Source organism: Klebsiella sp. LTGPAF-6F (assembly GCF_001753185.1).
Taxonomy (GTDB): Bacteria; Pseudomonadota; Gammaproteobacteria; order Enterobacterales; family Enterobacteriaceae; genus Klebsiella; species Klebsiella michiganensis.
The window spans coordinates 5617781-5671610 of the sequence record NZ_CP017450.1 but is presented as its reverse complement, the minus strand read 5'-3'; the positions used below and the strand labels follow the sequence as shown (position 1 = coordinate 5671610).

Annotated in this window: 70 protein-coding genes, 2 tRNA genes and 4 rRNA genes (1 of these 76 only partly in view); 62 read left to right on the top strand and 14 right to left on the bottom strand. The window is 51.9% G+C overall.

The genetic code is table 11. The features are described 5' to 3' along the window. Both prs and BJF97_RS26665 read left to right on the top strand, forming a co-directional pair. Window positions 1–153 carry the final stretch of a ribose-phosphate diphosphokinase gene (prs, locus tag BJF97_RS26670; protein ID WP_032693737.1) on the top strand. Its footprint begins 717 nt before the window's first position, so only the last 153 of its 870 coding nucleotides appear in the window; its start codon lies beyond the left edge, outside the window; the stop codon is at window positions 151–153. 4 nt (window positions 154–157) lie between these two features. Further along, window positions 158–1648 (top strand): nicotinate phosphoribosyltransferase, encoded by a 1491-nt coding sequence (locus BJF97_RS26665; RefSeq protein WP_032693747.1) that lies wholly within the window; start codon window positions 158–160, stop codon window positions 1646–1648. Window positions 1649–1709: 61 nt separating this feature from the next. On the opposite strand, the gene BJF97_RS26660 is transcribed toward BJF97_RS26665, so the two are convergent. Then, entirely contained in the window at window positions 1710–3614 is a 1905-nt protein-coding gene (locus tag BJF97_RS26660; protein ID WP_004854860.1) for an ABC transporter ATP-binding protein, read from the bottom strand. A gap of 175 nt (window positions 3615–3789) precedes the next feature. On the opposite strand from BJF97_RS26660, the gene kefG reads away from it, so the two are divergent. The 4 genes from kefG (at window position 3790) to slyD (ending at window position 7042) form a co-directional block, all read left to right on the top strand. Beyond that, complete coding sequence (kefG, locus tag BJF97_RS26655; RefSeq protein WP_004854856.1) at window positions 3790–4350, top strand: glutathione-regulated potassium-efflux system ancillary protein KefG; 561 nt, start codon at window positions 3790–3792, stop codon at window positions 4348–4350. Next, on the top strand, window positions 4337–6142 hold the full coding sequence (kefB, locus tag BJF97_RS26650; RefSeq protein ID WP_014227043.1) for a glutathione-regulated potassium-efflux system protein KefB: 1806 nt from the start codon (window positions 4337–4339) through the stop codon (window positions 6140–6142). The genes kefG and kefB overlap by 14 nt, the downstream gene beginning before the upstream one ends. Window positions 6143–6153: 11 nt before the next feature. Next, the gene (locus tag BJF97_RS26645; protein ID WP_004106389.1) at window positions 6154–6354 is read left to right on the top strand and encodes a YheV family putative zinc ribbon protein; all 201 of its coding nucleotides are present in this window, start codon (window positions 6154–6156) and stop codon (window positions 6352–6354) included. Window positions 6355–6448: 94 nt separating this feature from the next. After that, window positions 6449–7042 (top strand): peptidylprolyl isomerase, encoded by a 594-nt coding sequence (gene slyD / locus BJF97_RS26640; protein ID WP_032693736.1) that lies wholly within the window; start codon window positions 6449–6451, stop codon window positions 7040–7042. Window positions 7043–7101: 59 nt separating this feature from the next. On the opposite strand, the gene BJF97_RS26635 is transcribed toward slyD, so the two are convergent. Beyond that, complete coding sequence (locus BJF97_RS26635; RefSeq protein ID WP_014227041.1) at window positions 7102–7320, bottom strand: protein SlyX; 219 nt, start codon at window positions 7318–7320, stop codon at window positions 7102–7104. 222 nt (window positions 7321–7542) lie between these two features. Between BJF97_RS26635 and fkpA the strand changes: the two genes are divergently transcribed. The 11 genes from fkpA to bfr all read left to right on the top strand — a co-directional run bounded on the left by fkpA (window position 7543) and on the right by bfr (window position 15740). Continuing rightward, the gene (fkpA, locus tag BJF97_RS26630) at window positions 7543–8361 is read left to right on the top strand and encodes an FKBP-type peptidyl-prolyl cis-trans isomerase (RefSeq protein WP_004854844.1); all 819 of its coding nucleotides are present in this window, start codon (window positions 7543–7545) and stop codon (window positions 8359–8361) included. A gap of 166 nt (window positions 8362–8527) precedes the next feature. Next, a complete protein-coding gene (locus tag BJF97_RS26625; protein WP_004106380.1) occupies window positions 8528–9250 on the top strand; it encodes a helix-turn-helix transcriptional regulator in 723 nt (240 codons plus the stop codon). Beyond that, window positions 9250–9636, top strand: coding sequence for a sulfurtransferase complex subunit TusD (gene tusD / locus BJF97_RS26620; RefSeq protein WP_014227040.1), 387 nt, complete (start codon window positions 9250–9252; stop codon window positions 9634–9636). Before BJF97_RS26625 ends, tusD begins: the two co-directional genes overlap by 1 nt. Then, on the top strand, window positions 9636–9995 hold the full coding sequence (tusC, locus tag BJF97_RS26615; RefSeq protein WP_004854839.1) for a sulfurtransferase complex subunit TusC: 360 nt from the start codon (window positions 9636–9638) through the stop codon (window positions 9993–9995). Before tusD ends, tusC begins: the two co-directional genes overlap by 1 nt. A gap of 7 nt (window positions 9996–10002) precedes the next feature. Next, window positions 10003–10290, top strand: a complete 288-nt coding sequence (gene tusB / locus BJF97_RS26610) for a sulfurtransferase complex subunit TusB (protein WP_025107828.1) — start codon at window positions 10003–10005, stop codon at window positions 10288–10290. A 124-nt stretch (window positions 10291–10414) separates the two neighbouring features. After that, on the top strand, window positions 10415–10789 hold the full coding sequence (rpsL, locus tag BJF97_RS26605; RefSeq protein WP_002920115.1) for a 30S ribosomal protein S12: 375 nt from the start codon (window positions 10415–10417) through the stop codon (window positions 10787–10789). A 95-nt stretch (window positions 10790–10884) separates the two neighbouring features. Next, window positions 10885–11355, top strand: coding sequence for a 30S ribosomal protein S7 (gene rpsG, locus BJF97_RS26600; protein WP_004106370.1), 471 nt, complete (start codon window positions 10885–10887; stop codon window positions 11353–11355). Window positions 11356–11451: 96 nt separating this feature from the next. Further along, window positions 11452–13566, top strand: coding sequence for an elongation factor G (gene fusA / locus BJF97_RS26595; protein ID WP_004115957.1), 2115 nt, complete (start codon window positions 11452–11454; stop codon window positions 13564–13566). Between the two features lie 70 nt (window positions 13567–13636). After that, complete coding sequence (gene tuf, locus BJF97_RS26590; RefSeq protein WP_004097636.1) at window positions 13637–14821, top strand: elongation factor Tu; 1185 nt, start codon at window positions 13637–13639, stop codon at window positions 14819–14821. A gap of 173 nt (window positions 14822–14994) precedes the next feature. Next, on the top strand, window positions 14995–15189 hold the full coding sequence (gene bfd, locus BJF97_RS33125) for a bacterioferritin-associated ferredoxin (RefSeq protein ID WP_004125913.1): 195 nt from the start codon (window positions 14995–14997) through the stop codon (window positions 15187–15189). A gap of 74 nt (window positions 15190–15263) precedes the next feature. Then, window positions 15264–15740: a bacterioferritin gene (bfr, locus tag BJF97_RS26585; protein ID WP_004125910.1), complete on the top strand. Its 477-nt coding sequence runs from the start codon at window positions 15264–15266 to the stop codon at window positions 15738–15740. On the opposite strand, the gene BJF97_RS26580 is transcribed toward bfr, so the two are convergent. Continuing rightward, the gene (locus tag BJF97_RS26580) at window positions 15724–16197 is read right to left on the bottom strand and encodes a prepilin peptidase (protein ID WP_032693888.1); all 474 of its coding nucleotides are present in this window, start codon (window positions 16195–16197) and stop codon (window positions 15724–15726) included. The genes bfr and BJF97_RS26580 overlap by 17 nt on opposite strands. A gap of 380 nt (window positions 16198–16577) precedes the next feature. Here BJF97_RS26580 and rpsJ point away from each other — a divergent pair, with 380 nt between their 5' ends. From rpsJ to BJF97_RS33120, 31 genes are all read left to right on the top strand, one after another. Continuing rightward, window positions 16578–16889: a 30S ribosomal protein S10 gene (rpsJ, locus tag BJF97_RS26570; protein WP_001181005.1), complete on the top strand. Its 312-nt coding sequence runs from the start codon at window positions 16578–16580 to the stop codon at window positions 16887–16889. A 32-nt stretch (window positions 16890–16921) separates the two neighbouring features. Further along, window positions 16922–17551 (top strand): 50S ribosomal protein L3, encoded by a 630-nt coding sequence (rplC, locus tag BJF97_RS26565; RefSeq protein WP_004106354.1) that lies wholly within the window; start codon window positions 16922–16924, stop codon window positions 17549–17551. A gap of 10 nt (window positions 17552–17561) precedes the next feature. After that, entirely contained in the window at window positions 17562–18167 is a 606-nt protein-coding gene (gene rplD / locus BJF97_RS26560; protein ID WP_003031119.1) for a 50S ribosomal protein L4, read from the top strand. Next, window positions 18164–18466 (top strand): 50S ribosomal protein L23, encoded by a 303-nt coding sequence (gene rplW / locus BJF97_RS26555; protein ID WP_000617546.1) that lies wholly within the window; start codon window positions 18164–18166, stop codon window positions 18464–18466. Before rplD ends, rplW begins: the two co-directional genes overlap by 4 nt. A 17-nt stretch (window positions 18467–18483) precedes the next feature. Beyond that, on the top strand, window positions 18484–19305 hold the full coding sequence (gene rplB / locus BJF97_RS26550; protein ID WP_000301869.1) for a 50S ribosomal protein L2: 822 nt from the start codon (window positions 18484–18486) through the stop codon (window positions 19303–19305). Between the two features lie 16 nt (window positions 19306–19321). Then, entirely contained in the window at window positions 19322–19600 is a 279-nt protein-coding gene (gene rpsS, locus BJF97_RS26545; RefSeq protein ID WP_001138115.1) for a 30S ribosomal protein S19, read from the top strand. A 14-nt stretch (window positions 19601–19614) separates the two neighbouring features. Continuing rightward, window positions 19615–19947, top strand: coding sequence for a 50S ribosomal protein L22 (gene rplV / locus BJF97_RS26540; RefSeq protein ID WP_002919773.1), 333 nt, complete (start codon window positions 19615–19617; stop codon window positions 19945–19947). A gap of 17 nt (window positions 19948–19964) precedes the next feature. Next, window positions 19965–20663: a 30S ribosomal protein S3 gene (rpsC, locus tag BJF97_RS26535; protein WP_004106350.1), complete on the top strand. Its 699-nt coding sequence runs from the start codon at window positions 19965–19967 to the stop codon at window positions 20661–20663. A 12-nt stretch (window positions 20664–20675) separates the two neighbouring features. After that, the gene (gene rplP, locus BJF97_RS26530) at window positions 20676–21086 is read left to right on the top strand and encodes a 50S ribosomal protein L16 (protein ID WP_002919759.1); all 411 of its coding nucleotides are present in this window, start codon (window positions 20676–20678) and stop codon (window positions 21084–21086) included. Beyond that, a complete protein-coding gene (gene rpmC / locus BJF97_RS26525; protein WP_002919754.1) occupies window positions 21086–21277 on the top strand; it encodes a 50S ribosomal protein L29 in 192 nt (63 codons plus the stop codon). Before rplP ends, rpmC begins: the two co-directional genes overlap by 1 nt. Then, on the top strand, window positions 21277–21531 hold the full coding sequence (rpsQ, locus tag BJF97_RS26520; protein ID WP_004106347.1) for a 30S ribosomal protein S17: 255 nt from the start codon (window positions 21277–21279) through the stop codon (window positions 21529–21531). Before rpmC ends, rpsQ begins: the two co-directional genes overlap by 1 nt. 165 nt (window positions 21532–21696) lie before the next feature. Continuing rightward, the gene (rplN, locus tag BJF97_RS26515; RefSeq protein WP_000613954.1) at window positions 21697–22068 is read left to right on the top strand and encodes a 50S ribosomal protein L14; all 372 of its coding nucleotides are present in this window, start codon (window positions 21697–21699) and stop codon (window positions 22066–22068) included. 10 nt (window positions 22069–22078) lie between these two features. Further along, complete coding sequence (gene rplX, locus BJF97_RS26510; RefSeq protein ID WP_004106345.1) at window positions 22079–22393, top strand: 50S ribosomal protein L24; 315 nt, start codon at window positions 22079–22081, stop codon at window positions 22391–22393. Window positions 22394–22407: 14 nt separating this feature from the next. Beyond that, window positions 22408–22947, top strand: coding sequence for a 50S ribosomal protein L5 (gene rplE / locus BJF97_RS26505; protein ID WP_001096202.1), 540 nt, complete (start codon window positions 22408–22410; stop codon window positions 22945–22947). Between the two features lie 14 nt (window positions 22948–22961). Further along, window positions 22962–23267 carry a 30S ribosomal protein S14 gene (rpsN, locus tag BJF97_RS26500; RefSeq protein ID WP_002919667.1) on the top strand — a complete coding sequence of 102 codons (306 nt, stop codon included), beginning with the start codon at window positions 22962–22964 and terminating at the stop codon, window positions 23265–23267. Between the two features lie 33 nt (window positions 23268–23300). Then, window positions 23301–23693 carry a 30S ribosomal protein S8 gene (gene rpsH / locus BJF97_RS26495; protein ID WP_004106343.1) on the top strand — a complete coding sequence of 131 codons (393 nt, stop codon included), beginning with the start codon at window positions 23301–23303 and terminating at the stop codon, window positions 23691–23693. A gap of 12 nt (window positions 23694–23705) precedes the next feature. Then, a complete protein-coding gene (rplF, locus tag BJF97_RS26490) occupies window positions 23706–24239 on the top strand; it encodes a 50S ribosomal protein L6 (RefSeq protein ID WP_004106341.1) in 534 nt (177 codons plus the stop codon). A gap of 9 nt (window positions 24240–24248) precedes the next feature. Next, the gene (gene rplR / locus BJF97_RS26485; protein ID WP_000358960.1) at window positions 24249–24602 is read left to right on the top strand and encodes a 50S ribosomal protein L18; all 354 of its coding nucleotides are present in this window, start codon (window positions 24249–24251) and stop codon (window positions 24600–24602) included. Between the two features lie 14 nt (window positions 24603–24616). Further along, window positions 24617–25120: a 30S ribosomal protein S5 gene (rpsE, locus tag BJF97_RS26480; protein ID WP_004106339.1), complete on the top strand. Its 504-nt coding sequence runs from the start codon at window positions 24617–24619 to the stop codon at window positions 25118–25120. A gap of 3 nt (window positions 25121–25123) precedes the next feature. Next, window positions 25124–25303: a 50S ribosomal protein L30 gene (gene rpmD, locus BJF97_RS26475; protein WP_001140434.1), complete on the top strand. Its 180-nt coding sequence runs from the start codon at window positions 25124–25126 to the stop codon at window positions 25301–25303. 3 nt (window positions 25304–25306) lie between these two features. Further along, window positions 25307–25741, top strand: a complete 435-nt coding sequence (gene rplO, locus BJF97_RS26470) for a 50S ribosomal protein L15 (protein ID WP_004106336.1) — start codon at window positions 25307–25309, stop codon at window positions 25739–25741. A 7-nt stretch (window positions 25742–25748) separates the two neighbouring features. Next, complete coding sequence (secY, locus tag BJF97_RS26465) at window positions 25749–27080, top strand: preprotein translocase subunit SecY (RefSeq protein ID WP_004106334.1); 1332 nt, start codon at window positions 25749–25751, stop codon at window positions 27078–27080. A 31-nt stretch (window positions 27081–27111) separates the two neighbouring features. Next, window positions 27112–27228, top strand: a complete 117-nt coding sequence (rpmJ, locus tag BJF97_RS26460) for a 50S ribosomal protein L36 (RefSeq protein ID WP_000868187.1) — start codon at window positions 27112–27114, stop codon at window positions 27226–27228. Window positions 27229–27374: 146 nt separating this feature from the next. Next, window positions 27375–27731, top strand: coding sequence for a 30S ribosomal protein S13 (gene rpsM, locus BJF97_RS26455; protein WP_004106333.1), 357 nt, complete (start codon window positions 27375–27377; stop codon window positions 27729–27731). A 16-nt stretch (window positions 27732–27747) separates the two neighbouring features. Next, window positions 27748–28137, top strand: a complete 390-nt coding sequence (gene rpsK, locus BJF97_RS26450; RefSeq protein ID WP_004138423.1) for a 30S ribosomal protein S11 — start codon at window positions 27748–27750, stop codon at window positions 28135–28137. Between the two features lie 33 nt (window positions 28138–28170). Further along, window positions 28171–28791 carry a 30S ribosomal protein S4 gene (gene rpsD, locus BJF97_RS26445; protein ID WP_004125897.1) on the top strand — a complete coding sequence of 207 codons (621 nt, stop codon included), beginning with the start codon at window positions 28171–28173 and terminating at the stop codon, window positions 28789–28791. A gap of 25 nt (window positions 28792–28816) precedes the next feature. Continuing rightward, a complete protein-coding gene (locus BJF97_RS26440; RefSeq protein WP_002919219.1) occupies window positions 28817–29806 on the top strand; it encodes a DNA-directed RNA polymerase subunit alpha in 990 nt (329 codons plus the stop codon). Between the two features lie 40 nt (window positions 29807–29846). Beyond that, window positions 29847–30233 (top strand): 50S ribosomal protein L17, encoded by a 387-nt coding sequence (rplQ, locus tag BJF97_RS26435; RefSeq protein WP_001216372.1) that lies wholly within the window; start codon window positions 29847–29849, stop codon window positions 30231–30233. 107 nt (window positions 30234–30340) lie between these two features. Continuing rightward, window positions 30341–30709: a DUF1992 domain-containing protein gene (locus BJF97_RS26430; RefSeq protein ID WP_014227036.1), complete on the top strand. Its 369-nt coding sequence runs from the start codon at window positions 30341–30343 to the stop codon at window positions 30707–30709. Between the two features lie 2 nt (window positions 30710–30711). Further along, window positions 30712–31137: a Zn(2+)-responsive transcriptional regulator gene (zntR, locus tag BJF97_RS26425; RefSeq protein WP_014227035.1), complete on the top strand. Its 426-nt coding sequence runs from the start codon at window positions 30712–30714 to the stop codon at window positions 31135–31137. 58 nt (window positions 31138–31195) lie between these two features. Continuing rightward, window positions 31196–31456: an alternative ribosome-rescue factor A gene (locus tag BJF97_RS33120; protein WP_071846056.1), complete on the top strand. Its 261-nt coding sequence runs from the start codon at window positions 31196–31198 to the stop codon at window positions 31454–31456. Here BJF97_RS33120 and mscL read toward each other — a convergent pair. The 5 genes from mscL to def form a co-directional block, all read right to left on the bottom strand. Then, window positions 31410–31823 carry a large-conductance mechanosensitive channel protein MscL gene (mscL, locus tag BJF97_RS26420; protein WP_004106310.1) on the bottom strand — a complete coding sequence of 138 codons (414 nt, stop codon included), beginning with the start codon at window positions 31821–31823 and terminating at the stop codon, window positions 31410–31412. The two genes, BJF97_RS33120 and mscL, sit on opposite strands and share 47 nt — an antisense overlap. A gap of 140 nt (window positions 31824–31963) precedes the next feature. Then, a complete protein-coding gene (gene trkA, locus BJF97_RS26415) occupies window positions 31964–33340 on the bottom strand; it encodes a Trk system potassium transporter TrkA (RefSeq protein WP_004125888.1) in 1377 nt (458 codons plus the stop codon). Window positions 33341–33361: 21 nt separating this feature from the next. After that, window positions 33362–34651 carry a 16S rRNA (cytosine(967)-C(5))-methyltransferase RsmB gene (rsmB, locus tag BJF97_RS26410; protein WP_014227033.1) on the bottom strand — a complete coding sequence of 430 codons (1290 nt, stop codon included), beginning with the start codon at window positions 34649–34651 and terminating at the stop codon, window positions 33362–33364. Between the two features lie 51 nt (window positions 34652–34702). Further along, window positions 34703–35650, bottom strand: a complete 948-nt coding sequence (gene fmt / locus BJF97_RS26405; protein WP_032693886.1) for a methionyl-tRNA formyltransferase — start codon at window positions 35648–35650, stop codon at window positions 34703–34705. A 14-nt stretch (window positions 35651–35664) separates the two neighbouring features. Continuing rightward, on the bottom strand, window positions 35665–36174 hold the full coding sequence (def, locus tag BJF97_RS26400) for a peptide deformylase (protein ID WP_004854751.1): 510 nt from the start codon (window positions 36172–36174) through the stop codon (window positions 35665–35667). A 129-nt stretch (window positions 36175–36303) separates the two neighbouring features. Here def and dprA point away from each other — a divergent pair, with 129 nt between their 5' ends. The 6 genes from dprA to BJF97_RS26375 are packed head-to-tail and all read left to right on the top strand — an operon-like array spanning window position 36304 to window position 40096. Then, window positions 36304–37428, top strand: coding sequence for a DNA-protecting protein DprA (dprA, locus tag BJF97_RS26395; RefSeq protein ID WP_032693885.1), 1125 nt, complete (start codon window positions 36304–36306; stop codon window positions 37426–37428). Next, complete coding sequence (smg, locus tag BJF97_RS26390) at window positions 37400–37873, top strand: DUF494 family protein Smg (RefSeq protein WP_014227030.1); 474 nt, start codon at window positions 37400–37402, stop codon at window positions 37871–37873. The genes dprA and smg overlap by 29 nt, the downstream gene beginning before the upstream one ends. Window positions 37874–37900: 27 nt before the next feature. Then, window positions 37901–38443 carry a DNA topoisomerase family protein gene (locus BJF97_RS33115; protein WP_014227029.1) on the top strand — a complete coding sequence of 181 codons (543 nt, stop codon included), beginning with the start codon at window positions 37901–37903 and terminating at the stop codon, window positions 38441–38443. A 4-nt stretch (window positions 38444–38447) separates the two neighbouring features. Continuing rightward, window positions 38448–39020 carry an L-threonylcarbamoyladenylate synthase type 1 TsaC gene (gene tsaC, locus BJF97_RS26385; protein WP_004854739.1) on the top strand — a complete coding sequence of 191 codons (573 nt, stop codon included), beginning with the start codon at window positions 38448–38450 and terminating at the stop codon, window positions 39018–39020. A 3-nt stretch (window positions 39021–39023) separates the two neighbouring features. Further along, window positions 39024–39842 (top strand): shikimate dehydrogenase, encoded by an 819-nt coding sequence (aroE, locus tag BJF97_RS26380; protein WP_014839659.1) that lies wholly within the window; start codon window positions 39024–39026, stop codon window positions 39840–39842. Next, window positions 39839–40096 (top strand): DUF1488 domain-containing protein, encoded by a 258-nt coding sequence (locus tag BJF97_RS26375; RefSeq protein ID WP_014227027.1) that lies wholly within the window; start codon window positions 39839–39841, stop codon window positions 40094–40096. Before aroE ends, BJF97_RS26375 begins: the two co-directional genes overlap by 4 nt. Here BJF97_RS26375 and BJF97_RS26370 read toward each other — a convergent pair. Next, window positions 40072–40626: a gamma carbonic anhydrase family protein gene (locus tag BJF97_RS26370; protein ID WP_032693883.1), complete on the bottom strand. Its 555-nt coding sequence runs from the start codon at window positions 40624–40626 to the stop codon at window positions 40072–40074. The two genes, BJF97_RS26375 and BJF97_RS26370, sit on opposite strands and share 25 nt — an antisense overlap. Window positions 40627–40695: 69 nt before the next feature. Between BJF97_RS26370 and BJF97_RS34440 the strand changes: the two genes are divergently transcribed. From BJF97_RS34440 to rrf (BJF97_RS26340), 7 genes are all read left to right on the top strand, one after another. Next, entirely contained in the window at window positions 40696–40878 is a 183-nt protein-coding gene (locus tag BJF97_RS34440) for a hypothetical protein (RefSeq protein ID WP_148722762.1), read from the top strand. 217 nt (window positions 40879–41095) lie between these two features. Further along, a 16S ribosomal RNA gene (locus BJF97_RS26365) occupies window positions 41096–42633 on the top strand. An 85-nt stretch (window positions 42634–42718) separates the two neighbouring features. Further along, window positions 42719–42794, top strand: a tRNA-Glu gene (locus BJF97_RS26360). Between the two features lie 190 nt (window positions 42795–42984). Further along, a 23S ribosomal RNA gene (locus BJF97_RS26355) occupies window positions 42985–45889 on the top strand. 200 nt (window positions 45890–46089) lie between these two features. After that, window positions 46090–46205 (top strand): 5S ribosomal RNA (rrf, locus tag BJF97_RS26350). Window positions 46206–46219: 14 nt separating this feature from the next. Beyond that, window positions 46220–46295 (top strand) — tRNA-Thr (locus BJF97_RS26345). Between the two features lie 38 nt (window positions 46296–46333). Then, window positions 46334–46449: ribosomal RNA gene (gene rrf, locus BJF97_RS26340) — 5S ribosomal RNA — on the top strand. Together the 16S, 23S and 5S rRNA genes with 2 tRNA genes alongside form the textbook arrangement of a ribosomal RNA operon. Window positions 46450–46686: 237 nt before the next feature. Here the strand turns inward: rrf (BJF97_RS26340) and BJF97_RS26335 are convergent. The 3 genes from BJF97_RS26335 to BJF97_RS26325 all read right to left on the bottom strand — a co-directional run bounded on the left by BJF97_RS26335 (window position 46687) and on the right by BJF97_RS26325 (window position 51440). Next, window positions 46687–46908, bottom strand: coding sequence for a hypothetical protein (locus BJF97_RS26335; protein WP_004854727.1), 222 nt, complete (start codon window positions 46906–46908; stop codon window positions 46687–46689). 268 nt (window positions 46909–47176) lie between these two features. Then, window positions 47177–50287, bottom strand: a complete 3111-nt coding sequence (locus BJF97_RS26330) for an efflux RND transporter permease subunit (protein ID WP_032694490.1) — start codon at window positions 50285–50287, stop codon at window positions 47177–47179. Window positions 50288–50300: 13 nt separating this feature from the next. Further along, on the bottom strand, window positions 50301–51440 hold the full coding sequence (locus tag BJF97_RS26325) for an efflux RND transporter periplasmic adaptor subunit (RefSeq protein ID WP_032694491.1): 1140 nt from the start codon (window positions 51438–51440) through the stop codon (window positions 50301–50303). Window positions 51441–51818: 378 nt separating this feature from the next. Here BJF97_RS26325 and envR point away from each other — a divergent pair, with 378 nt between their 5' ends. Further along, entirely contained in the window at window positions 51819–52460 is a 642-nt protein-coding gene (envR, locus tag BJF97_RS26320; RefSeq protein WP_004854718.1) for an acrEF/envCD operon transcriptional regulator, read from the top strand. A gap of 73 nt (window positions 52461–52533) precedes the next feature. On the opposite strand, the gene fis is transcribed toward envR, so the two are convergent. Together fis and dusB are read right to left on the bottom strand one after the other, a co-directional pair. Beyond that, window positions 52534–52830 (bottom strand): DNA-binding transcriptional regulator Fis, encoded by a 297-nt coding sequence (fis, locus tag BJF97_RS26315; RefSeq protein WP_000462905.1) that lies wholly within the window; start codon window positions 52828–52830, stop codon window positions 52534–52536. A gap of 24 nt (window positions 52831–52854) precedes the next feature. Then, window positions 52855–53820 (bottom strand): tRNA dihydrouridine synthase DusB, encoded by a 966-nt coding sequence (gene dusB / locus BJF97_RS26310; RefSeq protein WP_014227023.1) that lies wholly within the window; start codon window positions 53818–53820, stop codon window positions 52855–52857. Window positions 53821–53830 lie beyond the last annotated feature (10 nt).

Below are 53830 nucleotides of genomic sequence, written 5' to 3'. Positions count from 1 at the left end.
ACCCACGGTATTTTTTCCAAAGGCGTAGAGCATCTGTTGAATAACGGCATCGATGCCGTTTACGCCACCACCTCTTTGACTTCTCCTGCCCTGGCTCATCCGCAGCTGGAGCTTATCGATATTGACGCCATCTACCGCGCACATAGGGGATAACATGATGAAAATAAATCCGATTCTGGCCATCGATGGTTATAAAGTTTCCCATCGCGTGCAGTATCCACAGGGGACAACGAAGGTCTACTCTAACTTTACCCCGCGCAGCGATCGTTTTTTCCAGTCGCCGCAGGCCGATGGCAAGCTGGTATTTTTCGGCCTGCAGGGCTTTCTGCAGTGGTTCCTGGTCGATCTGTTTAACGACGCGTTTTTCGCCCGCCCGGAAGAGGAGGTCGTGAACGAGTATAAGCAGGTGATGGACGGCTATCTGGGGAGCGATACGGTTGGGGTGGAGCCTATTCGCGCTCTGCATCGGCTTGGCTATTTACCGCTGCATATCAAAGCGCTGGATGAAGGCACCAAGGTGCCGATGAAAGTACCGGTGCTGACCATTACCAATACGCAACCTGAGTTCTTCTGGCTGGTGAACTATCTGGAGACGGTGCTTTCGGCGGAGCTGTGGAAAGCGTCAACCAACGCGACCATCGCCCACCACTATCGCCTGATTTGCGAACGCTGGGCGGAGAAAACCTGTAGCGATCTGACGCACCTTGATTTCCAATGTCACGACTTTTCGTTTCGGGGAATGTCCGGACTGCACGACACTGCGCAGTCGGGCTGCGGACATCTGGCCAGCTTCAAAGGGACCGATAGCCTGCCTTCGCTGCTGTATGCCCGTGATTATTACACTCGCGGTGAAGATGAGCTCATCGGCGCCAGCATTCCGGCTACGGAACACAGCGTGATGTGTATGGGCGAGCGCGAGCGGGAAATTGAAACCTTTCGCCGGCTGATTACCGAAGTCCACCCGCAGGGTTTCGTCTCTATCGTCTCGGATACCTGGGACTACTGGCAGGTGCTGGCCGAATACACCCGCGAGCTGCAGGCAATAATTATGCAGCGTCAGGGGCGCGTGGTATTCCGTCCGGACAGCGGCGATCCGGTGGCGATTCTGTGCGGAACCGCAGCTGGCGACGACACCCGCAGCGAGCGCAGCGCCGAGGAGAAAGGCTCCGTGGAGATTCTGTGGGAAATTTTTGGCGGCACTATCAACGAAAAAGGATACAAGGTGCTGGATCCGCATGTCGGCCTGATTTACGGCGATTCCATTACTCTCGCCAGAGCGGATGAGATCCTGCGTCGCCTGGAAGCGAAAGGTTTTGCCAGCGCTAACGTGGTGTTCGGCGTGGGTTCATTTACCTACCAGTACAACACCCGCGATACCTTCGGCTTCGCGATGAAGGCAACCTGGGGGGAGGTGAACGGCGAGGGAAGAGCCCTCTTTAAGGAGCCGAAAACCGATAATGGTCTTAAACGTTCGGCGCGTGGTCTGCTGCGCGTGGAACGCGACGCCTTGGGGGAACTGCAGCTGTACGATGGGCAAACGCTGGAACAGGAGCAGCAGGGCGAGTTAAAAACGCGCTTTCTGGATGGCAAGCTGTACGGCTATGCCTCGCTGTCGCAGATCCGCGCCCGACTGGCGGCGCAGCGCTAAGCCAGGGTGCGGAGGATGAAAAAAGGCGGGTTAGCCCGCCTTCACGTATGGCATATTGCCGCTAGCCTTCCTGTAGCATCTGCTCCAGCTGCTCCTGGGCATCCAGCCAGGCCATTTCACACTCTTCCAGCCCGGACTTCGCGCTGGCCTGCTGCTGTAGACACGCAGTGAGCTCGGCTTTGCGGCTTTGATCGTACAATTCGCTGTCGCCCAGCTTCTCTTCCGCCTGCGCCAGCTGCGCGTTGAACTTCTCCATCTCTTTTTCCAGTCGGGCGATCTCTTTGCGCAGCGGCTGGGTCAGCGTACGCAGTTCGGCTTCCCGGCGTTTCTGATCTTTACGCGCCTGGGCGCTGTTGCCGTTTTCCTTTGGCTCTTCCGATGTCTGGCTTTCCTGCTTTTGCGAGTCGCTCAGCCACTGCTGATAGTCTTCAAGATCGCCATCGAAAGGTTCGACTTTGCTGTCGTGCACCAGATAAAGGTCATCGGTGGTGGAGCGAATCAGATGACGGTCGTGCGAAACCACCACCAGCGCGCCCTCAAAATCAATGAGCGCTTCGGTTAGCGCCTGGCGCATATCGAGATCGAGGTGGTTGGTGGGTTCATCAAGCAGCAGCAGGTTAGGCCGCTGCCAGACGATTAACGCCAGCACCAGGCGCGCTTTCTCGCCGCCGGAGAAACGCTTTGTCTCTTCGTTGACTTTATCGCTCTGGAAGCCGAAACCGCCCAGATAGTCGCGCAGCTTCTGCTCCAGCTCCTGCGGCGCAATACGGGCAAGATGCTGCAGCGGGGATTCGTCGGCGCGCAGGAACTCCAGCTGATGCTGGGCAAAGTAGCCAAGCTTGATGCCTTTCGCCAGACCAATTTCACCCTGCAGCGGCTGTAGCTCGCCGGCCAGCAGTTTTATCAGCGTCGATTTACCGGCCCCGTTACGCCCCAGCAGACCGATGCGCGAACCGGGAACCAGATTCAGCTTGATTGAGTCGAGGATCACGCGCTCGCCATAACCGGCGCTGACCTTTTCCATTTTCAATAGGGGATTGGGCAGGCTTTCCGGCGCGCGGAAGCTAAAGTGAAACGGGTTATCAACGTGGGCAGGGGCGATGAGCTCCATACGCTCGAGCATTTTGATACGGCTTTGCGCCTGTTTAGCTTTGGTGGCTTTAGCGCGAAAACGGTCGATGTAGCTCTGCAAATGCGCGACGCGCAGCTGCTGGCTCTCATACATCGACTGTTGCTGCGCAAGACGGGTCGCGCGCTGCACTTCAAATGAGCTGTAGTTGCCGGTGTACTCGAACATCGTTTGCTGTTCGATATGGATAATTTTGTCGACGATCGGATCGAGAAAATCGCGATCGTGGGAGATCAGTATCAGGGTCCCCGGGTAGCCTTTGAGCCACTTCTCCAGCCAGATGACCGCGTCGAGATCGAGGTGGTTCGTCGGTTCATCAAGCAGCAGCAGATCGGAACGGCAAATCAGCGCCTGCGCGAGGTTGAGACGCATACGCCAGCCGCCGGAAAAGTCGCTCACCGGTCTTTCAAGCTGTTCGTTGCTGAAACCGAGCCCGTGGAGCAGGCTGGCCGCACGCGAGCGGATGGTCCAGGCGTCGATGGCGTCCAGCTTACCGTGGACCGTCGCGATGGCATGGCCGTCATTACGTTCGTTGGCTTCGTGCAGGTCCGCCTCCAGCTTGCGGAATTCGCGATCGCCATCAATAACATAGTCAATAGCCGGCTGCGCAAGCGCAGGTGTTTCCTGATTAACCCAGGCCAGCTGCCAGCTGCCGGGGAAGGTCATTGAGCCGCCGTCGGCGCTAATCTCGTTTTTCAAAAGCGAAAGCAGCGTGGATTTACCGCAGCCGTTTTTACCCACCAGGCCGACTTTTTGCCCTGGGTTGATGGTGGCGGTAGCGTTGTCCAGCAGGACGCGTACGCCGCGACGAATTTGTAAGGAGGAGAAAACAATCATAAGGCGCCGTATGTTCTGACTATGTTAATTTGTCATTATGATAATGTAGTGTCGAGCGAATCGCTCAACCGGGCCGCAATGGTAGCCCAAAATGAAGATGATACACAAAGTCATTCTGGTTGCGTCGGGACGCAGCCGCTGCACAGGCCGCCAGAAGACGTTCGGGAGGGGAAAGATGTCTCAGACAGCGAAAGTTTTGCTGCTGTATGCCCACCCAGAATCTCAGGATTCCGTGGCCAACCGGGTTTTGCTTGAACCGGCCTTACAGTTGTCGAATGTTACCGTGCACGATCTCTACGCGCACTATCCGGATTTTTTTATCGATATCGCCTGCGAGCAGGATCTCCTGCGCCAGCATGAGGTGATAGTTTTCCAGCATCCGCTCTATACCTGGAGCTGCCCGGCGCTGATGAAAGAGTGGCTGGACAGGGTGCTCAGCCGCGGCTTTGCCAGCGGGGCGGGAGGGAATCAGCTGGCGGGAAAGTACTGGCGTAGCGTCATTACTACCGGCGAGCCGGAGAGCGCCTACCGGCGCGATGCCCATCGTTATCCGATGAATGATATTCTCCGCCCTTTCGAACTGACCGCCGGTATGTGCCGCATGCACTGGATGAGCCCGATTATCGTCTACTGGGCGCGTCGGCAATCACCCGACGATCTGAAAAGCCGCGCTCGCGCCTACCGCGATTGGCTGGCTAACCCTGTAACGGCGGGAGGTCCAAATGGCGGGAGCTGATTTACTGCTGGCCGGGGTGTTATTTCTGTTTGCCGCCGTAGTGGCGGTGCCGCTGGCGGCGAGGCTGGGTATTGGTGCCGTGCTCGGGTATCTGCTGGCCGGTATCGCCATCGGCCCCTGGGGATTAGGCTTCATCAGCGATGTGGATGAAATTCTTCACTTCTCAGAATTAGGCGTCGTCTTTCTGATGTTTATCATCGGACTGGAGTTGAATCCGTCCAAGCTGTGGCGGCTGAGAAGCTCCATTTTCGGCGTCGGGGCCGCTCAGGTCGCCTTCAGCGCGCTGATACTTGGCGGTTTGCTCATGCTTAGCGACTTCTCATGGCGCGCTGCGGTGGTTGGCGGGATTGGGCTGGCGATGTCTTCCACCGCGATGGCGCTGCAGCTGATGCGGGAGAAAGGCATGAGCCGCAGCGAGTCCGGGCAGCTGGGCTTCTCCGTACTGCTGTTTCAGGATCTGGCCGTGATCCCGGCCCTGGCGCTAGTTCCCCTGCTCGCAGGGTCAGGTGACGACCATTTTAACTGGCTCACCATCGGGATGAAGGTGCTGGCCTTCGGCGGAATGCTGGTTGGCGGTCGTTATCTGCTGAGGCCGGTATTTCGGTTTATCGCCGGATCCGGCGTGCGGGAGGTCTTCACCGCGGCGACGCTACTGCTGGTTCTCGGATCGGCGTTGTTTATGGATGCGCTCGGTTTGTCGATGGCGCTGGGGACCTTTATCGCCGGCGTCCTGCTGGCAGAGAGCGAGTATCGCCACGAGCTGGAAATCGCCATTGAGCCGTTTAAAGGGCTTCTCCTCGGGCTGTTCTTTATTTCCGTTGGCATGGCGCTGAACCTTGGGGTGCTCTATACCCATTTACTGTGGGTTGTGGCCAGCGTCGCGATACTGGTGACGGTAAAAGGTCTCGTCCTGTATCTTCTGGCACGGGTTTATGGCCTGCGCAGCTCTGAACGGGTGCAGTTTGCCGGCGTGCTGAGCCAGGGGGGAGAGTTTGCCTTTGTGCTGTTCTCACTCCCCGCTTCGCTTCGCCTGTTTCAAAACGATCAGATGGCCCTGCTGCTGGTGACGGTGACATTATCGATGATGACCACGCCGCTGCTGATGAAGCTCATCGATAAAGTCCTTTCGCGGCGATTGAACCAACCTGAAGAGGAGGGCGAGGCTCCGTGGGTTGAAGATGACAAACCGCAGGTGATCATCGTTGGTTTTGGGCGTTTCGGCCAGGTGATTGGCCGTCTGCTGATGGCGAACAAAATGCGTATTACGGTACTGGAGCGCGATATCAGCGCGGTCAATCTGATGCGTAAATATGGCTATAAAGTTTATTTTGGCGATGCGACGCAGCTGGAGCTCCTGCGCTCGGCGGGAGCCGAAGACGCGCAGTCGATCGTTATCACCTGCAACGAGCCGGAAGATACCATGAAGCTGGTGGAGATGTGTCAACAACACTTTCCACATCTCCATATTCTGGCGCGAGCGCGGGGACGCGTTGAGGCCCATGAGCTGCTGCAGGCGGGAGTGGCGCAGTTTTCCCGCGAAACCTTCTCCAGCGCGCTGGAGCTAGGACGAAAAGCGCTTATCTCGCTCGGCATGCATCCCCATCAGGCGCAGCGCGCCCAGCTGCATTTTCGGCGCCTCGATATGCGGATGCTGCGTGAGTTAATGCCGGTGCATAGTGATACCCTGCAGATATCCCGCGTGCGGGAAGCCAGACGCGAGCTGGAGGAGATTTTTCAGCGCGAGATGCAAAAAGAGAGCAGGCAGTTAGACGGCTGGGATGAATTTGAATAAAGGTAAATGATATGGCTGTGCGTAAACGTTTTATCGCCGGTGCGAAATGCCCGGCGTGCCAGGCCCAGGATTCGCTGGCGATGTGGCGTGAGAATAATGTCGATATTGTTGAGTGCGTTAAGTGCGGTCATCAGATGCGTGAGGCGGATAAAGAGGTCCGTGAGCATGTTCGCAAAGAAGAGCAAGTGATAGGCATTTTTCATCCGGACTAGCGTTATCTATCGGCTTTTTTTAAGCTAGAGGGTACACGGGTGCAGAATTCCGCTACAATCTGCGCCACTATTCTTCCCATGCTCAGGAGATATCATGAAAGTAGCAAAAGACCTGGTGGTCAGCCTGGCCTATCAGGTACGTACAGAAGACGGTGTGTTGGTTGATGAGTCTCCGGTAAGCGCGCCGCTTGACTACCTGCATGGTCACGGTTCCCTGATTTCCGGCCTGGAGAACGCGCTGGACGGCCACGACGTTGGCGACAAATTTGACGTCGAAGTCGGCGCTAACGACGCATACGGTCAGTACGACGAAAACCTGGTTCAGCGCGTTCCTAAAGACGTATTTATGGGCGTTGATGAACTGCAGGTTGGCATGCGCTTCCTGGCGGAAACCGATCAGGGTCCGGTACCGGTAGAAATCACCGAAGTGGGTGACGAACACGTTGTTGTTGACGGTAACCACATGCTGGCTGGTCAGAATCTGAAGTTCAACGTTGAAGTTGTCGCGATTCGCGAAGCAACGGCGGAAGAGCTGGAGCATGGTCATGTACACGGTGCTCACGGGCACGATCATGGCCACGACCACGATCATGATGGTTGCTGCGGTGGCCACGGCCACGGCCATGACCATGACCACGAACATGGCAAAGGCGGCTGCGGCGGCAACGGCGGCTGCGGCTGCCACTAATTCCGCTGCGCTCGCGTCGCGGAATAGAAAAAAGCGGGGAAACCCGCTTTTTTTACGTCTTAATAGTGCGGCGGGGGCGTTTCTTCCGCCTGTGAAGCCATATGCGAAGGCTGAGTGGCTTTCAGTTTTTCGACCATCAGGCGCATATGTTCGCGCATCCTCGCCATTTCTATCTCGTGGGCGGTGACGGTCTTGTTGAGGTCTTCAATAGTGATTTCCTGAAACGCCAGTCTGCTCTCCAGCTCCGCAAGGCGAGTCTCTAAAGTGCTATTGTGCATGAGTAACCTCTTCTGTCTTATCCTGCGGGCGGATTCTACTGAAGTTTCAGCATCCGCGCAGCATCGTTACGTCTGACAGGAAACTAATTTATACAAAAATAGTCCTAAATGAGGCGATATTCAGGTACGTCTGTATGTTGATTTGTTCTGCAACGTTCTATAGTACGTTTTTTGTTTTTTACGATAACCCTGGGGTGAGATGCCCCGGCCCTGGAGAAATGGATGAAATCACTGTTTAAAGTAACGCTGCTGGCGACCACTATGGCCATCGCCCTGAATGCACCGCTGAGCTTCGCTGCTGAGACTACAGCGAAAGCGGCACCCGCAACGGACAGCAAATCGGCATTTAAAAATGACGATCAGAAATCTGCTTATGCGCTGGGTGCATCGCTGGGACGTTACATGGAAAACTCCCTGAAAGAACAAGAAAAGCTGGGCATCAAATTAGATAAAGATCAGCTGATCGCCGGCGTTCAGGACGCTTTTGCTGATAAGAGCAAACTGTCCGATCAGGAGATCGAACAGACTCTGCAGACGTTTGAAACACGTGTAAAAACTGCTGCTCAGCAGAAAATGGAAAAAGACGCCTCTGAGAATGAAGCAAAAGGCAAAGCTTACCGTGACGCCTTTGCCAAAGAGAAAGGCGTAAAAACGTCTAAATCTGGCCTGCTCTACAAAGTCGAGAAAGCGGGTACCGGCGAAACGCCGAAAGACAGCGATACCGTTGTCGTCAACTACAAAGGTACGCTGATCGACGGTAAAGAGTTTGATAACTCTTATACCCGCGGCGAGCCGCTTTCCTTCCGCCTGGACGGCGTGATCCCGGGCTGGACCGAAGGCCTGAAGAACATCAAGAAAGGCGGTAAAATCCAGCTGGTCATTCCACCGGATCTGGCTTACGGCAAAACTGGCGTACCGGGTATCCCGGCAAACTCTACTCTGGTATTTGATGTAGAGCTGCTGGATATTAAACCGGCGCCGAAAGCGGACGCCAAGCCTGAAGCCGCTGCTGAAGCGCCAGCCGCTGACGCTAAGAAGTAATCGGTTTTGAGCCGCCGCCTCCAGGGGCGGCGGTTTTTTTATTGCGGGCAGATATAATTAAAACTGGAAAGAACCTCAGGCGCTGTATTACTTTAGATAGATTAATAATGATGATGAGCCTGCCCTGACGATAACGACAGGCTCCTGAAAAGGAGTGCTTTTTTTCATGTCCAGGTCGCTTTTAACCAACGAGACCAGTGAGCTTGATTTGCTGGATCAACGTCCTTTTGACCAGACCGACTTCGATATCCTTAAATCCTATGAAGCGGTAGTGGACGGGTTAGCGATGCTCATCGGTTCCCACTGTGAAATCGTATTGCACTCATTGCAGGACTTAAAATGTTCCGCTATTCGTATCGCCAACGGTGAACACACCGGCCGTCAAATTGGCTCGCCAATTACCGACCTTGCGCTGCGCATGCTGCACGATATGACTGGAGCCGATAGCAGCGTTTCCAAATGCTATTTTACTCGCGCCAAAAGCGGTGTGCTGATGAAATCGGTCACTATCGCTATCCGCAACCGTGACCATCGGGTCATTGGCCTGCTGTGCATCAACATGAACCTTGATGTCCCTTTCTCACAAATCATGAGCACCTTTATTCCGCCGGAAACGACGGAGGTGAATTCCCAGGTCAACTTTGCTTCATCGGTTGACGATCTGGTGGCCCAGACGCTTGAGTTCACGATTGAAGAGGTGAACGCTGACCGTAACGTTTCTAACAACGCTAAAAATCGGCAGATCGTCCTGAACCTCTATGAGAAGGGGATCTTTGATATCAAAGATGCCATCAATCAGGTGGCCGATCGGCTGAATATCTCTAAGCACACGGTATATCTCTACATTCGTCAGTTCAAAAGTGGAGATTTCCAGGGGCTGGATAAGTAATGCGCTTTGCCATTACGGTAACAGGGCCCGCTTATGGTACCCAGCAGGCCAGCAGCGCACTACAGTTTGCCCGCGCCGTTTTGCAGGAAGGCCACGAGTTGCTCAGCGTCTTTTTCTATCGTGAAGGCGTCTATAACGCGAATCAGCTCACGGCGCCCGCCAGCGACGAATTTGATCTGGTTCGGGCCTGGCAGACGCTGCATGACGAACACGCCGTTTCCTTGCATATCTGTGTAGCCGCAGCGTTACGCCGTGGAATCACTGATGAACAGGAAGCCCGGCAGCTGAATTTGCCTGGGTATAATTTGCAGCCGGGCTTTACCTTGAGCGGATTGGGTGCGCTGGCGGAAGCCGCGTTAACCTGCGATCGCATGGTGCAGTTCTGATGAAGCGCGTAGCCTTTGTTTTTTCGTCTGCGCCTCATGGTTCAGCGTCGGGCAGGGAAGGGCTGGACGCCCTGCTGGCAACCTCCGCGCTGACGGAAGAGATCGGCGTTTTCTTCGTGGGCGATGGCGTCTTTCAGCTTCTTCCCGGGCAGCGCCCCGCAGCGGTGCTGGCGCGCGACTATATCTCCACCTTTAAGCTCTTATCGCTATACGATATCGAACAGTGCTGGATTTGCGCTGCTTCAGCACGGGAGCGCGGTCTGAATTCTGCCACGCCGTGGGTTGTTGATGGCGAATGGCTGGAGCCAGAGGCTTTGCGCGCCCGGCTTGACGATTTTAACGTGATACTGCGGTTCTGAGGCTCGAATGCTCCACACGCTAAGCACATCTCCCTGGCACGCCGATATGGCGGCTATGCTCCGTTTGCTAAAAGAGGGCGACGATCTTCTGCTGCTGTCGGACGGCGTTATCGCCGCTCTCGCGGAAGGCCGTTTCCTTGAAATCCTGCAATCTGCCCCCATATCCCTCTACGCTCTGCAAGAAGATATCGAAGCCCGCGGGCTGGCTGGTCAAATTGCGGACAGTGTCGTCAGGGTTAGCTATACTGATTTCGTCAGACTTTCAGTCAAACATGCAGGTCAGTTGTCCTGGTAATGGCGGGATCGTTGTATATTTCTTGACACCTTTTCGGCACCGCCCTAAAATTCTGCGTCCTCATATTATATGAGGCGATTTATTACGTGTTTACGAAGCAAAAGCTAAAACCAGGAGCTATTTAATGGCAACAATTAACCAGCTGGTACGCAAACCACGCGCGCGCAAAGTTGCAAAGAGCAACGTGCCGGCGCTGGAAGCCTGCCCGCAGAAACGTGGCGTATGTACTCGTGTATATACCACCACTCCTAAGAAACCGAACTCCGCACTGCGTAAAGTTTGCCGTGTGCGTCTGACTAACGGTTTCGAAGTCACCTCCTACATCGGTGGTGAAGGTCACAACCTGCAGGAGCACTCCGTGATCCTGATCCGTGGCGGTCGTGTTAAAGACCTTCCGGGTGTTCGTTACCACACCGTTCGTGGTGCGCTTGACTGCTCCGGCGTTAAAGACCGTAAGCAAGCTCGCTCCAAGTATGGCGTGAAGCGTCCTAAGGCTTAATGGTTCTCCGTTAAGTAAGGCCAAACGTTTTATATTAATGTCAAACTAAACTCTTAGAGTTTTGGACAATCCTGAATTAACAACGGAGTATTTCCATGCCACGTCGTCGCGTCATTGGTCAGCGTAAAATCCTGCCGGATCCTAAGTTCGGATCAGAACTGCTGGCTAAATTTGTAAATATCCTGATGGTAGATGGTAAAAAATCTACTGCAGAAGCAATCGTATACAGCGCGCTGGAGACCCTGGCTCAGCGCTCTGGTAAAAATGAACTGGAAGCTTTCGAAGTCGCTCTCGACAACGTGCGCCCGACTGTAGAAGTTAAGTCTCGCCGCGTTGGTGGTTCTACTTATCAGGTTCCAGTTGAAGTCCGTCCGGTTCGTCGTAATGCTCTGGCAATGCGTTGGATCGTTGAAGCTGCTCGTAAACGTGGTGATAAATCCATGGCTCTGCGTCTGGCGAACGAACTTTCTGATGCTGCAGACAACAAAGGTACTGCAGTTAAGAAACGTGAAGACGTTCACCGTATGGCAGAAGCCAACAAGGCGTTCGCACACTACCGTTGGTAATCCCTTCGGAGTATTAGTCACCAGGCGGGCGCTTCAGATAAGTCGCCCGTTTTGGATAACTTAACTGAACGCCTAAAGAAATAAACGAGGAATCAAATGGCTCGTACAACACCCATCGCACGCTACCGTAACATCGGTATCAGTGCGCACATCGACGCCGGTAAAACTACTACTACCGAACGTATTCTGTTCTACACCGGTGTAAACCACAAAATCGGTGAAGTTCATGACGGCGCTGCCACCATGGACTGGATGGAACAGGAGCAGGAGCGTGGTATTACTATCACCTCCGCAGCGACTACTGCATTCTGGTCAGGTATGGCTAAGCAGTATGAACCGCATCGCGTAAACATCATCGACACCCCGGGGCACGTTGACTTCACCATCGAAGTAGAACGTTCCATGCGTGTGCTTGATGGTGCAGTAATGGTTTACTGCGCAGTTGGTGGTGTTCAGCCTCAGTCTGAAACCGTATGGCGTCAGGCAAACAAATACAAAGTTCCGCGCATTGCGTTCGTTAACAAAATGGACCGTATGGGTGCGAACTTCCTGAAAGTTGTTGGTCAGATCAAAACCCGTCTGGGCGCGAACCCTGTTCCGCTGCAGCTGGCGATTGGCGCTGAAGAAGCGTTCACCGGTGTTGTTGACCTGGTGAAAATGAAAGCCATCAACTGGAACGAAGAAGACGCAGGTGTAACCTTCACTTACGAAGATATCCCGGCAGACATGCAGGAACTGGCCGAAGAATGGCACCAGAACCTGATCGAGTCCGCTGCTGAAGCTTCTGAAGAGCTGATGGAGAAATACCTGGGTGGTGAAGAACTGACTGAAGAAGAGATTAAAACTGCTCTCCGTCAGCGCGTTCTGAACAACGAAATCATCCTGGTAACCTGTGGTTCTGCGTTCAAGAACAAAGGTGTTCAGGCGATGCTGGATGCGGTAGTTGACTACCTGCCATCCCCGGTTGACGTACCTGCGATCAACGGTATCCTGGACGATGGTAAAGATACTCCGGCTGAGCGTCACGCTAGCGATGATGAGCCGTTTGCTGCTCTGGCATTCAAAATCGCTACCGACCCGTTCGTGGGTAACCTGACCTTCTTCCGCGTATACTCTGGTGTGGTTAACTCTGGTGATACCATCCTGAACTCCGTGAAAGCTGCACGTGAGCGTTTCGGTCGTATCGTACAGATGCACGCTAACAAACGTGAAGAGATCAAAGAAGTTCGCGCGGGCGATATCGCTGCTGCTATCGGTCTGAAAGACGTAACTACGGGTGACACTCTGTGCGATCCTAATGCGCCGATCATTCTGGAGCGTATGGAATTCCCTGAGCCGGTAATCTCTATCGCTGTTGAACCGAAAACCAAAGCTGACCAGGAAAAAATGGGTCTGGCTCTGGGCCGTCTGGCTAAAGAAGACCCGTCTTTCCGCGTATGGACTGACGAAGAATCTAACCAGACCATCATCGCCGGTATGGGTGAGCTGCACCTCGACATCATCGTTGACCGTATGAAGCGTGAATTCAACGTTGAAGCGAACGTCGGTAAACCTCAGGTTGCTTACCGCGAAGCGATTCGCGCGAAAGTTACCGATATCGAAGGTAAACACGCTAAACAGTCTGGTGGTCGCGGTCAGTACGGTCACGTCGTTATCGACATGTACCCACTGGAGCCGGGCTCTAACCCGAAAGGTTATGAGTTCATCAACGACATCAAAGGTGGTGTAATTCCTGGCGAATACATCCCGGCCGTTGATAAAGGCATCCAGGAGCAGCTGAAAGCAGGTCCTCTGGCTGGTTATCCGGTAGTTGATCTGGGCGTGCGTCTGCACTTCGGTTCTTACCACGACGTTGACTCCTCTGAACTGGCGTTTAAACTGGCCGCTTCTATTGCCTTTAAAGATGGCTTTAAGAAAGCGAAACCAGTTCTGCTTGAGCCGATCATGAAGGTTGAAGTAGAAACTCCGGAAGAGAACACTGGTGACGTTATCGGTGACCTTAGCCGTCGTCGCGGTATGCTGCGCGGTCAGGAATCCAACGTGACTGGCGTTGTGATCCACGCTGAAGTTCCGCTGTCTGAAATGTTCGGATATGCAACTCAGCTGCGTTCTCTGACCAAAGGTCGTGCTTCTTACTCCATGGAGTTCCTGAAGTATGATGATGCGCCGAACAACGTTGCTCAGGCCGTAATCGAAGCCCGTGGTAAATAAGCCGCAGGGTTAAAACCAAAGTCCCGTGCTCTCTCCAGAAGGGGAGAGCACTATAGTAAGGAATATAGCCGTGTCTAAAGAAAAATTTGAACGTACAAAACCGCACGTCAACGTCGGTACTATCGGCCACGTTGACCATGGTAAAACTACTCTGACCGCTGCAATCACTACCGTTCTGGCTAAAACCTACGGTGGTTCTGCTCGCGCATTCGACCAGATCGATAACGCGCCGGAAGAAAAAGCTCGTGGTATCACCATCAACACTTCTCACGTTGAATATGACACCCCGACTCGCCACTACGCGCACGTAGACTGCCCGGGCCACGCCGACTATGTTAAAAACATGATCACCGGTGCTGCGCAGATGGACGGCGCGATCCTGGTTGTTGCTGCGACTGACGGCCCGATGCCGCAGACTCGTGAGCACATCCTGCTGGGTCGTCAGGTAGGCGTTCCGTACATCATCGTGTTCCTGAACAAATGCGACATGGTTGATGACGAAGAGCTGCTGGAACTGGTTGAAATGGAAGTTCGTGAACTTCTGTCTCAGTACGATTTCCCGGGCGACGACACTCCGATCGTTCGCGGTTCCGCTCTGAAAGCGCTGGAAGGCGACGCAGACTGGGAAGCGAAAATCATCGAACTGGCTGGCTACCTGGATTCTTACATCCCGGAACCAGAGCGTGCGATTGACAAGCCGTTCCTGCTGCCGATCGAAGACGTATTCTCCATCTCCGGTCGTGGTACCGTTGTTACCGGTCGTGTAGAGCGCGGTATCATCAAAGTTGGCGAAGAAGTTGAAATCGTTGGTATCAAAGAGACTGCGAAGTCTACCTGTACTGGCGTTGAAATGTTCCGCAAACTGCTGGACGAAGGCCGTGCTGGTGAGAACGTTGGTGTTCTGCTGCGTGGTATCAAACGTGAAGAAATCGAACGTGGTCAGGTACTGGCTAAGCCGGGTTCTATCAAGCCGCACACCAAGTTCGAATCTGAAGTGTACATTCTGTCCAAAGACGAAGGCGGCCGTCATACTCCGTTCTTCAAAGGCTACCGTCCGCAGTTCTACTTCCGTACAACTGACGTGACTGGCACCATCGAACTGCCGGAAGGCGTAGAGATGGTAATGCCGGGCGACAACATCAAAATGGTTGTTACCCTGATCCACCCGATCGCGATGGACGACGGTCTGCGTTTCGCAATCCGTGAAGGCGGCCGTACCGTTGGCGCGGGCGTGGTTGCTAAAGTTCTGGGCTAATATTTAGTTCTGAATTAAAAAGGGCGCTAAGGCGCCCTTTTTGCTGTCTGCTATTTGCGTGAAGCAGCACAGTGACTGACAGCAAAGAGATCAAACGCCTATTTAATAAACAGGCTATTGTAATCATAACTATTCTCATTTACACTTTGTCTGTAAGTTGAACGGGAGTATATATGTACGTTTGTCTGTGTAATGGTGTGAACGATAAAAAAATTCGTCAGGCTGTGCGCCAATTCAATCCTCAGTCTTTTCAGCAGCTGAGAAAATTTATTCCCGTTGGAAATCAATGTGGTAAGTGCGTTCGTGCAGCACGAGAAATTATGGAAGATGAATTAACCCGCATGCCGGAATATCAAGAGATCGCCTGAAGCCTCTCAGCTTTACTTTGACATCCCTATAGCCCGAACTACGCTTCAATAAGTGGAAGCGGAGGGACTATATAATGAAAGGTGATGTCAAAATCATAAGTTATCTCAATAAATTATTGGGAAATGAGCTAGTCGCAATTAATCAATACTTTCTCCATGCGAGAATGTTCAAGAACTGGGGCCTGATGCGCCTCAATGATGTCGAGTACCACGAATCTATCGATGAAATGAAGCATGCCGATAAGTATATCGAGCGCATTTTATTTCTCGAAGGGATCCCGAACCTGCAGGATCTCGGCAAACTCCGCATCGGAGAGGATGTGGAGGAGATGCTGCAATCCGACCTGAGGCTGGAACTGGAAGGGGCAAAGGATCTACGAGAAGCCATTGCCTATGCTGACAGCGTCCACGACTACGTCAGCCGTGATATGTTAATCACCATCCTCGCCGACGAAGAAGGCCATATCGACTGGCTGGAAACCGAGCTGGATTTGATAGGTAAAATTGGTCTGCAGAATTATCTTCAGTCGCAGATTAAAGTGGCTGACTAAAAAAAGTCTGCCAACCACATAGCAAACCCGCTGTGGCCAGGAAAGGGCCGAAAGGCAGCGGGTTGCGTAATGCCTGCCTGTGTTTGCCGCACAGAATCAGAACCGTTACGGCAGCGCAGGCGAGAATTGTTGCTATAAGAACGAGCTGCGGTAAAATTCTCCATCCCTGCCATGCCCCTAGTGCGGCGAGAAATTTGACATCGCCGTAGCCGATGCCTTCACGCCCGCGTATTCCCCTGTAGAGCCAATAGATCAACGCAAAGGCCAGATAGCCTGCTATCGCTCCCCAGACTGCATGCTGCAGATTGGCTGGTGACATACACAGATAATAAAGCAACCCGCCCCACAGCAGAGGGCAGGTAAATTTATCGGGTAGCAAGCCATAGCGCAGATCGTGCCAACAAAGCGTGAGTAATAACCCGCCATAAATAATAAAGAATGCCAAAGTCGCTATCATCGATGGTTTCCATGTGGTGGCCCTGGGTACTGAGTGTGATGCAGGAGCCAAGCCTCTGGCAAAAGGCAATAAACAGGAATGGATGTCCCGCTCCAGAGTATTTGCCGGCCTTTCATGGCATTGCGACGGGCCTGGAAGTGAGCTCGCAGAAACAAGTGATGATTTTGTACGCAGCCCTTGCGTTGTCGCTGAATTTGCGTATAATGCGCGGGCCTGTCAAAGTTGACGGCCGGTTCGATATGAACCCTGGTAGCAGCAACACGCTACCAAACAATGTTCCCAATTGGGGAACTATGTAAGAACGGTTACACTCTCCCATCAATCGTAATGGGTATGAGGAGTAACCATTTCGTCTATAAAATAATTGGAGCTCTGGTCTCATGCAGAACCAAAGAATCCGTATCCGCCTTAAAGCGTTTGATCATCGTCTGATCGATCAATCAACCGCGGAAATCGTCGAGACTGCTAAGCGCACTGGTGCGCAAGTCCGTGGTCCGATCCCGCTGCCGACCCGCAAAGAGCGCTTTACCGTTCTGATCTCTCCGCACGTTAACAAAGACGCGCGCGATCAGTACGAAATCCGCACTCATAAGCGTCTGGTTGACATCGTTGAGCCAACTGAAAAAACCGTTGATGCTCTGATGCGTCTGGATCTGGCTGCCGGTGTAGACGTGCAGATCAGCCTGGGTTAATCAGGTCATCGAGCGATTGAGAGGTTGAAACAATGATTGGTTTAGTCGGTAAAAAAGTGGGCATGACCCGCATCTTCACTGAAGATGGCGTATCTATCCCAGTAACCGTAATCGAAGTTGAAGCAAACCGCGTTACTCAGGTTAAAGATCTGGCTAACGATGGCTACCGTGCCGTTCAGGTGACCACTGGTGCTAAAAAAGCTAACCGTGTAACCAAACCGGAAGCGGGTCACTTCGCTAAAGCTGGCGTAGAAGCTGGCCGTGGTCTGTGGGAATTCCGTCTGGCTGACGGCGAAGAGTTCACCGTAGGTCAGGACATTAGCGTTGAGCTGTTTGCTGACGTTAAAAAAGTTGACGTAACCGGTACCTCTAAAGGTAAAGGTTTTGCTGGTACCGTTAAGCGCTGGAACTTCCGTACCCAGGACGCTACTCACGGTAACTCCTTGTCTCACCGCGTTCCGGGTTCTATCGGTCAGAACCAGACTCCGGGCAAAGTGTTCAAAGGCAAGAAAATGGCAGGTCAGCTGGGTAACGAACGTGTCACCGTTCAGAGCCTGGACGTAGTACGTGTTGACGCTGAGCGCAACCTGCTGCTGGTTAAAGGCGCGGTCCCGGGTGCAACCGGTAGCGACCTGATCGTTAAACCAGCTGTGAAGGCGTAAGGGGATAGCAATGGAATTAGTATTGAAAGACGCGCAGAGCGCGCTGACTGTTTCCGAAACTACCTTCGGTCGTGATTTCAACGAAGCGCTGGTTCACCAGGTTGTAGTTGCTTATGCAGCTGGTGCTCGTCAGGGTACTCGTGCTCAGAAGACTCGTGCTGAAGTAACTGGTTCAGGCAAAAAGCCGTGGCGCCAGAAAGGTACCGGCCGTGCGCGTTCAGGTTCTATCAAGAGCCCGATCTGGCGTTCAGGTGGCGTGACCTTCGCTGCGCGTCCGCAGGACCACAGTCAAAAAGTTAACAAAAAGATGTACCGCGGCGCGCTGAAAAGCATTCTGTCCGAACTGGTACGTCAGGATCGTCTGATCGTTGTCGAATCTTTCTCTGTAGAAGCGCCTAAAACTAAGCTGCTGGCACAGAAACTGAAAGACATGGCTCTGGAAGATGTGCTGATCATCACCGGTGAGCTGGACGAGAACCTGTTCCTTGCTGCGCGCAACCTGCACAAGGTTGACGTACGTGATGCAACTGGTATCGACCCGGTTAGCCTGATCGCCTTCGACAAAGTCGTAATGACTGCTGATGCTGTTAAGCAAGTTGAGGAGATGCTGGCATGATTCGTGAAGAACGTCTGCTGAAGGTGCTGCGCGCACCGCACGTTTCTGAAAAAGCGTCTACTGCGATGGAAAAAACTAACACCATCGTTCTCAAAGTTGCTAAAGACGCGACCAAAGCAGAGATCAAAGCTGCTGTGCAGAAACTGTTTGAAGTCGAAGTCGAAGTCGTTAACACCCTGGTTGTTAAAGGGAAAGTTAAACGTCACGGACAGCGTATCGGTCGTCGTAGCGACTGGAAAAAAGCTTACGTCACCCTGAAGGAAGGCCAGAATCTGGACTTCGTCGGCGGCGCTGAGTAAGTCGGAGGAGTAATACAATGGCAGTTGTTAAATGTAAACCGACATCTCCGGGTCGTCGCCACGTTGTTAAAGTGGTCAACCCAGAGCTGCACAAGGGCAAACCTTTTGCTCCGCTGGTTGAAAAAAACAGCAAATCCGGTGGTCGTAACAACAATGGCCGTATCACCACCCGTCATATCGGTGGTGGTCACAAACAGGCCTACCGTATTGTTGACTTCAAACGCAACAAAGATGGTATCCCGGCAGTTGTTGAACGTCTTGAGTACGATCCGAACCGCTCCGCGAACATCGCGCTGGTTCTGTACAAAGACGGTGAGCGCCGTTACATTCTGGCCCCTAAAGGCCTGAAAGCTGGCGACCAGATTCAATCTGGCGTTGATGCTGCAATCAAAGCAGGCAACACCCTGCCGATGCGCAATATCCCGGTTGGTTCTACCGTTCATAACGTAGAAATGAAACCAGGTAAAGGCGGTCAGCTGGCTCGTTCCGCTGGTACTTACGTTCAGATCGTTGCTCGCGATGGTGCTTATGTCACCCTGCGTCTGCGTTCTGGTGAAATGCGTAAAGTCGAAGCAGACTGCCGCGCTACTCTGGGCGAAGTTGGCAATGCTGAGCATATGCTGCGCGTTCTGGGTAAAGCAGGTGCTGCACGCTGGCGTGGTGTTCGTCCTACCGTTCGCGGTACTGCGATGAACCCAGTCGACCACCCACATGGTGGTGGTGAAGGTCGTAACTTTGGTAAGCACCCGGTAACTCCGTGGGGCGTTCAGACCAAAGGTAAGAAGACCCGCAGCAACAAGCGTACTGATAAATTCATCGTACGTCGCCGTAGCAAATAATTTTAGAGGATAAGCCATGCCACGTTCTCTCAAGAAAGGTCCTTTTATTGACCTGCACTTGCTGAAGAAGGTAGAGAAAGCGGTGGAAAGCGGAGACAAGAAGCCCCTGCGCACTTGGTCCCGTCGTTCAACGATCTTTCCTAACATGATCGGTTTGACCATCGCTGTCCATAATGGTCGTCAGCACGTTCCAGTTTTTGTTTCCGACGAAATGGTTGGTCACAAACTGGGTGAATTCGCACCGACTCGTACTTATCGCGGCCACGCTGCTGATAAAAAAGCGAAGAAGAAATAAGGTAGGAGGAAGAGATGGAAACTTTAGCTCAACATCGCCATGCTCGTTCTTCTGCTCAGAAGGTTCGCCTTGTTGCTGACCTGATTCGCGGTAAGAAAGTGTCGCAGGCCCTGGATATTCTGACCTACACCAATAAGAAAGCTGCTGTACTGGTCAAGAAGGTACTGGAATCTGCCATTGCTAACGCTGAACACAACGATGGCGCTGACATTGATGATCTGAAAGTTGCGAAAATTTTCGTAGACGAAGGCCCGAGCATGAAGCGCATTATGCCGCGTGCTAAAGGTCGTGCAGATCGCATCCTGAAGCGCACCAGCCACATTACTGTGGTTGTGTCCGATCGCTGAGACTCTGGAGACTAGCAATGGGTCAGAAAGTACATCCTAATGGTATTCGCCTGGGTATTGTAAAACCATGGAACTCAACCTGGTTTGCGAACACCAAAGAATTCGCTGACAACCTGGACAGCGATTTTAAAGTACGTCAGTACCTGACTAAGGAACTGGCGAAAGCGTCTGTATCTCGCATCGTTATCGAGCGTCCGGCTAAAAGCATCCGTGTGACCATTCACACTGCTCGCCCGGGTATCGTTATCGGTAAGAAAGGCGAAGACGTAGAAAAACTGCGCAAGGTCGTCGCGGATCTCGCTGGCGTGCCTGCACAGATCAATATTGCCGAAGTTCGTAAGCCTGAACTGGACGCTAAATTGGTTGCTGACAGCATCACTTCTCAGCTGGAACGTCGCGTTATGTTCCGTCGTGCTATGAAGCGTGCTGTACAGAACGCAATGCGTCTGGGCGCTAAAGGTATCAAAGTTGAAGTTAGCGGCCGTCTGGGCGGCGCGGAAATCGCACGTACCGAATGGTACCGTGAAGGTCGCGTACCGCTGCACACTCTGCGTGCTGACATCGACTACAACACCTCTGAAGCGCACACCACTTACGGTGTAATCGGCGTTAAGGTATGGATCTTCAAAGGTGAGATCCTGGGTGGTATGGCTGCTGTTGAACAACCGGAACCGGCTGCTCAACCTAAAAAGCAGCAGCGTAAAGGCCGTAAATAAGGAGCGTCGCTGATGTTACAACCAAAGCGTACAAAATTCCGTAAAGTGCACAAAGGCCGCAACCGTGGTCTGGCGCAGGGTACGGATGTTAGCTTCGGCACTTTCGGTCTGAAAGCTGTTGGCCGTGGTCGTCTGACTGCACGTCAGATCGAAGCAGCACGTCGTGCTATGACCCGTGCAGTTAAGCGTCAAGGTAAGATCTGGATCCGTGTATTCCCGGACAAACCGATCACCGAGAAGCCGCTGGAAGTTCGTATGGGTAAAGGTAAAGGTAACGTGGAGTACTGGGTTGCCTTGATTCAGCCGGGTAAAGTCCTTTATGAAATGGACGGCGTACCGGAAGAGCTGGCCCGTGAAGCATTCGGCCTGGCAGCAGCGAAACTGCCGATCAAAACCACCTTTGTAACTAAGACGGTGATGTAATGAAAGCAAAAGAGCTGCGTGAAAAAAGCGTTGAAGAGCTGAACGCTGAGCTGCTGAACCTGCTGCGTGAGCAGTTCAACCTGCGTATGCAGGCTGCAAGTGGCCAGCTGCAACAGACTCATCTGCTGAAGCAAGTGCGTCGTGATGTTGCACGCGTTAAGACTTTACTGACTCAGAAGGCGGGTGCGTAATGACCGATAAAATCCGTACTCTGCAAGGTCGCGTGGTTAGCGACAAAATGGAGAAATCCATTGTTGTTGCTATCGAACGTATGGTGAAACACCCGGTATACGGCAAATTCATCAAGCGTACGACCAAACTGCACGTACATGACGAGAACAACGAATGCGGTATCGGCGACGTGGTTGAAATCCGCGAATGCCGTCCGCTGTCCAAGACTAAGTCCTGGACGCTGGTTCGCGTTGTAGAGAAAGCGGTTCTGTAATAGAGTACGCATTCTCGATACGGATAAACGGCTCAGCGATGAGCCGTTTATTTTTTCTACCCATATCTGATTTGCGGTGTTATAATGCCGCGCCCTCGATATGGGGCTTTTTTAACGACCCTATTTTTGGGTCTCAGTAGTAGTTGACATTAGCGGAGCACTAAAATGATCCAAGAACAGACTATGCTGAACGTCGCCGACAACTCCGGTGCACGTCGCGTAATGTGTATCAAGGTTCTGGGTGGCTCGCACCGTCGCTACGCAGGCGTAGGCGACATCATCAAGATCACCATCAAAGAAGCAATTCCGCGTGGTAAGGTCAAAAAAGGTGATGTGCTGAAGGCGGTAGTGGTGCGCACCAAGAAGGGTGTTCGTCGCCCGGACGGTTCTGTCATTCGCTTCGATGGTAATGCATGCGTTATTTTAAACAATAACAGCGAGCAGCCCATCGGTACGCGTATTTTTGGGCCGGTAACTCGTGAACTTCGTAACGAGAAGTTCATGAAAATTATCTCTCTGGCCCCAGAAGTACTCTAAGGAGCGAATCATGGCAGCGAAAATCCGTCGTGATGACGAAGTTATCGTGTTAACCGGTAAAGATAAAGGTAAACGCGGTAAAGTTAAGAATGTCTTGTCTTCCGGCAAGCTCATTGTTGAAGGTATCAACCTGGTTAAGAAACACCAGAAGCCGGTTCCGGCTCTGAACCAACCAGGCGGCATCGTTGAAAAAGAAGCTGCTATTCAGGTTTCTAACGTTGCAATCTTCAATGCGGCAACCGGCAAGGCTGACCGTGTAGGCTTTAGATTCGAAGACGGCAAAAAAGTCCGTTTCTTCAAATCTAACAGCGAAACTATCAAGTAATTTGGAGTAGTACGATGGCGAAACTGCATGATTACTACAAAGACGAAGTAGTTAAAAAACTCATGACTGAGTTTAACTACAATTCTGTCATGCAAGTCCCTCGGGTCGAGAAGATCACCCTGAACATGGGTGTTGGTGAAGCGATCGCTGACAAGAAACTGCTGGATAACGCAGCAGCCGATCTGACAGCAATCTCCGGTCAAAAACCGCTGATCACCAAAGCACGCAAATCAGTTGCAGGCTTCAAAATCCGTCAGGGCTATCCGATCGGCTGTAAAGTAACTCTGCGTGGCGAACGCATGTGGGAGTTCTTTGAGCGCCTGATCACTATTGCTGTACCGCGTATCCGTGACTTCCGTGGCTTGTCCGCTAAGTCTTTCGACGGTCGTGGCAACTACAGCATGGGTGTCCGTGAGCAGATCATCTTCCCAGAAATCGACTACGATAAAGTCGACCGCGTTCGTGGTTTGGATATTACCATTACCACTACTGCGAAATCTGATGAAGAAGGCCGCGCTCTGCTGGCTGCCTTTGACTTCCCGTTCCGCAAGTAAGGTAGGGTTACTTAATGGCTAAGCAATCAATGAAAGCACGCGAAGTAAAGCGCGTGGCTTTAGCTGATAAATTCTTCGCTAAACGCGCTGAACTGAAAGCTATCATCTCTGATGTGAACGCAACCGACGAAGATCGTTGGAATGCTGTTCTCAAGCTGCAGACTCTGCCGCGTGATTCCAGCCCGTCTCGTCAGCGTAATCGCTGCCGTCAAACAGGTCGTCCGCATGGTTTCCTGCGGAAGTTCGGGTTGAGCCGTATCAAGGTCCGTGAAGCCGCAATGCGCGGTGAAATCCCGGGTCTGAAAAAGGCTAGCTGGTAATTGTCACCAATTGAATCACGGGAGTAAAGACAGATGAGCATGCAAGATCCGATCGCGGATATGCTGACCCGTATCCGTAACGGTCAGGCCGCGAATAAAGCTGCGGTCACCATGCCTTCCTCCAAGCTGAAAGTGGCAATTGCCAACGTGCTGAAGGAAGAAGGCTTTATTGAAGATTTTAAAGTTGAAGGCGACATCAAGCCGGAACTGGAACTGACTCTTAAGTATTTCCAGGGTAAAGCTGTTGTAGAAAGCATTCAGCGTGTCAGCCGCCCAGGTCTGCGCATCTACAAACGTAAAGATGAGCTGCCGAAAGTTATGGCGGGTCTGGGTATCGCGGTTATTTCTACCTCTAAAGGTGTTATGACCGATCGTGCAGCGCGCCAGGCTGGTCTTGGTGGCGAAATTATCTGCTACGTAGCCTAATCGGAGGAAAAAATGTCTCGTGTTGCTAAAGCACCGGTCGTTGTTCCTGCCGGCGTTGATGTAAAAATCAACGGTCAGGTTATTACGATCAAAGGTAAAAACGGCGAGCTGACTCGTACCCTCAACAATGCTGTTGAAGTTAAACATGCAGATAATGCTCTGACCTTCGGTCCGCGTGATGGTTTCGTGGATGGATGGGCTCAGGCTGGTACCGCGCGTGCCCTGCTGAACTCAATGGTTGTTGGTGTTACCGAAGGCTTCACTAAAAAGCTTCAGCTGGTTGGTGTAGGCTATCGTGCAGCGGTCAAAGGGGATGTAGTAAACCTGGCTTTAGGTTTCTCTCATCCTGTTGAGCATAAACTGCCGGCCGGTATCACTGCAGAATGTCCGACTCAAACTGAAATCGTGCTGAAAGGCGCTGATAAGCAGGTGATCGGCCAGGTTGCAGCAGATCTGCGCGCCTACCGTCGTCCTGAGCCTTATAAAGGTAAGGGTGTTCGTTACGCCGACGAAGTCGTGCGTACCAAAGAGGCTAAGAAGAAGTAAGGTAACACTATGGATAAGAAATCTGCTCGTATCCGTCGTGCGACCCGCGCACGCCGCAAGCTCCAGGAGCTGGGTGCAACTCGCCTGGTGGTACATCGTACCCCGCGTCATATTTACGCACAGGTAATTGCACCGAACGGTTCTGAAGTTCTGGTAGCTGCTTCTACTGTAGAAAAAGCTATCGCTGAACAACTGAAGTACACCGGTAACAAAGACGCGGCAGCAGCTGTGGGTAAAGCTGTTGCTGAACGCGCTCTGGAAAAAGGCATCAAAGATGTTTCCTTTGACCGTTCCGGGTTCCAATATCATGGTCGTGTCCAGGCACTGGCAGATGCTGCCCGTGAAGCTGGCCTTCAGTTCTAAGGTAGAGGTGTAAGATGGCTCACATCGAAAAACAAGCTGGCGAACTGCAGGAAAAGCTGATCGCGGTTAACCGCGTATCTAAAACCGTTAAAGGTGGTCGTATTTTCTCCTTCACAGCTCTGACTGTAGTTGGTGACGGTAACGGTCGCGTTGGTTTTGGTTACGGTAAAGCGCGTGAAGTTCCAGCAGCGATCCAGAAAGCGATGGAAAAAGCCCGTCGCAATATGATTAACGTCGCGCTGAACCACGGCACCCTGCAGCACCCGGTTAAAGGTGTTCACACGGGTTCTCGTGTATTCATGCAGCCAGCTTCCGAAGGTACCGGTATCATCGCCGGTGGTGCAATGCGCGCCGTTCTGGAAGTTGCTGGAGTTCATAACGTTCTGGCCAAAGCATATGGTTCCACCAACCCGATCAACGTGGTTCGTGCAACTATTGATGGCCTGGAAAATATGAATTCTCCAGAAATGGTCGCTGCCAAGCGTGGTAAATCCGTTGAAGAAATTCTGGGGAAATAAACCATGGCAAAGACTATTAAAATTACTCAAACCCGCAGTGCAATCGGTCGTCTGCCGAAACACAAGGCAACGCTGCTTGGCCTGGGTCTGCGTCGTATTGGTCACACCGTAGAGCGCGAGGATACTCCTGCTGTTCGTGGTATGGTCAACGCGGTTTCCTTCATGGTTAAAGTTGAGGAGTAAGAGATGCGTTTAAATACTCTGTCTCCGGCCGAAGGCTCCAAAAAGGCGGGTAAACGCCTGGGTCGTGGTATCGGTTCTGGCCTCGGTAAAACCGGTGGTCGTGGTCACAAAGGTCAGAACTCTCGTTCTGGTGGTGGCGTACGTCGCGGTTTCGAAGGTGGTCAGATGCCTCTGTACCGTCGTCTGCCGAAATTCGGCTTCACTTCTCGTAAAGCGATGATCACTGCAGAAGTTCGTCTGTCTGATCTGGCTCACGTAGAAGGCGATGTTATCGACCTGAACACGCTGAAAGCGGCTAACATTATCGGTATCCAGATCGAGTTCGCGAAAGTGATCCTGTCTGGTGAAGTATCTCGTCCGGTAACTGTTCGTGGCCTGCGCGTGACTAAAGGTGCTCGTGCTGCTATCGAAGCTGCTGGCGGTAAAATTGAGGAATAAGTAGCAGATGGCTAAGCAACCGGGATTAGATTTTCAAAGTGCCAAAGGTGGGATTGGCGAACTGAAGCGCAGACTGTTGTTTGTAATCGGTGCGTTGATTGTGTTCCGTATTGGCTCTTTTATTCCGATCCCTGGTATTGATGCCGCTGTACTTGCCAAACTGCTTGAGCAACAGCGAGGCACCATCATTGAAATGTTCAACATGTTCTCTGGTGGTGCTCTCAGCCGTGCTTCTATCTTTGCGTTGGGTATCATGCCGTATATTTCGGCATCGATCATTGTCCAGCTGCTGACGGTTGTTTATCAGCCGTTAGCGGAGCTGAAGAAAGAAGGGGAGTCTGGTCGTCGTAAGATCAGCCAGTACACCCGCTACGGTACTCTGGTGCTGGCGATATTCCAGTCGATCGGTATTGCTACCGGTCTGCCGAATATGCCTGGTATGCAGGGCCTGGTGATTAATCCAGGCTTTGCATTCTATTTCACCGCTGTTGTTAGTCTGGTCTCAGGAACGATGTTCCTGATGTGGCTCGGCGAACAGATTACTGAGCGCGGTATCGGAAACGGTATCTCAATCATTATCTTCGCCGGTATCGTTGCGGGTCTCCCGCCGGCCATCGCCCATACTATCGAGCAAGCGCGTCAAGGCGACCTGCACTTCCTCCTGTTGCTGTTGGTTGCAGTATTAGTATTTGCAGTGACCTTCTTTGTTGTCTTTGTAGAGCGTGGTCAACGCCGCATTGTGGTAAACTACGCTAAACGTCAACAGGGTCGTCGTGTCTATGCTGCACAGAGCACACATTTACCGCTGAAAGTGAATATGGCAGGGGTTATCCCGGCAATCTTCGCTTCCAGTATTATTCTGTTCCCGGCTACCATTACATCATGGTTCGGGGGCGGTACTGGTTGGAACTGGCTGACAACAATTTCGCTGTATTTGCAGCCTGGGCAACCGCTTTATGTGTTACTCTATGCGTCTGCAATCATCTTCTTCTGTTTCTTCTACACGGCGTTGGTTTTCAACCCGCGTGAAACAGCAGATAACCTGAAGAAGTCCGGTGCATTTGTACCAGGAATTCGTCCGGGAGAGCAAACGGCGAAGTATATCGATAAAGTAATGACTCGCCTGACTTTGGTCGGTGCGTTATACATCACTTTTATCTGCCTGATCCCGGAGTTCATGCGTGATGCAATGAAAGTACCGTTCTACTTCGGTGGAACCTCACTGCTTATCGTTGTTGTCGTGATTATGGACTTTATGGCTCAAGTGCAAACTCTGATGATGTCGAGTCAGTACGAGTCTGCATTGAAGAAGGCGAACCTGAAAGGCTACGGCCGCTAACAGGTCGCTCGAGAAGTTACGGAGAGTAAAAATGAAAGTTCGTGCTTCCGTCAAGAAATTATGCCGTAACTGCAAAATCGTTAAGCGTGATGGCGTCATCCGCGTGATTTGCAGTGCCGAGCCGAAGCATAAACAGCGCCAAGGCTGATTTATTCGCATATTTTTCTTGCAAAGTTGGGTTGAGCTGGCTAGATTAGCCAGCCAATCTTTTGTATGTCTGTACGTTTCCATTTGAGTATCCTGAAAACGGGCTTTTCAGCATGGTGCGTACATATTAAATAGTAGGAGTGCATAGTGGCCCGTATAGCAGGCATTAACATTCCTGATCACAAACATACCGTAATCGCATTAACTGCTATTTTCGGTATCGGCAAGACCCGCTCTAAAGCCATCTGTGCTGACACGGGTATCGCTGAAAATGTTAAGATCAGTGAGCTGTCTGAAGAACAAATTGAATCCCTGCGTGAAGCGGTTGGTAAATTTGTCGTTGAAGGTGATCTGCGCCGTGAAATCACCCTGAGCATCAAGCGTCTGATGGACCTTGGTTGCTATCGTGGTTTACGCCATCGTCGTGGTCTTCCGGTTCGCGGTCAGCGTACTAAGACCAACGCACGTACCCGTAAGGGTCCGCGTAAACCGATCAAGAAATAGTCGGGGTGATTGAATAATGGCAAAGGCACCAGTTCGTGCACGTAAGCGTGTAAGAAAACAAGTCTCTGATGGCGTGGCTCATGTCCATGCTTCTTTTAACAACACCATCGTTACCATTACCGATCGTCAGGGTAACGCGCTGGGTTGGGCAACAGCCGGTGGTTCCGGTTTCCGTGGTTCTCGCAAATCCACTCCGTTTGCAGCTCAGGTTGCAGCAGAGCGTTGCGCTGAAGCCGTAAAAGAATACGGCATCAAGAATCTGGAAGTTATGGTCAAAGGTCCGGGTCCAGGTCGCGAATCTACTATTCGTGCACTGAACGCCGCTGGTTTCCGCATCACTAATATTACTGATGTGACTCCGATCCCTCATAACGGTTGTCGTCCGCCGAAAAAACGTCGCGTATAACGCGTTCGTTTCTAGGATTGTTGGAGAAAGAAAATGGCAAGATATTTGGGTCCTAAGCTCAAGCTGAGCCGTCGTGAGGGCACAGACCTGTTCCTTAAGTCTGGCGTTCGCGCGATCGATACCAAGTGTAAAATTGAACAAGCTCCTGGCCAGCACGGTGCGCGTAAACCGCGTCTGTCTGACTATGGTGTGCAGTTGCGTGAAAAGCAAAAAGTTCGCCGTATGTACGGTGTGCTGGAGCGTCAGTTCCGTAACTACTATAAAGAAGCAGCGCGTCTGAAAGGCAACACCGGTGAAAACCTGTTGACTCTGCTGGAAGGTCGTCTGGACAACGTTGTATACCGTATGGGCTTCGGCGCGACTCGTGCTGAATCACGTCAGCTGGTTAGCCACAAAGCTATCATGGTAAACGGTCGTGTTGTTAACATCGCTTCTTATCAGGTTAAAGCGAATGACGTTGTCAGCATTCGTGAGAAAGCGAAAAAGCAATCTCGCGTGAAAGCCGCTCTGGAGCTGGCTGAGCAGCGTGAAAAGCCAACCTGGCTGGAAGTTGATGCTGGCAAGATGGAAGGTACGTTCAAGCGTCAGCCGGAACGTTCTGATCTGTCTGCGGACATTAACGAACACCTGATCGTCGAGCTTTACTCCAAGTAAAGCTTAGTACCAAAGAGAGGACACAATGCAGGGTTCTGTGACAGAGTTTCTAAAACCGCGCCTGGTCGATATCGAGCAAGTGAGTTCGACGCACGCCAAGGTGACCCTTGAACCTTTAGAGCGTGGCTTTGGCCATACTCTTGGTAACGCACTGCGCCGTATTCTGCTCTCATCGATGCCGGGTTGCGCGGTGACCGAGGTTGAGATTGATGGTGTACTTCATGAGTACAGCACCAAAGAAGGCGTTCAGGAAGATATCCTTGAAATCCTGCTCAACCTGAAAGGGCTGGCGGTGAGAGTTCAGGGTAAAGATGAAGTTATCCTTACTTTGAACAAATCTGGCATTGGCCCTGTGACCGCAGCCGACATTACCCATGACGGTGATGTCGAAATCGTCAAGCCGCAACATGTGATCTGCCACCTGACCGATGAGAACGCAGCTATTAGCATGCGTATCAAAGTTCAGCGCGGTCGCGGTTATGTGCCGGCTTCTGCCCGAATTCATTCGGAAGAAGATGAGCGCCCAATCGGCCGTCTGCTGGTCGACGCATGCTACAGCCCTGTAGAGCGTATTGCCTACAATGTTGAAGCAGCGCGTGTAGAACAGCGTACCGACCTGGACAAGCTGGTCATCGAAATGGAAACCAACGGCACAATCGATCCTGAAGAGGCGATTCGTCGTGCGGCAACCATCCTGGCAGAACAACTGGAAGCTTTCGTTGATTTACGTGATGTACGTCAGCCGGAAGTGAAAGAAGAGAAACCAGAATTCGATCCGATCCTGCTGCGCCCTGTTGACGATCTCGAATTGACTGTCCGCTCTGCTAACTGCCTTAAGGCAGAAGCTATCCACTATATCGGTGATCTGGTACAGCGTACCGAGGTTGAGTTGCTGAAAACGCCGAACCTGGGTAAAAAATCTCTTACTGAGATTAAAGACGTGCTGGCTTCACGTGGTTTGTCTCTGGGCATGCGCCTGGAAAACTGGCCACCGGCAAGCATTGCTGACGAGTAACCGGATCACAGGTTAAGGTTTTACTGAGAAGGATAAGGTCATGCGCCATCGTAAGAGTGGTCGTCAACTGAACCGCAACAGCAGCCATCGCCAGGCTATGTTCCGTAACATGGCTGGTTCGCTGGTTCGTCATGAAATCATCAAGACGACCCTGCCGAAAGCGAAAGAACTGCGTCGCGTAGTTGAGCCGCTGATTACTCTTGCCAAGACTGATAGCGTTGCTAATCGTCGTCTGGCATTCGCCCGTACTCGTGATAACGAGATCGTGGCAAAACTGTTTAACGAGCTGGGCCCGCGTTTCGCGAGCCGCGCCGGTGGTTACACTCGTATTCTGAAGTGTGGCTTCCGTGCAGGCGACAACGCGCCGATGGCATACATCGAGCTGGTTGATCGCTCTGAATCGAAAGCAGAAGCTGCTGCAGAGTAATCTGTAGTAACGTAAAAAAACCCGCTCCGGCGGGTTTTTTTATATCCACCCTATTCCTGCTTGTTTACAATATCTGCATTATTTTTGTTCATCCCCGGAGCCTTATGATGTGGTTACTGGATCAGTGGGCAGAACGCCATATTCTTGATGCACAGCACAAAGGTGAGTTTGATAACCTGCCGGGAAGTGGGGAGCCACTGACTCTGGACGATGACTCGCATGTGCCACCTGAGCTACGCGCAGGCTATCGATTACTCAAGAATTCGGGTTGTTTACCTCCCGAACTTGAACATCGTAAAGAAGCCGTGATGCTCAATGACTTACTTAAAGGCGTTCAGGAGAGCGATCCCCGCTATGCTGAGCTGAGCCGTCGTCTGGCGCTGCTTGAGTTAAAGCTGCGGCAGGCGGGCTTGAACACTGACTTTCTGCGTGGGGATTACGCGGATAAGTTGCTGCAAAAGATTAATGAGGAGTAATTATGTACCGCATAGGTGAACTGGCTAAATTAGCTGACGTTACTCCCGATACCATCCGCTATTATGAAAAACAGCAGATGATGGATCATAACGTACGCACTGAAGGTGGCTTTCGTCTCTATTCGGATAACGATCTACAGAGGCTGCGTTTTATTCGCTATGCCAGGCAGCTTGGTTTTACGCTGGAGTCGATCCGCGAACTTCTCTCGATCCGCATCGATCCGGAACATCATACCTGTCAGGAATCTAAAGGCATTGTGCAGGCTCGTTTAAGTGAAGTGGAATCCCGGATTAAAGAGTTACAAGCCATGCGTCGTTCTTTGCAGCGCCTCAATGATGCATGCTGCGGCACAGCGCACAGCAGCGTCTATTGCTCAATTCTTGAAGCACTGGAGCAGGGCGCCAGCAGTCATAATCCAGCACGTTGATTTTTTCATCAGACGCGTCTACACTCACGCCGATTTCTTTTACATATCTGGAGAGCTTATGAGCCGCTATCAGCATACTAAAGGGCAAATAAAAGATAACGCCCTTGAGGCATTACTTCATGACCCGTTATTCAGGCAGCGAGTTGAAAAGAACAAGAAAGGGAAAGGCAGCTATCAAAGAAAAGAAAAACATGCGGGACAGAATGGTCGGGAGGCCAGTGGCAAGAAAGTAAATGACTTTTTTACCACTGGCCTTCTGCTTTTAAGGCTTCTTAAGAACGATTGTTTTGTTCTTTCAGCAGGTCACGAATTTCGCTAAGCAGGACTTCTTCTTTGGTTGGCGCCGGTGGTGCTGCCGGGGCCTCTTCCTTTTTCCTGTTCAGTTTGTTCATCAGTTTGATTGCCATAAAAATAGCAAACGCCACGATAATAAAATCGAACACGTTCTGAATGAATACGCCGTAATGCATGACGACCGCCGGGATGTCGCCCTGGGCATCCCGTAGCGTCACGGCAAACTGTTTAAAGTCGATTCCGCCAATGAGTAAGCCTAGCGGCGGCATAATAATATCGGCAACTAACGACGATACGATTTTACCAAATGCTGCGCCAATGATGACACCGACTGCCAAATCAACCACATTCCCGCGCATCGCAAATTCGCGAAATTCTTTTAAAAAACTCATTTTATTCTCCTTGAGCCAGCTGACACTGATAAGTTTAACAAATGTATTACTATTTTCCATTACCACGAAATAATTGCAGAAAAATATTATCCTTTGATATACAAGGGATAAAAGAAAGGCGTCTTGTCGACGCCTGCGAACTACAAAAAGAAAGGACTTGGCTGGAATAGTCTTTCGACGTCAGAGATGAATTTTTTGTCAGTCAGGAACATAACGACATGATCCCCTTGCTCAATACGCAGATTGTTATTCGCTATCATGACATCATTACCGCGTACAACGGCGCCAATAATTGTTCCGGGGGGAAGCTTAATCTCATCGATAGCGCGTCCAACCACCCGTGAAGTACTTTCATCTCCGTGCGCGACAGCTTCAATAGCCTCTGCGACACCGCGGCGTAGGGAGGAAACGCCGACAATATCGGCTTTACGCACATGGCTGAGCAACGCAGAGATGGTTGCCTGCTGCGGTGATATTGCAATGTCGATCACGCTCCCCTGGACAAGATCGACGTAGGCACGGCGCTGGATCAGTACCATCACCTTTTTGGCCCCCATGCGCTTTGCGAGCATGGCTGACATAATATTGGCTTCGTCATCGTTGGTGACGGCAATGAAAAGATCGACTTGATCGATATGTTCCTCAGCCAGCAATTCTTGATCTGAAGCATCGCCGTAGAAGACGATCGTATTTTGCAGCTTTTCCGCAAGTTCTGCGGCACGCTGCTGATTACGTTCAATCAGTTTGACGCTGTAATCTTTCTCCAGCTTATGAGCGAGCCCGGCGCCAATGTTTCCGCCACCAACCAGCATGATGCGCTTATACGGCTTTTCGAGGCGCTGAAGTTCGCTCATGACGGCGCGAATATGCTGCGAAGCGGCGATGAAAAACACTTCATCACCGGCTTCAACAATGGTTGAACCTTGTGGCCTGATGGGGCGATCGTGGCGGAAGATAGCGGCTACGCGTGTGTCAATATGCGGCATATGTTCGCGCATAGTTGAAAGTGCGTTTCCCACTAAAGGACCGCCATAATAGGCTTTAACGACTGCGAGGCTTACTTTTCCTTCGGCAAAATTGACAACCTGCAGCGCGCCTGGATACTCAATCAGGCGGTGAATGCTGTCAATGACCAGCTGCTCTGGCGCGATGAGGTGGTCAATAGGAACCGCTTCTGAGTGGAAAAGTTTATCGGCATCACGCACATAATCCGGGGAGCGGATGCGAGCAATACGGTTTGGCGTATTAAACAGCGAATAGGCGACCTGGCAGGCCACCATATTCGTTTCATCTGAGCTGGTCACTGCGACCAGCATATCGGCGTCATCCGCACCCGCCTCACGCAGCACGCGTGGATGCGAGCCGTGGCCCTGAACCACTCTGAGATCAAATTTGTCCTGAAGACTGCGAAGGCGGTCGCCATTCGTGTCTACCAGCGTAATATCGTTGTTCTCTCCGACAAGGTTTTCTGCCAGAGTTCCGCCGACCTGCCCTGCGCCCAATATGATAATTTTCATCAGTCGCGACTCGTTATCTCATTACTTTTTGATTAGCTTAGCGTAAAAGAAGCCGTCACCTTCTTCAGCACCTGGCAAATTTTGCTGGCCCGGCAAATCTGCGCTGCCGGTTTCGCTGAGAACCGCATCCGCAGTACGCTGCAGGAAGGCTTTAATTTGCTGGCTGTTCTCTTCCGGCAATACCGAACACGTTGCGTAAACCAGAGTCCCGCCGGTTTTCAAATGCGGCCATACGGCATCCAGAATTTCAGACTGCAGCTGGGCCAGTTCCGCGATATCACGATCCCGGCGCAGCCACTTGATATCCGGATGACGGCGAATGACGCCGGTGGCGGAACAGGGGGCGTCCAGCAGAATACGATCGAACTGCTGCTCTCCACACCATTGGGCTGGATAACGGCCATCACCTTGTTTAACGGTGGCCTTCATGCCCAGACGCTTCAGGTTGTCATAGACGCGGGAGAGTCGCTGCTCATCAACATCGACGGCCAGCACCTGTGCTTCGGGCGCCGCTTCGAGAATATGTGTGGTTTTACCCCCCGGTGCCGCGCACAGATCCAGAATTTGCTCGCCGTTTTTTGGATCAAGAAATGTGATGCAGCCCTGAGCGGAGGCATCCTGAACCGTAACCCAACCCTCTTCAAACCCCGGCAATGCGTGGACCGGCACCGGTGTTTCCATGCGCACAGCGTCAGGGTAAGCAGGATGAGTAAAACCTTTCATTCCCGCCTCTTCCAGCAGTGCCAGCCAGCTATCGCGCGGATGGTGGACACGGTTTACGCGCAACCACATTGGCGGGCGCTGGTTGTTCGCTTCCACGATCGCTTCCCACTGTGCTGGATAGGCTTTCTGCAGACGTTTCAACAACCAGGACGGATGTAAAAAGCGAATTTCGCTACGAGAAAATTCAGATAACAGTTCTTCCTGCTGGCGCTGAAACTGGCGCAATACGCCGTTAATCAACCCTTTGAGCTGCGGGCGCTTAATTGCTACTGCGCCTTCAACCGTTTCCGCCAATGCAGCATGAGGAGGAATCCGTGTGTACAGCAGTTGGTAAATGCCCACCATAATGAGGTAGTGCACAACACGCTGTTTACCCGTCATCGGCCGGGACATGAGCTTGCCGATCAGCCAATCTAACTGGGAAAGGGTACGTAGCACGCCAAAGCAGAGTTCCTGAAGCAGCGCTTTGTCTTTATCGGATACTTTTTGTTGCAGCGGGGGCAGAACGTTGCTCAGGGATTGCCCTTGTTCGAGAACCTGTTCAACGGCCTGCGCTGCCAGGCTGCGTAAATTGAGTTGTTTTTTCATAAGCACAAAATAAAAATGCCCGGCAACACCGGGCGTATTAAGAAGGGCGCGTCAGACCAGACGGTTGCCAGGAGCGAACCATTCCCGCCGCGAGTTTAATAGATCCTGAGCACTCATTGCTTTTTTCCCGGCAGGCTGTAGCGAGAGTAAATTCAGCACGCCGTCGCTGGTCGCCACCTGAATCCCCTGTTTTGTCGCTTCAATGATGGTCCCCGGTTCGGCTGTTGTAGCCACATCGATAACCGACGCCTGCCAGACTTTTACCGGCTGGCCATCAATTTCTATCCAGCTCATTGGCCACGGGTTAAAGGCGCGAATGCAGCGTTCTAACTGAGCGGCTGGAAGAGACCAGTCGATACGCGCTTCTTCTTTGCTGAGTTTTTGCGCATGGGTAACCAGCGCTTCATCCTGTACAACCGGTTTCGCGGTACCTGCAGCAAGCTGCTTAAGGGTGTCGATCAGCCCCTGCGGCCCCAGGTTAGCCAGCTTGTCGTACAGCGTTCCGCTGGTGTCTTCGGCCGTGATTGGGCACGCAAGTTTATACAGCATATCACCCGTATCGAGACCGACATCCATCTGCATGATGGTGACACCGGTCTCGGTATCGCCAGCCCAAAGCGAACGCTGAATGGGCGCCGCGCCGCGCCAGCGCGGAAGCAACGAACCGTGAACGTTAATGCAGCCCAGGCGCGGCATATCCAGCACGGCTTTTGGTAGAAGGAGCCCATAGGCTACGACGACCATGACGTCTGCACGCAGATCGGAGACGAGCTGCTGATTTTCCTGCGGACGTAGTGAAGCTGGCTGGAATACCGGTATGCCTTTTTCTTCTGCAAGAACTTTCACCGGGCTGGGCATGAGTTTTTTACCACGACCTGCCGGACGGTCCGGTTGGGTGAAGACGCCAACCACGTTGTGTCCAGAGGACAGCAGCGCGTCGAGATGACGTGCTGCAAAGTCAGGGGTGCCGGCAAAAATAATACGTAGTGAGTCTGACACGTTTATTCTCGTCCTTAAGCTCGAGCATTCAGACGATCAAGTTTCTCAACTTTTTGACGAATGCGTTGTTGCTTGAGCGGTGACAGGTAATCGATGAACAGCTTACCGACGAGGTGATCCATCTCGTGCTGAATGCAGATGGCCAGCAGACCGTCGGCTTCAAGCTCAAAAGGTTTGCCTTCGCGATCGAGCGCGCGGATTTTCACTTTTTCTGCACGCGGCACTAAAGCACGCTGTTCAGGAATAGAGAGGCAGCCCTCTTCAATGCCTGTTTCTCCGCTTTTTTCCAGCAGCTCAGGGTTAATTAATACCAGCTGCTCTTCACGATTTTCTGATACATCAATAACAATAATACGCTGGTGAATATCCACCTGCGTTGCGGCCAGACCGATACCTTCTTCAGCATACATCGTCTCGAACATATCATCGACGATACGCTGAATTTCTGCATTTACTTCTTCTACCGGCTTTGCGACTTTGCGAAGGCGCTCGTCCGGAATATGTAACACTTGCAAAACTGACATAGTTATCCAGAGTTGTGTTCAGGAGTTGGAAAGATTATTACCTCTATTCTAGACAAAACCCCCTGCAATTGACAGTCTCGCTGTCCAATCGCAAAGATTGTTAAAGTCGCTTGTGGCAGGGGGATAGGGATGACGCCCAGGGAAATTTGGTTACGTTTGATGAGGGTGAGCAGCCTGTATGGCGAGAGTGCTATCAGTGCCGCCCGTCAGCTATGTGCATCTGCGACGTTAGGTCGAGAAGATTTGCGAGCCTGTGGCTTGAGTCTGGCGCAATCGAAGCATTTCCTCAGCGTTAACCAATGCGAGATAGATGCCACGCTGCAATGGCTGGAGCGACCAAATTGCTATCTACTGACTGCCGAAGATCCGCTTTACCCACCCCAGCTGCGGGCGATTGTCGACTTTCCTTGCGCTCTTTTAGTATGTGGAGACCCTGCGCTACTGAGCAGCCGGCAGCTGTCCGTCATTGGGAGCCGGGCGCATTCATGGTATGGCGCTCGTTGGGGGAAACTCTTTAGCGAAGCTTTAGCACGTTATGGTATTACGATCACGAGCGGCCTGGCCCTTGGCATTGATGGAATTGCTCATCGTGGTGCGCTGGAAGGGAAAGGTAAAACGGTTGCTGTTTTAGGGAATGGCTTAAGAGAGATCTATCCTCGCCGTCATCAGGCGCTAGCGGAGCAGATTACAAACAGCGGCGGCGCCATCATTTCGGAGTTTCCGCTGTTTACCCCGCCCCTGCCGGGCAACTTTCCTCGCCGTAACCGGATTATCAGCGGGCTAAGTGCCGGCGTGTTGGTTATTGAGGCGGCCCTGAAAAGCGGCTCATTAGTGACGGTTCGTTATGCTCTGGAGCAGGGAAGGGATGTGTTTGCCCTGCCAGGGCCGATTGGTAGCCCGGGTTCAGAAGGTCCCCACTGGCTTATCAAGCAGGGCGCGATTCCCGTGACAGCCCCGGAAGACATCGTCGAATACTGGCGGGATGAGCTGCCATATGTTCTTCCTGAACCAGATGACGCAAATAATTGCGGTAATCGGCCTTCTGTAGCATTGCCATTTCCAGAGCTCCTGGCTAACGTAGGAGATGAGGTAACACCTGTTGACGTTGTCGCTGAACGTGCCGGCCAATCTGTGCCAGTAACCGTAGCCCAGCTACTAGAACTGGAGTTAGCAGGCTGGATCGCAGCTGTACCCGGCGGCTATGTCCGATTAAGGAGGGCAAGCCATGTTCGACGTACTGATGTATCTGTTTGAAACTTACATCCATAACGAAGCAGAAATGCGCGTGGATCAGGACAAGCTGACTCGGGATCTGACCGATGCCGGTTTTGAACGAGAAGATATCTATAACGCCCTGATGTGGCTGGAGAAACTGGCTGATTACCAGGAGGGGCTTGTTGCGCCAATGCAGCTTGCTTCTGACCCACTCTCGTTACGAGTCTACACCGACGACGAGTGCCAGCGTCTTGATGCAAGCTGCCGGGGATTCTTATTATTCCTTGAGCAAATTCAGGTGTTGAACCTCGAAACACGGGAAATGGTGATTGAGCGTGTACTGGCGCTGGATACGGCAGAGTTCGATCTGGAAGATCTCAAATGGGTGATCCTGATGGTGCTGTTCAATATTCCCGGTTGCGAAAATGCCTACCAGCAAATGGAAGAATTACTCTTTGAAGTAAATGAAGGTATGCTGCACTAACTTTTTTGCTGCGACATTAGAATTGTTATGACCAAAACAGCGCTGTTCTCGGTGCGTAAAAACGAACCCTGCCCGCAGTGTGGGGCTGAACTGGTAATACGCTCCGGGAAACACGGGCCTTTTCTCGGCTGCTCGCATTATCCTGACTGTGACTATGTCCGGCCCCTGAAAAATCAGGCGGACGGACATATTGTCAAAGTTCTGGAGGGGCAAACGTGCCCGTCTTGCGGCGCAGTGCTGGTACTACGCCAGGGGCGTTTTGGTATGTTTATCGGTTGTAGCAGCTATCCAGATTGCGAACATACTGAACTTATCGATAAGCCGGATGAAACCGCAATTGCCTGCCCACAGTGCGGGCAAGGGCATTTGGTTCAGCGCCGCTCACGTTTTGGAAAAAACTTCCATTCCTGCGATCGTTACCCCGATTGCCAGTTCGTCATAAACTTCAGGCCAGTGGCGGGCGAGTGTCCAGAGTGTCATTACCCGTTGCTAATCGAAAAGAAAACGGCGCAGGGCGTTAAACGCTTCTGTGCCAGCAAACAATGTGGAAAGCCGATACCGGCGGAATAAATCTGTGAATAATAACCTGCCCTCAGAAGCCATCGTACGTGCTGTGGCGCTTCTGAATAATGAACATGTCATCGCCTATCCAACAGAAGCCGTTTTTGGCGTCGGTTGCGATCCCGATAGCGAAAAGGCCGTCATGAGCCTGCTTGCACTTAAACAGCGTCCCGTTGAAAAGGGGCTGATCCTGATTGCGGCGAACTTCGAGCAACTCAAACCCTATATTGACGATACGCAACTTAGCGATGAGCAGCTGGAGACGATTTTTTCTTGCTGGCCAGGACCTGTGACATTTGTCTTCCCCGCTTGCGCTTCAACGCCGCGTTGGTTGACGGGGCGCTTCAATTCACTGGCTGTGCGAGTCACGGATCATCCGCTGGTGGTCGAACTGTGTAATGCTTACGGAAAACCGCTGGTTTCAACCAGCGCAAATTTGTCTGGCCAGCCTCCTTGCCGCACGACGGCAGAAGTTTATGCGCAGTTTGGCGCTGATTTCCCGGTCGTTGACGGGGCTACGGGAGGGCGTCAAAACCCATCTGAAATACGTGATGCCTTGACGGGCGAACTCTTCCGCCAGGGGTAACTCATGGAAACTTATGCCGTCTTCGGACACCCTATTGCCCATAGCAAGTCGCCATCTATTCATCGGCTTTTTGCTCAGCAGTTGCAAATTACGCATCCCTATGGCCGTATTCTGGCTCCGCTCGATGATTTCGTTACGACGCTCGATACCTTCTTTAATGAAGGCGGTAAGGGAGCGAACGTCACCGTGCCTTTTAAAGAAGAGGCCTTCGCGCGAGCAGATGAACTAACCGAACGCGCAGCGCTGGCCGGTGCGGTCAATACGCTTAAACGGTTGGAGGATGGCCGCCTGCTGGGGGACAATACCGATGGTATTGGACTACTGAGCGATCTGGAACGGCTGGGTTTTATTAAACCAGGATTCCGGGTATTGCTTATTGGCGCAGGTGGGGCTTCACGCGGCGTTTTGCTTCCTCTCCTGTCGCTGGATTGTGCCGTGACTATTGTTAATCGTACCTATTCTCGCGCCCATGAACTGGCTACGCTTTTTGCTCATACCGGCAGCGTCCGCGCTTTGGATATAGAAGCATTAGACGGTCAGGAATTTGATCTCATTATTAATGCGACATCCAGCGGTATTGACGGCGGTGTTCCCGCGATCCCTGTTACCTTAATAAATCCCCATGTCTGTTGTTATGACATGTTTTACCAGAAAGGTAGTACGCCATTTTTATCTTTATGCCAGCAACACGGTGCGACAAAATGCGCTGATGGGTTGGGAATGCTGGTGGCGCAGGCTGCTCATGCGGTGCTGTTGTGGCACGGCGTTCTGCCAGAAATTACGCCAGTCATTGCGGCTTTGCAGAAGGAACTGAATGCATGAACCAGGCAATTCAGTTTCCAGACAGAGAGGTATGGGATGAAGCGCGTCAATGTATCGCTTTTCCTGCATTAGTTAACGGCATGCAGCTTACCTGCGCCTTAACGCTTACGGTGCTCAAGAAGCGTTTTGGCGGTGAAGAGCCGGCGCAATGGCTGGCCGCTTTTCGTGAACATCGCTGGGATCTGGAAGATGAAGCCCAGGATCTCATTCTCGACCAGCAAGAAGATGCTCAAGGTTGGATCTGGTTTTCCTGAGCCAGGTAATCACCTTTCCACTTTACATAGTTGTTCGCTGAATATTGTAGCCCGGCAATTTCCGCCTCTGTCAGGAGGCGTATCTGTTTTACCGGGTTACCAAAGTAAAGATAGCCACTCTTGAGACGTTTGTTCTGAGGCACCAGACTGCCAGCCCCAATCATTATATCGTCTTCAACAATCACGCCATCCAACAAAATCGAACCCATACCGACCAGGACCCGGTTACCAATAGTGCAGCCGTGTAGCATCACCTTATGGCCGACGGTAACATCCTCGCCAATGATAAGTGGATTGCCCTGTGGATTAGATGAAGACTTATGCGTGACATGTAAGACGCTACCGTCCTGAATGTTAGTGCGGGCGCCTATTTCCACATAGTTCACATCACCGCGAATGGCGACCAGAGGCCAGATACTGACATCGTCAGCTATTCTGACATCGCCGATCACCACGCTGCTGCTGTCGATCATCACGCGTAGGCCCGTTTTAGGGAATAAATCTTTATAACGACGCAAGCTGGTGGTCATGGTTACCTCAATAAAAGAAGGGAGTGCAGAGACTTTGGTTGCTTTTCTGGCCGTCTGCAACCCCTTATTGTGGTAAAAATTGAGCGGATTGAGCAAGAACGCCGCGAAGCGGCTGAAAAACCATCATTTGGAAAAAAAGATCGAAAAAAGGCTTGTGCAAAAAAATGGGATCCCTATAATGCGCTCCCACTGACACGGCAGATGAGAATCACTTCACAAACAACCCGGTCGGTTGAAGAGAAAAAATCCTGAAATAACGGGTTGACTCTGAAAGAGGAAAGCGTAATATACGCCACCTCGCAACGGTGAGCGAAAGCCGCGTTGCACTGCTCTTTAACAATTTATCAGACAATCTGTGTGGGCACTCAAAGTGACATGGATTCTTAACGTCGCAAGACGAAAAATGAATACCAAGTCTCTGAGTGAACACGTAATTCATTACGAAGTTTAATTCACGAGCATCAAACTTAAATTGAAGAGTTTGATCATGGCTCAGATTGAACGCTGGCGGCAGGCCTAACACATGCAAGTCGAACGGTAGCACAGAGAGCTTGCTCTCGGGTGACGAGTGGCGGACGGGTGAGTAATGTCTGGGAAACTGCCTGATGGAGGGGATAACTACTGGAAACGGTAGCTAATACCGCATAACGTCGCAAGACCAAAGAGGGGGACCTTCGGGCCTCTTGCCATCAGATGTGCCCAGATGGGATTAGCTAGTAGGTGGGGTAACGGCTCACCTAGGCGACGATCCCTAGCTGGTCTGAGAGGATGACCAGCCACACTGGAACTGAGACACGGTCCAGACTCCTACGGGAGGCAGCAGTGGGGAATATTGCACAATGGGCGCAAGCCTGATGCAGCCATGCCGCGTGTATGAAGAAGGCCTTCGGGTTGTAAAGTACTTTCAGCGGGGAGGAAGGCGATAAGGTTAATAACCTTGTCGATTGACGTTACCCGCAGAAGAAGCACCGGCTAACTCCGTGCCAGCAGCCGCGGTAATACGGAGGGTGCAAGCGTTAATCGGAATTACTGGGCGTAAAGCGCACGCAGGCGGTCTGTCAAGTCGGATGTGAAATCCCCGGGCTCAACCTGGGAACTGCATTCGAAACTGGCAGGCTGGAGTCTTGTAGAGGGGGTAGAATTCCAGGTGTAGCGGTGAAATGCGTAGAGATCTGGAGGAATACCGGTGGCGAAGGCGGCCCCCTGGACAAAGACTGACGCTCAGGTGCGAAAGCGTGGGGAGCAAACAGGATTAGATACCCTGGTAGTCCACGCTGTAAACGATGTCGACTTGGAGGTTGTTCCCTTGAGGAGTGGCTTCCGGAGCTAACGCGTTAAGTCGACCGCCTGGGGAGTACGGCCGCAAGGTTAAAACTCAAATGAATTGACGGGGGCCCGCACAAGCGGTGGAGCATGTGGTTTAATTCGATGCAACGCGAAGAACCTTACCTACTCTTGACATCCAGAGAACTTAGCAGAGATGCTTTGGTGCCTTCGGGAACTCTGAGACAGGTGCTGCATGGCTGTCGTCAGCTCGTGTTGTGAAATGTTGGGTTAAGTCCCGCAACGAGCGCAACCCTTATCCTTTGTTGCCAGCGGTCCGGCCGGGAACTCAAAGGAGACTGCCAGTGATAAACTGGAGGAAGGTGGGGATGACGTCAAGTCATCATGGCCCTTACGAGTAGGGCTACACACGTGCTACAATGGCATATACAAAGAGAAGCGACCTCGCGAGAGCAAGCGGACCTCATAAAGTATGTCGTAGTCCGGATTGGAGTCTGCAACTCGACTCCATGAAGTCGGAATCGCTAGTAATCGTGGATCAGAATGCCACGGTGAATACGTTCCCGGGCCTTGTACACACCGCCCGTCACACCATGGGAGTGGGTTGCAAAAGAAGTAGGTAGCTTAACCTTCGGGAGGGCGCTTACCACTTTGTGATTCATGACTGGGGTGAAGTCGTAACAAGGTAACCGTAGGGGAACCTGCGGTTGGATCACCTCCTTACCTTAAAGAACCTGCCTTTGTAGTGCTCACACAGATTGTCTGATGAAAAGTAAATAGCAAGGCGTCTTGCGATTGAGACTTTAGTGTCCCCTTCGTCTAGAGGCCCAGGACACCGCCCTTTCACGGCGGTAACAGGGGTTCGAATCCCCTAGGGGACGCCACTTGCTGGTTCGTGAGTGAAAGTCACCTGCCTTAATATCTCAAAACTCATCTTCGGGTGACGTTTGAGATATTTGCTCTTTAAAAATCTGGATCAAGCTGAAAATTGAAACGACACACTGTTCAAGTGTGTTCGAGTCTCTCAAATTTTCGCGACACGACGATGTTTTACGAAACATCTTCGGGTTGTGAGGTTAAGCGACTAAGCGTACACGGTGGATGCCCTGGCAGTCAGAGGCGATGAAGGACGTGCTAATCTGCGAAAAGCGTCGGTAAGGTGATATGAACCGTTACAGCCGGCGATGTCCGAATGGGGAAACCCAGTGCAATTCGTTGCACTATCGTTTGATGAATACATAGTCAAACGAGGCGAACCGGGGGAACTGAAACATCTAAGTACCCCGAGGAAAAGAAATCAACCGAGATTCCCCCAGTAGCGGCGAGCGAACGGGGAGCAGCCCGGAGTCTGAATCAGCTTGTGTGTTAGTGGAAGCGTCTGGAAAGTCGCAGGGTACAGGGTGATACTCCCGTACACTAAAACGCACAGGCTGTGAACTCGAAGAGTAGGGCGGGACACGTGGTATCCTGTCTGAATATGGGGGGACCATCCTCCAAGGCTAAATACTCCTGACTGACCGATAGTGAACCAGTACCGTGAGGGAAAGGCGAAAAGAACCCCGGCGAGGGGAGTGAAAAAGAACCTGAAACCGTGTACGTACAAGCAGTAGGAGCCCACTGGTTGGGTGACTGCGTACCTTTTGTATAATGGGTCAGCGACTTATATTCTGTAGCAAGGTTAACCGTATAGGGGAGCCGCAGGGAAACCGAGTCTTAACTGGGCGTTAAGTTGCAGGGTATAGACCCGAAACCCGGTGATCTAGCCATGGGCAGGTTGAAGGTTGGGTAACACTAACTGGAGGACCGAACCGACTAATGTTGAAAAATTAGCGGATGACTTGTGGCTGGGGGTGAAAGGCCAATCAAACCGGGAGATAGCTGGTTCTCCCCGAAAGCTATTTAGGTAGCGCCTCGTGAACTCATCTTCGGGGGTAGAGCACTGTTTCGGCTAGGGGGTCATCCCGACTTACCAACCCGATGCAAACTACGAATACCGAAGAATGTTATCACGGGAGACACACGGCGGGTGCTAACGTCCGTCGTGAAGAGGGAAACAACCCAGACCGCCAGCTAAGGTCCCAAAGTCATGGTTAAGTGGGAAACGATGTGGGAAGGCCCAGACAGCCAGGATGTTGGCTTAGAAGCAGCCATCATTTAAAGAAAGCGTAATAGCTCACTGGTCGAGTCGGCCTGCGCGGAAGATGTAACGGGGCTAAACCATGCACCGAAGCTGCGGCAGCGACACTATGTGTTGTTGGGTAGGGGAGCGTTCTGTAAGCCGTTGAAGGTGGCCTGTGAGGGTTGCTGGAGGTATCAGAAGTGCGAATGCTGACATAAGTAACGATAATGCGGGTGAAAAACCCGCACGCCGGAAGACCAAGGGTTCCTGTCCAACGTTAATCGGGGCAGGGTGAGTCGACCCCTAAGGCGAGGCCGAAAGGCGTAGTCGATGGGAAACAGGTTAATATTCCTGTACTCGGTGTTACTGCGAAGGGGGGACGGAGAAGGCTATGTTGGCCGGGCGACGGTTGTCCCGGTTTAAGCATGTAGGCGGATGTTCCAGGTAAATCCGGAACGTTATCAACGCTGAGGTGTGATGACGAGGCACTACGGTGCTGAAGTGACAAATGCCCTGCTTCCAGGAAAAGCCTCTAAGCATCAGGTAACATCAAATCGTACCCCAAACCGACACAGGTGGTCAGGTAGAGAATACCAAGGCGCTTGAGAGAACTCGGGTGAAGGAACTAGGCAAAATAGTGCCGTAACTTCGGGAGAAGGCACGCTGATGGTAGGTGAAGCGACTTGCTCGTGGAGCTGAAATCAGTCGAAGATACCAGCTGGCTGCAACTGTTTATTAAAAACACAGCACTGTGCAAACACGAAAGTGGACGTATACGGTGTGACGCCTGCCCGGTGCCGGAAGGTTAATTGATGGGGTTATCCTCGCGGAGAAGCTCTTGATCGAAGCCCCGGTAAACGGCGGCCGTAACTATAACGGTCCTAAGGTAGCGAAATTCCTTGTCGGGTAAGTTCCGACCTGCACGAATGGCGTAATGATGGCCAGGCTGTCTCCACCCGAGACTCAGTGAAATTGAACTCGCTGTGAAGATGCAGTGTACCCGCGGCAAGACGGAAAGACCCCGTGAACCTTTACTATAGCTTGACACTGAACACTGGTCCTTGATGTGTAGGATAGGTGGGAGGCTTTGAAGTGTGGACGCCAGTCTGCATGGAGCCATCCTTGAAATACCACCCTTTAATGGCTGGTGTTCTAACGTGGGCCCGTAATCCGGGTTGCGGACAGTGTCTGGTGGGTAGTTTGACTGGGGCGGTCTCCTCCTAAAGAGTAACGGAGGAGCACGAAGGTCAGCTAATCCTGGTCGGACATCAGGAGGTTAGTGCAATGGCATAAGCTGGCTTGACTGCGAGCGTGACGGCGCGAGCAGGTGCGAAAGCAGGTCATAGTGATCCGGTGGTTCTGAATGGAAGGGCCATCGCTCAACGGATAAAAGGTACTCCGGGGATAACAGGCTGATACCGCCCAAGAGTTCATATCGACGGCGGTGTTTGGCACCTCGATGTCGGCTCATCACATCCTGGGGCTGAAGTAGGTCCCAAGGGTATGGCTGTTCGCCATTTAAAGTGGTACGCGAGCTGGGTTTAGAACGTCGTGAGACAGTTCGGTCCCTATCTGCCGTGGGCGCTGGAGAATTGAGGGGGCTGCTCCTAGTACGAGAGGACCGGAGTGGACGCATCACTGGTGTTCGGGTTGTCATGCCAATGGCATTGCCCGGTAGCTAAATGCGGAAGAGATAAGTGCTGAAAGCATCTAAGCACGAAACTTGCCCCGAGATGAGTTCTCCCTGACCCTTTAAGGGTCCTGAAGGAACGTTGAAGACGACGACGTTGATAGGCCGGGTGTGTAAGCGCAGCGATGCGTTGAGCTAACCGGTACTAATGAACCGTGAGGCTTAACCTTACAACGCCGAAGATGTTTTGGCGATTTGAGAAGACAACAATTTCAGCTTAGATTACAGATTTTCGGGAACGAAAGATTTTACGCTGAGGCAAGGCGGCAAATGAAGTAAAGGAAGGAGCATACTGTAGTATGTGACTGACTTTACGAATGCAGCCAACGCAGCATCGGTGTAAAAGATTCGTTTCTGACAACAGAATTTGCCTGGCGGCGACAGCGCGGTGGTCCCACCTGACCCCATGCCGAACTCAGAAGTGAAACGCCGTAGCGCCGATGGTAGTGTGGGGTCTCCCCATGTGAGAGTAGGGAACTGCCAGGCATCAAATTAAGTGTGCTGATATGGCTCAGTTGGTAGAGCGCACCCTTGGTAAGGGTGAGGTCCCCAGTTCGACTCTGGGTATCAGCACCAGTTTTTAGGTTAAAGTTCGGCGATTTGAAAAGAATTTGCCTGGCAACGATAGCGCGGTGGTCCCACCTGACCCCATGCCGAACTCAGAAGTGAAACGCCGTAGCGCCGATGGTAGTGTGGGGTCTCCCCATGTGAGAGTAGGGCATTGCCAGGTATCAAATAAGTGAAAAGCCCATCCTGACGGATGGGCTTTTTGCGTTTATGCGGCTGAGAAAATATCCATTTATACCAGACCTGGCAATGACAATTTGCCCATTTGATCTTATCTAAAGGATCGTTTCCCGAGCTTCAGCTGCCGGTATTGCAGTTTAAGCATTGTGGAGCTTACCTTCGGGGAAAAGCAGTGCCGGAGCTCGCTCCGGCACCTGTCATGGCAGAGAAAAGAAAGGAATTAACGAGTCAACGCCACGATGCCGAGCGTCAGGCCAGCGACGGCAGCTGCGCCCCCGGCAATCGCGCCGGCGGTTTCCCAGTTATCCTGGGTCGTTCCTTTCATACAGGTATTGGTGTGCACTAATCTGCCTTCAGAATCATAGACCGGTACACACGGAGAGTCATGTGCACAGCCGGCGAGTAGCGTTGCCAGCAATGCCACTATAATAACTTTATTCATGATATTACCTCTAAATAATCCGCTTCGCTGTATTGGAGAACCCATACCTGCGCGGAACGGTTTATTTTATCATCAGCAATATGGGGTGCCGCTAGAGTAAATAATCTCAATTTATGAGTAACGTAAATATCATGAAGAAAACCAGAGAACTATGGGGAAATAATGTGTATTGGGTACCGCAGAAATAAATATATTTAATATCATCAGGATAGTTATCGAAACGCAGACGAAAAAAAGGCACCTGAAAGGTGCCTTTAGAAAAACATATTTACTCTGCGTGTTTCGTAAAGCGGCGTCTTACCACGACGAAGAAGACAGGAACAAAGAAGATCGCCAGTAATGTTGCCGTCAGCATTCCTCCCATAACGCCGGTACCGACCGCGTTTTGGGCGCCGCTGCCGGCTCCATGGCTAATAACCAGAGGCAGAACCCCGAGGATAAAGGCCAGCGAAGTCATCAGGATAGGGCGTAAACGCATACGCGATGCTTCAAGTGTGGCTTCGATAATTCCTTTGCCTTCTTTATCCATCAGGTCTTTCGCAAACTCCACGATAAGAATCGCGTTTTTCGCAGAGAGGCCGATAGTTGTTAATAAGCCCACCTGGAAATAAACGTCATTATTAAGCCCGCGTAACGATGCTGCCAGTAATGCACCAACTACCCCTAATGGAACGACGAGCATGACGGAGAAGGGAATAGACCAACTTTCATAAAGCGCCGCAAGACACAGAAAGACAACAATAAGTGAAATGGCATAGAGCGCGGGCGCCTGGTTACCGGATAAACGTTCTTGATAGGACATTCCTGTCCAGTCGTAACCAATACCGGCAGGAAGCTTGCTGGCTAACTGCTCCATTAAAATCATCGCATCGCCGGTACTTTTCCCCGGAGCAGCTTCACCCAAAACTTCCATAGAGGGTAAGCCATTATAGCGCTCCAGGCGCGGTGAACCATAAACCCAGCGTGAGGTGACAAAGGCGGAGAACGGAACCATTTCGCCATTCGCGCTGCGGGCGTACATATTATTGATATCGCTCGGCAGCATACGGAATTTTGCATCGGCCTGAACGTAGACTTTTTTCACTCGTCCATGGTCAATAAAGTCGTTGACGTAGTAACCCCCTAGCGCCGCGGAAATGGTTTCATTGATATCGGATAGTGAAATACCCAGAGCCTGAGCTTTCTCCTGATCAACATCCAGCTTGAATTGCGGCGTGTCTTCGAGCCCGTTGGGGCGAACGCGTACCAACTGGTCAGGATGCTCTCTCACCATACCCAGAAGTTGATTACGGGCCAGGGTTAACGCGCTATGGCCAAGGTTACCCTGATCGATAAGCTCAAAGTCAAAACCGGTCGCCGTACCCAGTTCGATAATTGCCGGCAGATTGAAAGGAAAGACCATAGCATCTTTAATCTGACTGAAGGCAACGGTCGCACGTTTGATGATTGCCTCAACGCCATTCTCTGCGCCACTGCGTTCTTCCCATGGCTTCAGGCTGACAAACGCCATACCGGAGTTTTGACCCTGACCGCTAAAGCTAAAGCCGTTAACGGTAAAGACGCTTTCAACATTCGCCTTCTCTTTATGCAGATAGTAATCGGTAACCGTATCAAGAACCTTTTGCGTGCGTTCCTGCGTTGCGCCTGAAGGAAGCTGGATCATGGTCATAAATACCCCCTGATCCTCATCCGGCAAGAAGGAGGTGGGCAGGCGCATAAACAGGACGGCCATACCCACAACGATCAGCAAATAGATGATCAGGTAGCGTCCGGTACAGCGCAGAATCCCGCTGACGCTGTTAGTGTAGTGGTTCACGCTACGATCGAATTTCGCATTAAACCAGCCAAAAAATCCTTTTTTCTCATGATGATCGGCTGATGCGGGTTTCAGTAATGTGGCACAAAGCGCGGGGGTCAGGATCAGCGCGACCAGTACGGACAGCGCCATGGCGGAGACGATGGTGATAGAAAATTGCCGATAGATCGCCCCCGTAGAGCCGCCAAAGAAGGCCATCGGGACAAACACTGCCGATAGCACCATGGCAATGCCGACCAGCGCCCCCTGAATTTGCGACATTGATTTTTCCGTCGCTTCTTTGGGGGGAAGCTTCTCTTCTACCATGACGCGTTCGACGTTTTCCACCACCACGATAGCATCGTCGACCAGAAGGCCTATTGCCAGCACCATACCAAACATCGTTAGCGTATTGATGGAGTAACCGAACATTGCCAGTACGGCAAAGGTCCCGAGCAGGACGACCGGAACCGCAATGGTGGGGATCAGCGTGGCCCGGATATTCTGTAAGAACAGATACATCACCAGGAAGACGAGGATAATCGCTTCAAACAGCGTCTTCACAACCTCATGAATAGAGATTTTCACAAACGGCGTAGTGTCGTAGGGATAGACGACCTTCATCCCCTGCGGGAAGTACGGCTGCAGTTCGGCAAGCTTCGCTTTAATCGCGGCGGCGGTATCGAGGGCATTGGCGCCGGTAGCGAGCTTAATTCCCAGTCCTGAAGCCGGTTTTCCATTGATTTTTGCGACAACGTTGTAGTTTTCACCTCCCAGCTCAATACGGGCCACATCTTTCAGGTGCACCACTGAGCCATCCGCGTTCACGCGCAGAGTCACTTTGCCAAACTCTGCCGGATCCTTCAGTCGCGTCTGAGCAATAATGGATGCGTTTAGCTGCTGGCCTTTAAGGGCCGGCGTACCGCCAAGCTGGCCTGCTGCAATCTGATCGTTCTGTACCTGCAGTTGGTTAATGACGTCGACAGGCGTGAGGTTGTACTTATTCAGGAGGTTACCGTCCAGCCAGACGCGCATGGCATACTGCGCGCCGAAGAGCTGTACATCGCCGACGCCGTTAAGGCGGCTGATGGTATCTTTGACGTTCGATGCAACGTAGTCGGATATATCATCCTGAGTGGTGCTCGTGTTATCGGAGATGAATCCGGCAACCATCAGGAAACTACTGCTTGATTTCTCGACGCTAATCCCCTGCTGCTGTACTTCCTGAGGAAGAAGCGGCGTCGCCAGCTGCAGTTTATTCTGCACCTGAACTTGCGCAATATCCGGATCCGTACCTGATTTAAAGGTCAGGGTGATGGTAACGCCGCCTGCGGAATCGCTGGTTGAGGACATGTACATCAGATTATCGATACCGTTCATGTTCTGTTCGATAACCTGAGTCACCGTATCCTGAACGGTTTGTGCGTCCGCACCTGGATAGGTTGCGGAGATGGCCACCGCTGGCGGCGCGATAGTCGGGTATTGTGCAATCGGTAGCTGCATAATTGCGAGGCCACCGGCAATCATCATGATGATCGCCAGCACCCAGGCGAAGACCGGTCGATGGATAAAAAACTTAGACATAGGGATTCGTACCTTATTGCGCGACGGACGTCGCGGTATCCTCTTCGGCCTTCACGGTGACGCCGGGACGTACTTTCTGCAGACCGCTGACGATAACCTTTTCACCGGCTTTCAGACCGCTCGTGATTAACCACTTATCGCCAATCGCCTGTGAGGCGGTGACGGCTCGCGTTTCCACCTGGTTTTTGTCATTAATGAGCATCACGCTGGCATCGCCGCGCGGCGTCCGGGTGACTCCCTGCTGAGGAATGAGAATGGCATTCGGTGAAACGCCCTCATCAATGCGGGCGCGAACAAACATCCCTGGCAGCAGAGCGTGCTGTGGGTTGGGGAAGATGGCGCGAAGCGTAATTGAGCCGGTGCTCTCATCTACCGTGACGTCAGAGAACTGCAGCGTGCCCTGAAGCGCATAAGGTTTTCCGTTTTCCATAATCAACTGCACGCTTTTGGTGTCACTGCCGTGCTGCAGGCTTTCCTGTTTCAGGCGCATGAAATCATTACTGGATTCGGTGACATCCACATAAATGGGATCGAGCTGCTGTACCGTCGCCATTGCGTCAGCCTGACCATTTGTCACCAGGGCACCTTCGGTCACGCTGGATTTGCCGATGCGGCCGCTGATTGGCGACGTCACTTTTGTGTACGCCAGGTTAATACGCGCGCTTTCCACGGCTGCTTTTGCGGCGATAACGTCGGCATCGGCCTGGCGCGCGGTCGCCACCGCCTGATCGTATTCTTGCTGGCTGATATATTTTGTGCCGAGAAGAGGCGCGTAGCGTTTGACCGTTAAGTGGGCGATAGCCGCCGCGGCTTCTGCTTTTGCTTCATCACCTTTTGTACTGTTGTAAGCCGCCTGATAGGTCGCCGGATCGATTTGATAAAGAGACTGTCCAGCGGTGACATCGCTACCTTCGACAAAGTTACGTTGCAGGATAATCCCGCTGACCTGCGGGCGGACTTCCGCGACGCGGTAGGCAGATGTGCGGCCAGGTAGCTCCGTGGTGACGGACAGCGGCGCGCTGTGTACGACATAAACGGAGACCTGAGGTATCTGCGCATGCGGTTGCCGATCGCCTGAATTATCGCAACCGCTGAGCAGGATGGCCGGGATGATAAGGCTGGATAAAAGTGTAACCCTGACATGAGGTGTCATTGCTGTTCCTTATAGATTATGAGCCAGGCATGGCCACGAATCTGTGCAAGAAATAATGAATTAAAATGCGGTTTGTTATCCTACAAATAAAAAACGATGGATGTAAGACATAGTTATTTTTTAGCCATCAGCAAGGCACGTAAAAACAAAATATCAGGAATAATGTTTTTAGAATGAACTTAAATTAAAATTTGCTTACATTGATATTTAATATATGAATGTATTTATCTTAATTATTCTTGTGGTGTATTTATTGGAGAGCGTTTGAGATTTAACTCATCTGTATTTTTGCTAAACAATATTGATTGTCAGATGTTAGGTTTATAGGTATCCAGCGATTTCCCCACACTCTCAATCTGGCGTTGAGTGGAGCACCGTATGCCCAGAAGAACGAAAGAAGATGCGTTAAAGACGCGGCAGCTTCTGATTGAGTCTGCCATTCAGCAGTTTGCCTTACGTGGCGTGACCAGCACGACCTTAGCCGATATCGCTGATGCTGCTGGCGTGACGCGCGGAGCGGTGTACTGGCACTTTGCAAGCAAAGCTGAGCTATTTAATGAAATGTGGCAACAGCAGCTGCCGCTACGCGACCTGCTTCAGCATGAATTTAACCTTAAAGACGATCAGGATCCGCTCAGCACGCTACGAGAGAAATTTATTATTGGCTTACAATATATCGCTAATAATCCCCGTCAACGTGCCTTAATGCAAATTCTGTATCAGAAGTGTGAGTTTTCCAGCGACATGATGCCGGAAGCTGAGATTCGCAAGAGAATTGGTTTTAGCTATCCGATTATTCGCAGCATTTTGCAGCTCTGTATTCGTAACGGATTATTGCCAGCGGAAACCAATGTTGAAATTTCATTAATTGTATTACACAGCGCATTTACCGGTATTATTAAAAACTGGCTGGTGGAGCCCGGGCAATTCGATCTGTACCGCCAGGCACCCGCCCTGGTTGATAATATTATGTCGATCCTTTGCGGGGCTAACGGGCGGCAGACGATAGCCAGCCATTAAAATTCATGTAATAAAAAAGGCGCTTCCACATGCCGAAGAGCGCCTTTTATATCAAACATTTAACTGATTAGTATCAGTTCATGCCGTATTTTTTCAATTTTTTACGCAGAGTACCACGGTTGATGCCCATCATCAGGGCAGCACGGGTCTGGTTACCGCGGGTGTATTGCATCACCATGTCCAACAGGGGCTGTTCTACTTCAGCCAGTACCAGCTCATACAGGTCATTAACATCCTGACCGTTCAGTTGAGCAAAATAGTTCTTCAGTGCCTGTTTAACCGAGTCACGCAGGGGCTTTTGAGTCACCTGATCCTGAGAGTTAACGGTAGAAACGGTCAGTACGTCAGAATTTACGCGTTGTTCGAACATAGTTCTGTCAGCTCTTTATTTCTATTACGCAAAATTTTCGAAGTATGCCTCCAACGCCTCCAGCTGTTCGCTGGAATCTTCTATGGCGTTGAATGTGCGCCGAAACTGGTCATCTGGAGCGTGTTCCTGCAGATACCAGGATACGTGTTTGCGTGCGATTCGGTACCCTTTTGCCTGGCCATAAAAGCCATGCAGTTCCCGAACGTGTGCACAAAGCAAGCGCTTAACCTCTGCCAACGGCAGCGGCGGCAGCAGCTCTCCAGTGTCCAGATAGTGCTGGATTTCCCGAAAGATCCAGGGTCTTCCCTGAGCTGCACGGCCTATCATAAGGGCATCTGCCCCCGTATAGTCGAGCACAGCTCTGGCTTTAAGCGGGTCAGTAATGTCACCATTCGCGATAACCGGAATGGAAACTTTCTGCTTAACTGCCCGAATACTGTCGTACTCAGCATCTCCGTTAAACAAACAGGCGCGCGTGCGTCCGTGAATAGTCAGAGCCTGAATGCCACATTCTTCAGCCAGTTGGGCAATTTCTACACAGTTACGGTGTTCCGGTTCCCAACCGGTGCGAATCTTGAGAGTTACGGGAACGTCCACTGCTTTGACGACCGCCGTCAGGATAGACTTCACCTGCTCGGGGTACTGCAAGAGGGCTGAACCTGCAAGCTTTCGATTCACTTTTTTAGCCGGGCACCCCATATTGATATCAATAATTTGGGCGCCGCTTTCCACGTTAATACGGGCGGCTGCAGCCATCTCTTCCGGTACGCTACCGGCGATTTGCACGGTACGAATACCGGGCTCATCAACGTGCACCATCCGTAAGCGTGACTTGTCGCTCTCCCAAACCTGCGGGTTGGAGGACATCATCTCGGATACGGTCAATCCTGCTCCCATCTCGTAACACAACGTGCGGAATGGTCTGTCAGTAATGCCAGCCATAGGCGCTGCGATGAGTCGATTCCTGAGCTGGTAGTGTCCGATGCGCATGAGTTAAGAA

Coding starts and splice junctions, on each gene's coding strand:
- BJF97_RS26430 (WP_014227036.1), top strand. CDS start 30,341: ATGTGGTTACTGGATCAGTGGGCAGAACGCCATATTCTTGATGCACAG.
- BJF97_RS26440 (WP_002919219.1), top strand. CDS start 28,817: ATGCAGGGTTCTGTGACAGAGTTTCTAAAACCGCGCCTGGTCGATATC.
- fis (WP_000462905.1), bottom strand. CDS start 52,830: ATGTTCGAACAACGCGTAAATTCTGACGTACTGACCGTTTCTACCGTT.
- rpsD (WP_004125897.1), top strand. CDS start 28,171: ATGGCAAGATATTTGGGTCCTAAGCTCAAGCTGAGCCGTCGTGAGGGC.
- rplB (WP_000301869.1), top strand. CDS start 18,484: ATGGCAGTTGTTAAATGTAAACCGACATCTCCGGGTCGTCGCCACGTT.
- zntR (WP_014227035.1), top strand. CDS start 30,712: ATGTACCGCATAGGTGAACTGGCTAAATTAGCTGACGTTACTCCCGAT.
- rpsH (WP_004106343.1), top strand. CDS start 23,301: ATGAGCATGCAAGATCCGATCGCGGATATGCTGACCCGTATCCGTAAC.
- BJF97_RS33115 (WP_014227029.1), top strand. CDS start 37,901: ATGACCAAAACAGCGCTGTTCTCGGTGCGTAAAAACGAACCCTGCCCG.
- slyD (WP_032693736.1), top strand. CDS start 6,449: ATGAAAGTAGCAAAAGACCTGGTGGTCAGCCTGGCCTATCAGGTACGT.
- bfd (WP_004125913.1), top strand. CDS start 14,995: ATGTACGTTTGTCTGTGTAATGGTGTGAACGATAAAAAAATTCGTCAG.
- rpsC (WP_004106350.1), top strand. CDS start 19,965: ATGGGTCAGAAAGTACATCCTAATGGTATTCGCCTGGGTATTGTAAAA.
- rpsK (WP_004138423.1), top strand. CDS start 27,748: ATGGCAAAGGCACCAGTTCGTGCACGTAAGCGTGTAAGAAAACAAGTC.
- rplX (WP_004106345.1), top strand. CDS start 22,079: ATGGCAGCGAAAATCCGTCGTGATGACGAAGTTATCGTGTTAACCGGT.
- BJF97_RS26660 (WP_004854860.1), bottom strand. CDS start 3,614: ATGATTGTTTTCTCCTCCTTACAAATTCGTCGCGGCGTACGCGTCCTG.
- tusC (WP_004854839.1), top strand. CDS start 9,636: ATGAAGCGCGTAGCCTTTGTTTTTTCGTCTGCGCCTCATGGTTCAGCG.
- rpsE (WP_004106339.1), top strand. CDS start 24,617: ATGGCTCACATCGAAAAACAAGCTGGCGAACTGCAGGAAAAGCTGATC.
- rpsS (WP_001138115.1), top strand. CDS start 19,322: ATGCCACGTTCTCTCAAGAAAGGTCCTTTTATTGACCTGCACTTGCTG.
- dprA (WP_032693885.1), top strand. CDS start 36,304: ATGACGCCCAGGGAAATTTGGTTACGTTTGATGAGGGTGAGCAGCCTG.
- dusB (WP_014227023.1), bottom strand. CDS start 53,820: ATGCGCATCGGACACTACCAGCTCAGGAATCGACTCATCGCAGCGCCT.
- aroE (WP_014839659.1), top strand. CDS start 39,024: ATGGAAACTTATGCCGTCTTCGGACACCCTATTGCCCATAGCAAGTCG.
- BJF97_RS26635 (WP_014227041.1), bottom strand. CDS start 7,320: ATGCACAATAGCACTTTAGAGACTCGCCTTGCGGAGCTGGAGAGCAGA.
- fkpA (WP_004854844.1), top strand. CDS start 7,543: ATGAAATCACTGTTTAAAGTAACGCTGCTGGCGACCACTATGGCCATC.
- smg (WP_014227030.1), top strand. CDS start 37,400: ATGTTCGACGTACTGATGTATCTGTTTGAAACTTACATCCATAACGAA.
- rpmC (WP_002919754.1), top strand. CDS start 21,086: ATGAAAGCAAAAGAGCTGCGTGAAAAAAGCGTTGAAGAGCTGAACGCT.
- rplW (WP_000617546.1), top strand. CDS start 18,164: ATGATTCGTGAAGAACGTCTGCTGAAGGTGCTGCGCGCACCGCACGTT.
- rplD (WP_003031119.1), top strand. CDS start 17,562: ATGGAATTAGTATTGAAAGACGCGCAGAGCGCGCTGACTGTTTCCGAA.
- kefG (WP_004854856.1), top strand. CDS start 3,790: ATGTCTCAGACAGCGAAAGTTTTGCTGCTGTATGCCCACCCAGAATCT.
- rplP (WP_002919759.1), top strand. CDS start 20,676: ATGTTACAACCAAAGCGTACAAAATTCCGTAAAGTGCACAAAGGCCGC.
- rpsG (WP_004106370.1), top strand. CDS start 10,885: ATGCCACGTCGTCGCGTCATTGGTCAGCGTAAAATCCTGCCGGATCCT.
- envR (WP_004854718.1), top strand. CDS start 51,819: ATGCCCAGAAGAACGAAAGAAGATGCGTTAAAGACGCGGCAGCTTCTG.
- rplO (WP_004106336.1), top strand. CDS start 25,307: ATGCGTTTAAATACTCTGTCTCCGGCCGAAGGCTCCAAAAAGGCGGGT.
- rpsQ (WP_004106347.1), top strand. CDS start 21,277: ATGACCGATAAAATCCGTACTCTGCAAGGTCGCGTGGTTAGCGACAAA.
- rplR (WP_000358960.1), top strand. CDS start 24,249: ATGGATAAGAAATCTGCTCGTATCCGTCGTGCGACCCGCGCACGCCGC.
- rplC (WP_004106354.1), top strand. CDS start 16,922: ATGATTGGTTTAGTCGGTAAAAAAGTGGGCATGACCCGCATCTTCACT.
- bfr (WP_004125910.1), top strand. CDS start 15,264: ATGAAAGGTGATGTCAAAATCATAAGTTATCTCAATAAATTATTGGGA.
- tusD (WP_014227040.1), top strand. CDS start 9,250: ATGCGCTTTGCCATTACGGTAACAGGGCCCGCTTATGGTACCCAGCAG.
- BJF97_RS26580 (WP_032693888.1), bottom strand. CDS start 16,197: ATGATAGCGACTTTGGCATTCTTTATTATTTATGGCGGGTTATTACTC.
- rplV (WP_002919773.1), top strand. CDS start 19,615: ATGGAAACTTTAGCTCAACATCGCCATGCTCGTTCTTCTGCTCAGAAG.
- fusA (WP_004115957.1), top strand. CDS start 11,452: ATGGCTCGTACAACACCCATCGCACGCTACCGTAACATCGGTATCAGT.
- mscL (WP_004106310.1), bottom strand. CDS start 31,823: ATGAGTTTTTTAAAAGAATTTCGCGAATTTGCGATGCGCGGGAATGTG.
- rplF (WP_004106341.1), top strand. CDS start 23,706: ATGTCTCGTGTTGCTAAAGCACCGGTCGTTGTTCCTGCCGGCGTTGAT.
- BJF97_RS26330 (WP_032694490.1), bottom strand. CDS start 50,287: ATGTCTAAGTTTTTTATCCATCGACCGGTCTTCGCCTGGGTGCTGGCG.
- rplQ (WP_001216372.1), top strand. CDS start 29,847: ATGCGCCATCGTAAGAGTGGTCGTCAACTGAACCGCAACAGCAGCCAT.
- BJF97_RS26370 (WP_032693883.1), bottom strand. CDS start 40,626: ATGACCACCAGCTTGCGTCGTTATAAAGATTTATTCCCTAAAACGGGC.
- BJF97_RS26665 (WP_032693747.1), top strand. CDS start 158: ATGAAAATAAATCCGATTCTGGCCATCGATGGTTATAAAGTTTCCCAT.
- BJF97_RS33120 (WP_071846056.1), top strand. CDS start 31,196: ATGAGCCGCTATCAGCATACTAAAGGGCAAATAAAAGATAACGCCCTT.
- def (WP_004854751.1), bottom strand. CDS start 36,174: ATGTCAGTTTTGCAAGTGTTACATATTCCGGACGAGCGCCTTCGCAAA.
- rpsN (WP_002919667.1), top strand. CDS start 22,962: ATGGCTAAGCAATCAATGAAAGCACGCGAAGTAAAGCGCGTGGCTTTA.
- trkA (WP_004125888.1), bottom strand. CDS start 33,340: ATGAAAATTATCATATTGGGCGCAGGGCAGGTCGGCGGAACTCTGGCA.
- rpmJ (WP_000868187.1), top strand. CDS start 27,112: ATGAAAGTTCGTGCTTCCGTCAAGAAATTATGCCGTAACTGCAAAATC.
- kefB (WP_014227043.1), top strand. CDS start 4,337: ATGGCGGGAGCTGATTTACTGCTGGCCGGGGTGTTATTTCTGTTTGCC.
- rpsL (WP_002920115.1), top strand. CDS start 10,415: ATGGCAACAATTAACCAGCTGGTACGCAAACCACGCGCGCGCAAAGTT.
- secY (WP_004106334.1), top strand. CDS start 25,749: ATGGCTAAGCAACCGGGATTAGATTTTCAAAGTGCCAAAGGTGGGATT.
- rplE (WP_001096202.1), top strand. CDS start 22,408: ATGGCGAAACTGCATGATTACTACAAAGACGAAGTAGTTAAAAAACTC.
- rpmD (WP_001140434.1), top strand. CDS start 25,124: ATGGCAAAGACTATTAAAATTACTCAAACCCGCAGTGCAATCGGTCGT.
- rsmB (WP_014227033.1), bottom strand. CDS start 34,651: ATGAAAAAACAACTCAATTTACGCAGCCTGGCAGCGCAGGCCGTTGAA.
- BJF97_RS26625 (WP_004106380.1), top strand. CDS start 8,528: ATGTCCAGGTCGCTTTTAACCAACGAGACCAGTGAGCTTGATTTGCTG.
- BJF97_RS26325 (WP_032694491.1), bottom strand. CDS start 51,440: ATGACACCTCATGTCAGGGTTACACTTTTATCCAGCCTTATCATCCCG.
- rpsJ (WP_001181005.1), top strand. CDS start 16,578: ATGCAGAACCAAAGAATCCGTATCCGCCTTAAAGCGTTTGATCATCGT.
- BJF97_RS26375 (WP_014227027.1), top strand. CDS start 39,839: ATGAACCAGGCAATTCAGTTTCCAGACAGAGAGGTATGGGATGAAGCG.
- BJF97_RS26335 (WP_004854727.1), bottom strand. CDS start 46,908: ATGAATAAAGTTATTATAGTGGCATTGCTGGCAACGCTACTCGCCGGC.
- BJF97_RS26645 (WP_004106389.1), top strand. CDS start 6,154: ATGGCTGTGCGTAAACGTTTTATCGCCGGTGCGAAATGCCCGGCGTGC.
- rplN (WP_000613954.1), top strand. CDS start 21,697: ATGATCCAAGAACAGACTATGCTGAACGTCGCCGACAACTCCGGTGCA.
- tusB (WP_025107828.1), top strand. CDS start 10,003: ATGCTCCACACGCTAAGCACATCTCCCTGGCACGCCGATATGGCGGCT.